This is a genomic window from Kosakonia sp. YIM B13571 (assembly GCF_042788095.1).
In the GTDB taxonomy this organism is placed as follows: Bacteria; Pseudomonadota; Gammaproteobacteria; order Enterobacterales; family Enterobacteriaceae; genus Kosakonia; species Kosakonia quasisacchari.
Genome location: NZ_JBHZPL010000001.1, coordinates 969,061 through 1,025,282 on the forward strand (window position 1 = coordinate 969,061; position 56,222 = coordinate 1,025,282).

The 56,222-nt window shown below is 54.1% G+C and carries 54 protein-coding genes, 1 tRNA gene and 1 riboswitch (2 of these 56 only partly in view); of the genes, 18 read left to right on the forward strand and 37 right to left on the reverse strand.

Annotation, left to right across the window (positions count from 1 at the left end; genetic code table 11):
• Window positions 1–24, reverse strand: the 5' end (the start) of a protein-coding gene (locus ACFX4O_RS04680) for a TonB-dependent receptor domain-containing protein (RefSeq protein WP_380207561.1). The gene continues 2,352 nt to the left of window position 1, outside the view; only the first 24 of its 2,376 coding nucleotides appear in the window; it begins with the start codon at window positions 22–24; its stop codon lies off the left edge, out of view.
• A 227-nt stretch (window positions 25–251) separates the two neighbouring features.
• On the opposite strand from ACFX4O_RS04680, the gene ACFX4O_RS04685 reads away from it, so the two are divergent.
• Window positions 252–536, forward strand: coding sequence for a SelT/SelW/SelH family protein (locus ACFX4O_RS04685; protein ID WP_380207562.1), 285 nt, complete (start codon window positions 252–254; stop codon window positions 534–536).
• 211 nt (window positions 537–747) lie between these two features.
• Here the strand turns inward: ACFX4O_RS04685 and ACFX4O_RS04690 are convergent, their stop codons facing one another.
• The 3 genes from ACFX4O_RS04690 to ACFX4O_RS04700 form a co-directional block, all read right to left on the reverse strand.
• A complete protein-coding gene (locus ACFX4O_RS04690; RefSeq protein ID WP_328590664.1) occupies window positions 748–858 on the reverse strand; it encodes a hypothetical protein in 111 nt (36 codons plus the stop codon).
• 462 nt (window positions 859–1,320) lie between these two features.
• The gene (locus ACFX4O_RS04695; RefSeq protein ID WP_380207563.1) at window positions 1,321–1,542 is read right to left on the reverse strand and encodes a hypothetical protein; all 222 of its coding nucleotides are present in this window, start codon (window positions 1,540–1,542) and stop codon (window positions 1,321–1,323) included.
• A 100-nt stretch (window positions 1,543–1,642) separates the two neighbouring features.
• On the reverse strand, window positions 1,643–1,816 hold the full coding sequence (locus ACFX4O_RS04700) for a general stress protein (protein ID WP_131409948.1): 174 nt from the start codon (window positions 1,814–1,816) through the stop codon (window positions 1,643–1,645).
• Between the two features lie 323 nt (window positions 1,817–2,139).
• On the opposite strand from ACFX4O_RS04700, the gene ACFX4O_RS04705 reads away from it, so the two are divergent.
• Window positions 2,140–2,466: a four-helix bundle copper-binding protein gene (locus tag ACFX4O_RS04705; RefSeq protein WP_131409946.1), complete on the forward strand. Its 327-nt coding sequence runs from the start codon at window positions 2,140–2,142 to the stop codon at window positions 2,464–2,466.
• A gap of 45 nt (window positions 2,467–2,511) precedes the next feature.
• On the opposite strand, the gene crcB is transcribed toward ACFX4O_RS04705, so the two are convergent.
• Entirely contained in the window at window positions 2,512–2,889 is a 378-nt protein-coding gene (gene crcB, locus ACFX4O_RS04710) for a fluoride efflux transporter CrcB (RefSeq protein WP_380207564.1), read from the reverse strand.
• Window positions 2,890–2,965: 76 nt separating this feature from the next.
• A riboswitch (Fluoride riboswitch) is annotated at window positions 2,966–3,035 on the reverse strand.
• 30 nt (window positions 3,036–3,065) lie between these two features.
• The gene (mntP, locus tag ACFX4O_RS04715) at window positions 3,066–3,635 is read right to left on the reverse strand and encodes a manganese efflux pump MntP (RefSeq protein WP_380207565.1); all 570 of its coding nucleotides are present in this window, start codon (window positions 3,633–3,635) and stop codon (window positions 3,066–3,068) included.
• A 258-nt stretch (window positions 3,636–3,893) separates the two neighbouring features.
• Between mntP and zinT the strand changes: the two genes are divergently transcribed.
• Window positions 3,894–4,538 (forward strand): metal-binding protein ZinT, encoded by a 645-nt coding sequence (gene zinT, locus ACFX4O_RS04720; protein ID WP_380207566.1) that lies wholly within the window; start codon window positions 3,894–3,896, stop codon window positions 4,536–4,538.
• 240 nt (window positions 4,539–4,778) lie between these two features.
• Window positions 4,779–5,159, forward strand: coding sequence for a hypothetical protein (locus ACFX4O_RS04725; protein ID WP_380207567.1), 381 nt, complete (start codon window positions 4,779–4,781; stop codon window positions 5,157–5,159).
• An 18-nt stretch (window positions 5,160–5,177) separates the two neighbouring features.
• Here the strand turns inward: ACFX4O_RS04725 and ACFX4O_RS04730 are convergent, their stop codons facing one another.
• Window positions 5,178–5,813 carry a TetR/AcrR family transcriptional regulator gene (locus ACFX4O_RS04730; RefSeq protein ID WP_380207568.1) on the reverse strand — a complete coding sequence of 212 codons (636 nt, stop codon included), beginning with the start codon at window positions 5,811–5,813 and terminating at the stop codon, window positions 5,178–5,180.
• A gap of 250 nt (window positions 5,814–6,063) precedes the next feature.
• Between ACFX4O_RS04730 and bhsA the strand changes: the two genes are divergently transcribed.
• Window positions 6,064–6,321: a multiple stress resistance protein BhsA gene (bhsA, locus tag ACFX4O_RS04735; protein WP_131409934.1), complete on the forward strand. Its 258-nt coding sequence runs from the start codon at window positions 6,064–6,066 to the stop codon at window positions 6,319–6,321.
• A gap of 86 nt (window positions 6,322–6,407) precedes the next feature.
• Entirely contained in the window at window positions 6,408–6,617 is a 210-nt protein-coding gene (locus ACFX4O_RS04740) for a DUF1471 domain-containing protein (protein WP_017458785.1), read from the forward strand.
• A 181-nt stretch (window positions 6,618–6,798) separates the two neighbouring features.
• Here the strand turns inward: ACFX4O_RS04740 and ACFX4O_RS04745 are convergent, their stop codons facing one another.
• The 4 genes from ACFX4O_RS04745 to proB form a co-directional block, all read right to left on the reverse strand.
• The gene (locus ACFX4O_RS04745) at window positions 6,799–7,542 is read right to left on the reverse strand and encodes a hypothetical protein (protein ID WP_380207569.1); all 744 of its coding nucleotides are present in this window, start codon (window positions 7,540–7,542) and stop codon (window positions 6,799–6,801) included.
• Window positions 7,543–8,123: 581 nt separating this feature from the next.
• A tRNA-Thr gene (locus ACFX4O_RS04750) sits at window positions 8,124–8,199 on the reverse strand.
• A gap of 111 nt (window positions 8,200–8,310) precedes the next feature.
• The gene (gene proA, locus ACFX4O_RS04755; RefSeq protein ID WP_380207570.1) at window positions 8,311–9,564 is read right to left on the reverse strand and encodes a glutamate-5-semialdehyde dehydrogenase; all 1,254 of its coding nucleotides are present in this window, start codon (window positions 9,562–9,564) and stop codon (window positions 8,311–8,313) included.
• A gap of 11 nt (window positions 9,565–9,575) precedes the next feature.
• Window positions 9,576–10,679, reverse strand: a complete 1,104-nt coding sequence (gene proB, locus ACFX4O_RS04760; RefSeq protein WP_131409906.1) for a glutamate 5-kinase — start codon at window positions 10,677–10,679, stop codon at window positions 9,576–9,578.
• 297 nt (window positions 10,680–10,976) lie between these two features.
• Between proB and phoE the strand changes: the two genes are divergently transcribed.
• Window positions 10,977–12,077 (forward strand): phosphoporin PhoE, encoded by a 1,101-nt coding sequence (gene phoE / locus ACFX4O_RS04765; RefSeq protein ID WP_131409904.1) that lies wholly within the window; start codon window positions 10,977–10,979, stop codon window positions 12,075–12,077.
• Between the two features lie 139 nt (window positions 12,078–12,216).
• On the opposite strand, the gene crl is transcribed toward phoE, so the two are convergent.
• From crl to gpt, 3 genes are all read right to left on the reverse strand, one after another.
• Entirely contained in the window at window positions 12,217–12,615 is a 399-nt protein-coding gene (gene crl / locus ACFX4O_RS04770; protein WP_017458780.1) for a sigma factor-binding protein Crl, read from the reverse strand.
• Between the two features lie 57 nt (window positions 12,616–12,672).
• Window positions 12,673–13,917 (reverse strand): esterase FrsA, encoded by a 1,245-nt coding sequence (frsA, locus tag ACFX4O_RS04775; RefSeq protein ID WP_131409902.1) that lies wholly within the window; start codon window positions 13,915–13,917, stop codon window positions 12,673–12,675.
• 108 nt (window positions 13,918–14,025) lie between these two features.
• Entirely contained in the window at window positions 14,026–14,484 is a 459-nt protein-coding gene (gene gpt, locus ACFX4O_RS04780) for a xanthine phosphoribosyltransferase (RefSeq protein ID WP_072567436.1), read from the reverse strand.
• 262 nt (window positions 14,485–14,746) lie between these two features.
• Between gpt and pepD the strand changes: the two genes are divergently transcribed.
• Window positions 14,747–16,204: a cytosol nonspecific dipeptidase gene (gene pepD / locus ACFX4O_RS04785; protein ID WP_380207571.1), complete on the forward strand. Its 1,458-nt coding sequence runs from the start codon at window positions 14,747–14,749 to the stop codon at window positions 16,202–16,204.
• A gap of 426 nt (window positions 16,205–16,630) precedes the next feature.
• Here pepD and dinB read toward each other — a convergent pair whose 3' ends face one another.
• The gene (gene dinB, locus ACFX4O_RS04790) at window positions 16,631–17,686 is read right to left on the reverse strand and encodes a DNA polymerase IV (RefSeq protein ID WP_131409898.1); all 1,056 of its coding nucleotides are present in this window, start codon (window positions 17,684–17,686) and stop codon (window positions 16,631–16,633) included.
• A gap of 349 nt (window positions 17,687–18,035) precedes the next feature.
• Between dinB and dpaA the strand changes: the two genes are divergently transcribed.
• Complete coding sequence (gene dpaA / locus ACFX4O_RS04795; protein ID WP_131409896.1) at window positions 18,036–18,773, forward strand: peptidoglycan meso-diaminopimelic acid protein amidase; 738 nt, start codon at window positions 18,036–18,038, stop codon at window positions 18,771–18,773.
• On the opposite strand, the gene ACFX4O_RS04800 is transcribed toward dpaA, so the two are convergent.
• Window positions 18,744–19,511 (reverse strand): class II glutamine amidotransferase, encoded by a 768-nt coding sequence (locus tag ACFX4O_RS04800; protein ID WP_380207572.1) that lies wholly within the window; start codon window positions 19,509–19,511, stop codon window positions 18,744–18,746. The two genes, dpaA and ACFX4O_RS04800, sit on opposite strands and share 30 nt — an antisense overlap.
• Before the next feature lie 138 nt (window positions 19,512–19,649).
• A complete protein-coding gene (gene lpcA, locus ACFX4O_RS04805; protein ID WP_017458774.1) occupies window positions 19,650–20,231 on the reverse strand; it encodes a D-sedoheptulose 7-phosphate isomerase in 582 nt (193 codons plus the stop codon).
• A 238-nt stretch (window positions 20,232–20,469) separates the two neighbouring features.
• Here lpcA and fadE point away from each other — a divergent pair, with 238 nt between their 5' ends.
• The gene (gene fadE / locus ACFX4O_RS04810) at window positions 20,470–22,917 is read left to right on the forward strand and encodes an acyl-CoA dehydrogenase FadE (protein WP_131409892.1); all 2,448 of its coding nucleotides are present in this window, start codon (window positions 20,470–20,472) and stop codon (window positions 22,915–22,917) included.
• A 112-nt stretch (window positions 22,918–23,029) separates the two neighbouring features.
• On the forward strand, window positions 23,030–23,800 hold the full coding sequence (locus ACFX4O_RS04815; protein ID WP_380207573.1) for an amidohydrolase: 771 nt from the start codon (window positions 23,030–23,032) through the stop codon (window positions 23,798–23,800).
• A 35-nt stretch (window positions 23,801–23,835) separates the two neighbouring features.
• On the opposite strand, the gene ACFX4O_RS04820 is transcribed toward ACFX4O_RS04815, so the two are convergent.
• The 10 genes from ACFX4O_RS04820 to ACFX4O_RS04865 form a co-directional block, all read right to left on the reverse strand.
• Window positions 23,836–25,437, reverse strand: a complete 1,602-nt coding sequence (locus ACFX4O_RS04820; protein WP_380207574.1) for a gamma-glutamyltransferase family protein — start codon at window positions 25,435–25,437, stop codon at window positions 23,836–23,838.
• 9 nt (window positions 25,438–25,446) lie between these two features.
• Window positions 25,447–26,322: an ABC transporter permease gene (locus ACFX4O_RS04825; protein WP_380207575.1), complete on the reverse strand. Its 876-nt coding sequence runs from the start codon at window positions 26,320–26,322 to the stop codon at window positions 25,447–25,449.
• Entirely contained in the window at window positions 26,322–27,266 is a 945-nt protein-coding gene (locus ACFX4O_RS04830; RefSeq protein WP_086873169.1) for an ABC transporter permease, read from the reverse strand. The genes ACFX4O_RS04825 and ACFX4O_RS04830 overlap by 1 nt, the downstream gene beginning before the upstream one ends.
• Before the next feature lie 21 nt (window positions 27,267–27,287).
• Window positions 27,288–28,802, reverse strand: a complete 1,515-nt coding sequence (locus ACFX4O_RS04835; protein ID WP_380207576.1) for an ABC transporter substrate-binding protein — start codon at window positions 28,800–28,802, stop codon at window positions 27,288–27,290.
• An 11-nt stretch (window positions 28,803–28,813) separates the two neighbouring features.
• A complete protein-coding gene (locus tag ACFX4O_RS04840; RefSeq protein WP_380207577.1) occupies window positions 28,814–29,881 on the reverse strand; it encodes an ABC transporter ATP-binding protein in 1,068 nt (355 codons plus the stop codon).
• Window positions 29,878–30,891, reverse strand: coding sequence for an ABC transporter ATP-binding protein (locus ACFX4O_RS04845; protein ID WP_380207578.1), 1,014 nt, complete (start codon window positions 30,889–30,891; stop codon window positions 29,878–29,880). Before ACFX4O_RS04845 ends, ACFX4O_RS04840 begins: the two co-directional genes overlap by 4 nt.
• Window positions 30,888–31,604 carry a FadR/GntR family transcriptional regulator gene (locus ACFX4O_RS04850; RefSeq protein ID WP_380207579.1) on the reverse strand — a complete coding sequence of 239 codons (717 nt, stop codon included), beginning with the start codon at window positions 31,602–31,604 and terminating at the stop codon, window positions 30,888–30,890. The genes ACFX4O_RS04845 and ACFX4O_RS04850 overlap by 4 nt, the downstream gene beginning before the upstream one ends.
• 506 nt (window positions 31,605–32,110) lie before the next feature.
• Window positions 32,111–33,361, reverse strand: coding sequence for an allantoate amidohydrolase (gene hpxK / locus ACFX4O_RS04855; RefSeq protein WP_380207580.1), 1,251 nt, complete (start codon window positions 33,359–33,361; stop codon window positions 32,111–32,113).
• A complete protein-coding gene (locus tag ACFX4O_RS04860; RefSeq protein ID WP_380207581.1) occupies window positions 33,361–34,599 on the reverse strand; it encodes a pyridoxal-phosphate-dependent aminotransferase family protein in 1,239 nt (412 codons plus the stop codon). The genes hpxK and ACFX4O_RS04860 overlap by 1 nt, the downstream gene beginning before the upstream one ends.
• 202 nt (window positions 34,600–34,801) lie before the next feature.
• Complete coding sequence (locus ACFX4O_RS04865) at window positions 34,802–35,641, reverse strand: MurR/RpiR family transcriptional regulator (protein ID WP_380207582.1); 840 nt, start codon at window positions 35,639–35,641, stop codon at window positions 34,802–34,804.
• Between the two features lie 118 nt (window positions 35,642–35,759).
• On the opposite strand from ACFX4O_RS04865, the gene ggt reads away from it, so the two are divergent.
• From ggt to hpxZ, 4 genes are all read left to right on the forward strand, one after another.
• Entirely contained in the window at window positions 35,760–37,343 is a 1,584-nt protein-coding gene (ggt, locus tag ACFX4O_RS04870) for a gamma-glutamyltransferase (protein WP_380207583.1), read from the forward strand.
• A 9-nt stretch (window positions 37,344–37,352) separates the two neighbouring features.
• A complete protein-coding gene (gene hpxX, locus ACFX4O_RS04875; protein ID WP_380207636.1) occupies window positions 37,353–37,538 on the forward strand; it encodes an oxalurate catabolism protein HpxX in 186 nt (61 codons plus the stop codon).
• 97 nt (window positions 37,539–37,635) lie between these two features.
• Window positions 37,636–39,012 carry an AtzE family amidohydrolase gene (locus tag ACFX4O_RS04880; protein ID WP_380207584.1) on the forward strand — a complete coding sequence of 459 codons (1,377 nt, stop codon included), beginning with the start codon at window positions 37,636–37,638 and terminating at the stop codon, window positions 39,010–39,012.
• Entirely contained in the window at window positions 39,009–39,392 is a 384-nt protein-coding gene (hpxZ, locus tag ACFX4O_RS04885) for an oxalurate catabolism protein HpxZ (protein WP_086873159.1), read from the forward strand. The genes ACFX4O_RS04880 and hpxZ overlap by 4 nt, the downstream gene beginning before the upstream one ends.
• 33 nt (window positions 39,393–39,425) lie before the next feature.
• Here the strand turns inward: hpxZ and cysH are convergent, their stop codons facing one another.
• From cysH to cysJ, 3 genes are read right to left on the reverse strand one after another with little or no spacing between them, the layout of a single operon-like run.
• Window positions 39,426–40,160, reverse strand: a complete 735-nt coding sequence (cysH, locus tag ACFX4O_RS04890) for a phosphoadenosine phosphosulfate reductase (protein WP_131409866.1) — start codon at window positions 40,158–40,160, stop codon at window positions 39,426–39,428.
• Window positions 40,161–40,214: 54 nt separating this feature from the next.
• Window positions 40,215–41,927 carry an assimilatory sulfite reductase (NADPH) hemoprotein subunit gene (gene cysI, locus ACFX4O_RS04895; protein WP_380207585.1) on the reverse strand — a complete coding sequence of 571 codons (1,713 nt, stop codon included), beginning with the start codon at window positions 41,925–41,927 and terminating at the stop codon, window positions 40,215–40,217.
• Complete coding sequence (gene cysJ, locus ACFX4O_RS04900) at window positions 41,927–43,732, reverse strand: NADPH-dependent assimilatory sulfite reductase flavoprotein subunit (RefSeq protein WP_380207586.1); 1,806 nt, start codon at window positions 43,730–43,732, stop codon at window positions 41,927–41,929. The genes cysI and cysJ overlap by 1 nt, the downstream gene beginning before the upstream one ends.
• A gap of 357 nt (window positions 43,733–44,089) precedes the next feature.
• Between cysJ and queD the strand changes: the two genes are divergently transcribed.
• Entirely contained in the window at window positions 44,090–44,452 is a 363-nt protein-coding gene (gene queD / locus ACFX4O_RS04905) for a 6-carboxytetrahydropterin synthase QueD (protein ID WP_380207587.1), read from the forward strand.
• Window positions 44,453–44,532: 80 nt separating this feature from the next.
• Here the strand turns inward: queD and ACFX4O_RS04910 are convergent, their stop codons facing one another.
• Window positions 44,533–45,318, reverse strand: coding sequence for an SDR family oxidoreductase (locus ACFX4O_RS04910; RefSeq protein ID WP_131410131.1), 786 nt, complete (start codon window positions 45,316–45,318; stop codon window positions 44,533–44,535).
• Window positions 45,319–45,536: 218 nt separating this feature from the next.
• Complete coding sequence (gene queE, locus ACFX4O_RS04915; RefSeq protein WP_380207588.1) at window positions 45,537–46,208, reverse strand: 7-carboxy-7-deazaguanine synthase QueE; 672 nt, start codon at window positions 46,206–46,208, stop codon at window positions 45,537–45,539.
• 198 nt (window positions 46,209–46,406) lie between these two features.
• On the opposite strand from queE, the gene ACFX4O_RS04920 reads away from it, so the two are divergent.
• Together ACFX4O_RS04920 and ACFX4O_RS04925 are read left to right on the forward strand one after the other, a co-directional pair.
• Window positions 46,407–47,345 carry a TPM domain-containing protein gene (locus ACFX4O_RS04920; protein WP_380207589.1) on the forward strand — a complete coding sequence of 313 codons (939 nt, stop codon included), beginning with the start codon at window positions 46,407–46,409 and terminating at the stop codon, window positions 47,343–47,345.
• 300 nt (window positions 47,346–47,645) lie between these two features.
• Entirely contained in the window at window positions 47,646–48,755 is a 1,110-nt protein-coding gene (locus ACFX4O_RS04925; protein ID WP_380207590.1) for an SDR family oxidoreductase, read from the forward strand.
• Window positions 48,756–48,821: 66 nt separating this feature from the next.
• Here the strand turns inward: ACFX4O_RS04925 and eno are convergent, their stop codons facing one another.
• The 5 genes from eno to rlmD form a co-directional block, all read right to left on the reverse strand.
• On the reverse strand, window positions 48,822–50,120 hold the full coding sequence (eno, locus tag ACFX4O_RS04930; RefSeq protein ID WP_131409852.1) for a phosphopyruvate hydratase: 1,299 nt from the start codon (window positions 50,118–50,120) through the stop codon (window positions 48,822–48,824).
• An 81-nt stretch (window positions 50,121–50,201) separates the two neighbouring features.
• Window positions 50,202–51,839 (reverse strand): glutamine hydrolyzing CTP synthase, encoded by a 1,638-nt coding sequence (pyrG, locus tag ACFX4O_RS04935; protein ID WP_131409850.1) that lies wholly within the window; start codon window positions 51,837–51,839, stop codon window positions 50,202–50,204.
• A gap of 352 nt (window positions 51,840–52,191) precedes the next feature.
• On the reverse strand, window positions 52,192–52,983 hold the full coding sequence (gene mazG / locus ACFX4O_RS04940; RefSeq protein ID WP_380207591.1) for a nucleoside triphosphate pyrophosphohydrolase: 792 nt from the start codon (window positions 52,981–52,983) through the stop codon (window positions 52,192–52,194).
• A gap of 65 nt (window positions 52,984–53,048) precedes the next feature.
• Window positions 53,049–55,286: a GTP diphosphokinase gene (gene relA / locus ACFX4O_RS04945; RefSeq protein WP_131409846.1), complete on the reverse strand. Its 2,238-nt coding sequence runs from the start codon at window positions 55,284–55,286 to the stop codon at window positions 53,049–53,051.
• 52 nt (window positions 55,287–55,338) lie between these two features.
• Window positions 55,339–56,222 carry the 3' portion of a 23S rRNA (uracil(1939)-C(5))-methyltransferase RlmD gene (rlmD, locus tag ACFX4O_RS04950; RefSeq protein ID WP_380207592.1) on the reverse strand. Its footprint extends 418 nt past the window's final position, so 884 of the gene's 1,302 nt are visible here — the last part of the coding sequence; the start codon falls outside the window, past its right edge — the gene reads right to left on this strand; it ends in the stop codon at window positions 55,339–55,341.

Below are 56,222 nucleotides of genomic sequence, written 5' to 3' on the forward strand. Positions count from 1 at the left end.
CGGGGAAAGTTGCGATTTACACATATTGTCTTGTAAGCCTTAGAATTTATTAGTATCAGGCTCACGTATAACTTCCAGGAGACGGCGAAAGATCGCCGTCAGCACAAAAGAGTTGCAGGTTATTGTTATGTTATCGACACCGAAGATAATGATAACAGTTATCATTTGCAATAAATTTGTTATTCCGTCAGATTTTCACCCGCATGATGCTTACACTACCCTTTATCATCCGCGCCTGGAGTCTCTGAAAAATGAATAAACCGGCTATCACTTTGCACTACTGCTCACAATGCAACTGGATGTTACGCGCCAGTTGGATGGCGCAAGAATTACTGCACACGTTTAGTTCGGACCTCGGCTCTGTCACGCTGATACCGGGCACCGGCGGGATTTTTGTTATCGATATCGATGGCAATGTGATTTGGGATCGCAAGCTGGACGGCGGTTTTCCCGATGCGGCAGAGTTAAAACGCCGTGTGCGCGACTATTGCTTCCCGGAAAAACCGCTTGGGCATGTGGAAAAGAAAGCGGAGTAAATCGCTGCGCCCCGCGCCAGCCTGCGACAAGCCGGGCCGTTGCCTGCTTGTGCAGCGCGATGAGCGTTGCGCGCTTCAGTGGTATTGAAAAGAAGTAAAGCCGAATCCGCAGGCGTAAAGTAGCGTTCGAAATATGCGCGCGAGTTTTTACGGAATTTGCCGTTAATTCATTGAATAACGAATAAAAAGGCCGCCGTAGCGACCTTTTTATTTATTTCTTCACCGGCTGGGGTTTTTTATCACCCGATTCCGGCGCGTCATGAGGATCATCTTTTTCAACGTTGAACACAAAATCTCCTCTTGTTGCCTTCAGTTCCCTCACTATAGCTCCTCCGCTGCCATAGAGGCCAAGCGGCAGGCGAAAAAAAATTGCCCATAAAGCGCGGTTGTCGCTGCGACACCTGGTTTTTGAAAACATTGGAATGGGTAAAATTTAGACAAATCATCAATAACATCAACGCGTTAACGATAAAAAAATTCATTCGCAAAGATCGGTTTATTTCATCATAACTCGCTGTTTTATAGCGATTTTCTTGTTGAAATTTGCTAATAATTAGCACGCTTATTGTTAGTAACGAAGATGCAATTGCATGCCTTCAGGCACAACGCGGATTTGCCGAGCCTGAAGGTTATTTTTTATCCATTTTGAATAGGCAAAGTATTGTTCTGATCGTTTTCGCGAAGACAAATTCGTATTGGTTTCCAGCGACTTTCAGCGGCAATCATTGGGCAGGAAACTTAAAACGCTGGCCAGATACAACGTCGTCAGAGAGGTGAAATAGATTTATTGATTATTTTCTTTGGGAGGTCGTTTGCGGTTGGCCATTTTAAGGACAAGACGTTTCTTATAAGGCGGGAGACGTAAATCGACTGTTTCGGTAAAATTAATAGCAATTATTTCGGCTGGATGATGGGAATGTTCAATTAAATTAGTGGATAAACAGGCAGGTAAATTTTCAGATAGTTCATTAATCCTCTCACCCTCGTCATTTTCTTTTGATTCCATTAATACCTCTACGTTTTTAGTTTTAAGACATTGTTAATAAAAAATAAACGAGCCGTCTCCGACTCGCTAGCATTCAGAAACTAATGACCATTAAAAGGGGTTATTTTTTTCCACTGCCGTGGCTATTTTCCCCGCCTTTCTTACCGGCTTCTGATGCACGCTCTGGGTCATTTTTAAAATTACCGCCGCTGTGCTGACCGCCTTTACGTCCCGCTTCGGAGGCTTTCTCACGATCTTCAGCGAAATTACCGGAACCGCCTCTATGTTCAGCCATGTTATATCTCCACATCTCGTTTTCGATATAATCGATACGGTTAACAAGCCATATCAATCGCGTTGGAACCTTAAGTCTGGCTATTTATCTCAATTAGTCAATTAATCATCTAAAAATATATCAATATAAAAATTAAAACACTACAGGAAATATTTAAACACATATGTTTTATATTAAATAAATCTTTTTATTTATAAGCGAGTTACCCAAGAATTTTTTACCTCAAAAAAGTGCTCATATGAGGAAATGTGTAAATAAAATGGTAGGGATAAATATTCTGTGCACACTTATCACATGACACACAAATATTGTGGAGATAAACCATGCATACAGAACACCAACGATGCGCAGAGGCCTGTTATCAATGCGCTGCGGCTTGCGAACACTGTGCGCTTTCTTGCCTGCAGGAAAAGAATATCGACATGATGCGTGAATGCATCAAGCTGGATGTACAGTGTGCCGCCCTGTGCCGCCTTGCCGGCCAATTTATGGCGCTGGAAAGCAAACATTTACTCTCACTGTGCCGGATTTGCGTCGATGTGTGCAAAGCCTGCGCCGAAGAGTGCAGTAAGCATCAGCTTCAACACTGCCAGCAATGCGCTAAGCGTTGCAGGGTTTGCGCGGAAGCCTGTCTGCAAATGACAGCCTGAAGTAAGCTGCGAACAGAAGGGAGCAACACTGCTCCCTCTTCTTTATCAATACCAGGCATTTATCAGCGCAAACCCCAGCGCTGTCATTAAAATCGATCCCACCACATGCACCAGCACAGAAGCCAGAGCCCATGCATAGTTGCCCGTTTGCAACTGGGCAAAAATCTCCAGAGAAAAAGTGGAAAACGTGGTCATGCCGCCGCATAAACCCGTGGTGATCAGCAGCCGCCAGTTGGGATCCAGATGCGGCTGGCGAGTAAAGAATGCCAGTGCGCCGCCAATAATCAGCCCACCGAGTAAATTTACCAGCAGCGTGCCAGGTGGCAGGTTGGGAAACAGCGTATTTAAACGAATCGCGAGCAGCCAGCGGATCACGCAGCCTGCGGAACCACCGATGATTACAGCAAATAAAGGCTTCAGCATGTTTTTCCTCATCAACGAAGTACGAGGCATGCGGGGAGAGACAAAAGAAAAACGCCCGACATGCCTCCATTACAGAGACATACCAGGCGTCATCAGCTTCTCAGGGAAGCGGTTGGATCAGGTGGAACGCCATCACCCGAACGCGCATTGTTGACGATTTGGTACGTTCAGGCAAGTTACAGTAACCCTAAATGTTCAACCAAAATTGAGCTGCCGATACAGATAAGCACAACACCGCCGAGCACTTCCGCCCATTTACCGATCGCCGCGCCAAGGAAACGCCCCAGCAGCATACCGGTCGTCGCCATGATGGTGGTCGCAAGGCCAATCATCAGCGCCGTCGCCACAATGTTCACATTAAGAAACGCCAGGCCGACACCAACGGCCATCGCATCAAGGCTGGTAGCAACAGCGGTGGTGACCAGCAACCAGAAACCGTGGCGACGCGGCGCTTCGGTTTCTTCATCGGCGGTTTTACTCAGACCTTCTTTCATCATGCGCACGCCAAGCACAAACAGCAGTGCAAAGGCTATCCAGTGATCCCACTGAATGATGTACTGGCTGGCGGCTAAACCCACGGCCCAACCAATAATCGGGGTGATAGCTTCAACAACACCAAAAATCAACCCGGTGCGTAGCGCTTCGCTCACCGGTGGGCGTTTTAACATCGCCCCTTTACCGATAGCGGCGGCAAAAGCATCCATCGACATGCCGAAGGCAAGAATCGTCATTGCATAAAAACTCATTGCTGCCCCTTAAACGCCCTTGTATGAGGGCAAAAACGCAGATACTGCGAAAAGAGCGGCAAGGATGCCACAGCCAAACCAAAAACACAAAAATTACTTATTAATCATCAACATATAGATATTGCTATGTTTTATAGCTGTGGTTATATTGCCCATTAATTCCTCCCGGCAGGTTGGAAAGGCGCGGACAATCTGGCGTTTATTTTTGTTATATTATAACATTTCATTTCGTAACAAATGATAACCAGGGAGCGCAATATGATCATGAAGAAATCGGCCTTTGTAATTGGAATGAGCGTGCTGCTAATGAGCGTGCAGACGTTAGCGCATGACCACCACCACGGCAAACCGCTTACAGACGTGGAGCGTAAAGCCAGCGGAGGCATATTTGATAATAAGGACGTGAAAGACCGGGCGTTGTCCGATTGGGAAGGGATCTGGCAATCTGTGAACCCGTATCTGCTCAGCGGTGAGCTTGATCCGGTGCTGGAGAAAAAAGCAAAACAAGGCGGTAAAAGTGTTGAAGAGTATCGTGCTTATTACCAAAAAGGCTACGCCACTGATGTCGAGATGATTGGCATAGAAAAAAATGTGATGGAGTTTCACGTTGGCAAAACGGCCAATTCCTGCCGTTATGATTATGCAGGCTATAAAATCCTGACCTACACCTCCGGGAAAAAAGGCGTGCGTTATCTGTTTGAATGCAAAGACGCACACGCAAAAGCGCCGAAATATGTGCAGTTCAGCGACCATATTATTGCCCCGCGCCAGTCGCAACATTTCCATATTTTTATGGGCAACGAATCGCAAGAAGCGCTGCTAAAAGAGATGGATAACTGGCCGACATATTACCCGTACAACATGACCAAAGCGCAGATTGTCGACGAGATGCTGCATCACTGATGGTGGCACCGCGGGCGATCTATCCTCTCGCCCGCGTACGGCAACGATCACTTTAGCGCACTGTCAGCCATTCTCTTAACCGGCATTCGGTTACTTCTGGCTGACTTTCAACGCTTCCAGTGCATACTCCTGATCAAGATTTTCGCCCAAGCACCACCGACGCCAATCACCTCATTACCCGCTTTAACCACGCAAACTGCGCGCACCGTTAATTTCGGACATGAAAAGGATGGCGCCAGGTTGACCATTTATGGCGAGCGGTTTTCGTCGGTTGTGCTGATTTCCCATGGCGCAAAAGCCCATCTGAAGATCACCACCGGCAGGAACCGCGATAAAGGTGTGTTTGATTTCACTACTGAGGTATTGCCGGTAACGGCGAGCCATGGCGAAATTTCGCTGCGTATCGCAGTCGATGGTGACGGGAACCACCGCATTGACTGGTCAGAAAATGACAACAACTGGCAATTTGTCGCCCCGGATTCTACCGCCTCAGCGGGAAAAGGGATCGGTGCAAAAGCGTGGGGTTTACGCCATCTCCTCAGCGGATCATGCACTCAGAGCCGTGGCAATTTACCCGCGCGATTTGATACGACGGGTGATGGCAAAGCATCAGACGTTTAAGGCCGTAATGCCATGCCATTACCCTTTGATTAATACCGGCCACAATCGCAGCGTCGTGTCGATAATCTGCTGCAGATTATCCAAACTGACGCCTTCACGCGCACTGACCGACATTCCATGGATGATGCAGCTTAAAAAAAGTGCGGTGGTTTGCACATTTGTTTGCGCCGGGATTTCACCACGCAACTGGCGTTGCAGCAAAAAGGCCAGCAGCGTTTGCTCTTGCGCTGTTTGCCGCTCCCGAATGGTGTCGGCTATCGGTTCCGATAAAGCAGAAACCGTGGCAGAAGTATTGACTAACAAGCAGCCTGCAGGGGTATCGCTACCGGCAAAGCAGTTGGCTAACGCTTGCAGATAATCGCGCAGCGCCTGCTCAACCGTTTTCTCCTCGCAGAAAAGCACCGCCCGATGTTTGGCGGAAAATCGTGCCATATAGCGATCAAGCACGGCTCTGAACAACCCCTCTTTATTGTTAAATTCCGCATACAGCGTCGGTGCTTTTGCGCCGGTGGCTTCAACCAAGTCTGCCAGCGATGTGGCTTCATAACCATGTTGCCAGAACAGCATCATCGCTTTATCCAGCATGGCGTCCCGGTCAAAAATTTTTGGTCGTCCGCGGCCTTTTCTCGTACAACATGTGACGTCGGTAACCATTGTTCCCCCCTTGTTCACATCAATTTAATTAATAATCATTATAAAAACATTACAAAGCGGCTGACCAGCGGAAATTTTTCGAAAAAAAACTCCATCTAAGATATTGAATAATAATTAATTTAAAATTATTTAAACGATCATTATAAAAATAGTATTGACGAGTGATGCAGATCACACTTATCATTTACCTATCGATCGTTAAGTTAATACTTACGACCTCACACTAATCCAGACTCAGAAGGCAAAAGTTATGAAAACCATCAAATCCCTGCTCGCCGTCGCCGTACTTAGCTCCCTCTCTTTCGCCAGCGTTGCCGCCGTTGAAGTGCAATCTACTCCGGCTGACCAGCAAAAAGTGGGTGTAATTTCTGCCAATGCCGGCACCAATCTCTCCTCCTTGCAAAGCGAACTGGCGCAGAAAGCCGATGAAATGGGCGCGAAATCGTTCCGCATTACTTCCGTGACCGGCCCGAACACCCTGCACGGCACTGCGGTGATTTACAAATAAGCTCTGCCGTACAAAACCGGCATTCACAACAGATGTTTAATCGGGCGTTATCGCCCAGCACAAATAAAAATTTAAGGAATACCATTATGAAAACCATCAATTCACTTGCTGTCGCTACTGTGCTTTCCGTCCTGTCATTTGGTGCTTTCGCCCAGAGCGTAACCGCCACTGCTTCTACGCTTGACGAAGCGGAATCCTTAATTGCCGCCAAAGCACAACAGGCTGGCGCTTCATATAAAATCATTGAAGCCAACACCAATAATAATGTTCATATGACGGCTGAACTGACCAAATAAGTATGCTGCCGAACAATACTCTCTAAGCGCCTGCGGGCGCTTTTTTTATGGATAGAACGGTATTTTCCATAGCGTGAATATCATGAAGAGAATATCTGGACGTCGACTCACCTCAATAGCAGTATATTTTTGGTTTGTACGGGGAATTAATTTCCATAATATTTATCACACCCCGATTAAATTACTGAATGGGATTACGTGGATCGACTCTCAAATGTGTATCACCGTTAGTATTCATATTGGCGTAATTAGCCGCAATCAATGCCAGACCTCTGTAATCGGCAATACTATCAGCTCTGGAAGATACGAGGGCCGCACTTGACTTCCATAGTAGATTCACGCGGTTACTTTTCAGATATACCTTAGCATCGTATGAATTGAGTACTACCGCTGTTCCGTATGATGTATCGGTTACTGTTGTGTCATATGCTCCGGTAATTCCATATGTCGGCGTGTAGACCGTCGTTGCACTGCCTGTAGTGTTTGACGTTAAGTTACCGCCACCGAGATAGTTATATGTGGTATTGGCATTCCCGTATGTTGTAGCTGAACTAATGCCGGTCTGACCATAGATCGGAACAGTAACATTACGTGTGCTGGCCACTGCCCCGCTTCTTGCAAATCCTAATAATATTCCCTGATCTGCTTTTTCCGGCTCGTTAACTTGTACATATCCCTGACGTGTCAGCGATGCAGAAACTGCGGCGGCGATTTGATTGTATTCAATCTGGTTAGCGTCATAGAGCGCTTTACTGGCTGGCAAGATGATGAAGCGCTTCCCTACACTCTGGCCTGAGGATAGCGCATTTACCGTTACGAGTGGTTGTTGAGCGCATCCACTTAAAATCGAAATAGACAATACAGCTATAAGTTTTCTCATCACGGTCATCCCTATCAATAAAATGGCGATAAATTCAACATGCATACCTGATGTTATGAACCGACCATTAATATACACGCCGCGTATATTATTTGCGCGCACCATGTATAGGATTTTTGAAATGCAAAATATATCTTTGTCGGGAGAAGATGAGTTATTTCCGATCTACTTCCTGCCAGCGTTAAGAGATACAAGGCACTGGATTAATTAATCCAGCCTGCTGTTATTTTCATAAATGGAACATCGACAATGAAGCTGCAGGTATGATGTGACTCTATGTCGCGTTACGCTTTGAATGCTCAACACGGAAAATGCCTATTTGGGGCAATAGCAAAGCACTTAAGTATAACTTATTGATTATAAAACAAAAAAATAGTACCGATAAAGGCCACCTCCATCAGCGAGCTTATAGCTCTTCTCTTGTCCTTTAGCAGCTTCAACCTTGCGGGCGTTAAGCATCATTGGGGGCACATTTCCTAGACCGAACAGTAGATGCCCCCGATTGCGCCCCCAACAGCATGTTGATTTCAATAGACAGGGGTTGACTTCAAACGACTGAAAACAACGCAAATACTATGTTTTAAAAGGGTTTTATTGAGGTGGATTGACTTGAGAAAACTAGGGGGTGGTGCCGATAATAGGAGTCGAACCTACGACCTTCGCATTACGAATGCGCTGCTCTACCAACTGAGCTATATCGGCCCTGCGATGTGTTCACGAGCGTGAATCACGGTGTAGAAGGTTAAAACTAAGCGGGTGATGCGTCAATGCCCTTGGGAATCAAACGGCTACTTTTGCATCACCCTTTTTCAATTAAGCACGAATCGTGTCGTCGCCGAAACCAATCCACTTATAGGTCGTCAATGCTTCCAGCCCCATCGGGCCGCGCGCATGCAACTTCTGCGTGCTAACCGCCACCTCTGCACCCAGGCCAAACTGTCCGCCGTCGGTAAAACGTGTAGAGGCATTCACATATACCGCAGAGGAGTCCACTTCATTGATAAAGCGGTCTGCATTGCGCAGTGTACGCGTGAGGATGGCATCAGAGTGCTGAGTACCGTGCTGGCGAATATGATCGATGGCCTCATCCAGACCCGCCACGATTTTCACGTTCAGATCCAGCGATAAAAACTCATCGTCGTACTGCTCCGCCTTCACCGCTTCCACTTTCGCCGGGCCGTTTTTCAGCAGTGCCATTGCCTGCTCATCCGCATGCAGTGTCACGCCACTTTCCGCCATCTGCTTGCTCAACGCAGGCAGGAACTGCTGCGCAATAGCCTGATGTACCAGCAGAGTTTCCACCGTGTTGCAGGTACTGGGACGTTGGGTTTTCGCGTTAACGATGATTTTTAACGCCGGATCGATTTCCGCAGATTCATCGACCACTATATGACATACGCCGATACCACCGGTGATCACCGGGATGGTCGACTGCTCGCGGCACAGCTTATGTAAACCAGCACCACCGCGCGGAATCAACATGTCGATGTATTTATCCATGCGCAGCATTTCATTCACCAGCGCGCGGTCCGGGCTTTCGATAGCCTGTACCGCACCGGCCGGTAAGCCGCACTCTTCCAGCGCCTGCTGGATAACTTTTACAGTGGCGGCATTGGTACGCCAGGTCTCTTTACCACCGCGCAGGATCGCGGCGTTACCGGTTTTCAGGCACAAAGAGGCGACATCCACAGTGACATTAGGGCGCGCTTCATAAATCACACCAATCACGCCCAGCGGCACGCGACGGCGCTCAATGCGCAGCCCACTGTCCAACAGACCACCATCAATCACCTGTCCGACCGGGTCCGCCAGTTTGCAGACCTGGCGCACATCGTTGGCGATCGCGGTTAAGCGCACCGGGTTGAGCGCCAGACGGTCAAGCATCGCATCGCTCAGCCCGTTGCGGCGCGCTTCCAGCAGATCCTGTTCGTTCGCGAGCAGGATCTCTTCCGCCTGCGCTTCGAGATAATCAGCGATTTTTTCCAGCACGCGGTTTTTCTCGCGGCTGGAGAGCAATGCCAGCTTGTATGATGCTGCTTTGGCAGCGATGCCCATTTGTTCCAGCATACTTCTGCTCCTTAACGGGTAATCATGTCGTCGCGGTGCACCGCGACAGGGCCGTATTCGTAGCCCAGAATGGCGTCAATCTGCTGCGAGTGTTGCCCGGCAATGCGACGCAACGCATCGCTGTTATAACGGCTTACACCGTGAGCGATATCGCGGCCTTGCAGATTACGAATGCGGATCACTTCACCACGAGAGAAGTTGCCTGTCACGCTTTTAATGCCTTTGGGCAGCAAGGAGCTGCCGCGTTCCAGAATGGCCGCTGTCGCACCTTCATCAACGGTGATTTCACCGGCAGGCGGCGCACCAAAGATCCAGCGTTTACGGCTCTCCAGCGGCGACTCCTGCGCGTGAAAGCGCGTGCCGACGGAAAGACCTTCCATAACATCGCCAATCACACCAGGCTTGCTGCCCGCAGCGATAATGGTGTCGATCCCGGCGCGGCAAGCAACATCAGCGGCTTGCAGTTTGGTACCCATGCCGCCCGTACCGAGGCCGGAAACGCTGTCTCCGGCTATTGCGCGCAGCGCATCGTCGATGCCGTAAACATCTTTAATCAGTTCCGCATCCGGGTTGCTACGCGGGTCGGCAGTAAACAGACCTTGCTGATCGGTCAGCAGCAGCAATTTGTCGGCACCGGCAAGAATAGCGGCGAGTGCGGAGAGGTTGTCGTTGTCGCCGACTTTGATTTCCGTGGTGGCAACGGCATCATTTTCGTTAATCACCGGCACGATATTGTTGTCGAGCAGCGCACGCAGCGTGTCGCGCGCATTGAGGAAACGCTCACGATCTTCCATATCGGCGCGCGTCAGCAGCATCTGCCCAATATGGATCCCGTAAATGGAAAACAGTTGTTCCCACAGTTGAATCAAACGGCTCTGCCCTACCGCCGCCAGCAGTTGTTTCGAGGCGATGGTCGCGGGCAATTCCGGGTAGCCCAGATGCTCGCGCCCGGCGGCAATCGCGCCTGACGTCACAATTACAATTCGGTGCCCGGCGGCGTGTTGCTGCGCGCACTGACGCACCAGTTCAACAATATGGGCGCGGTTCAGGCGACGGGAACCGCCCGTTAAAACACTGGTACCGAGTTTTACCACCAGCGTCTGGCTGTCACTCATGATTCTCTGCCGTTTTTTAAGGAAATATAAGGAAAGTAAATCGTCGTCAGACGTTGTAACAGGAGTCAGAGCGATTGCCAACTGCCAGTGCTATCAGCTCACTTTTTTGTTGCGCGGGATCAGCAAGCGTATCGGCAGTATTTGACACTTTTATGGCACACACAAAAAAACATAACTTTTTAAAAATATTCTTACTTTGTCATAAATGTTTAATTTCGCAGCGTTAAAACCCTTTCTGTTTTTCACGGGGCGTATGCCCAGCGAATATTAGCGCGTTAGTCAAAATCAGGAATCAAAATGAAAAAGAGCACTCTGGCATTAATGGTGATGAGCGTTGTTGCTTCTGCTTCTTCTGTTCACGCAGCGGAAGTTTATAACAAGAACGGCAACAAACTGGACGTGTACGGCAAAGTGAAAGCCATGCACTACTTCAGTGACGATACCACCAACGACGGTGACAAAACTTACGTGCGTTTCGGCTTCAAAGGCGAAACACAGATTAACGATCAGCTGACCGGTTTTGGCCGTTGGGAAGCTGAATTTGCTGGTAACAACGACGAAACCAACAACAACAATTCAGCGACCAGCCAGAAAACCCGTCTGGCGTTTGCTGGTCTGAAAGTCAAAGATTTTGGTTCTATCGACTATGGTCGTAACCTGGGCGTGCTGTACGACGTGGCTTCCATTACGGATATGTTCCCGGAATTCGGTGGCGACGGCCTGGCCCGTACCGATAACTTCATGACCAAACGTACCTCTGGCGTTGCAACTTATCGTAACACCGACTTCTTTGGCATGATCGACGGCCTGAATATGAGCCTGCAGTACCAGGGTAAAAACGAAAGCAACCGCGCTGTCAACAAACAAAACGGCGACGGCTGGGGTACTTCACTTTCCTATAACTTCGGCGGTAGCGCGTTCAGCCTGATTGGCGCTTATGCGAACTCTGACCGTACCAACGCGCAGAACACCGCTGCCTTTGGTCGCGGCGAGAAAGCCGAAGCCTGGGCAACCGGCGCGAAATACGACGCTAACAATCTGTACATCGCCACCATGTACGGCGTCGCTTATAACATGACGCCTGTATCTGCCGCAGCGAGCACCGGGCTGGGTTCAGGTTTTGCTAACAAAACAGAGAACTTTGAAGCGGTTATTCAGTACCAGTTCGACTTCGGTCTGCGTCCGTCTCTGGGCTATGTCCTGACCAAAGGCAAAGACCTGGAAAAAGGTGTTGGCGACGAAGACCTGGTTAACTACGTCGACGTTGGCGCAACTTACTACTTCAACAAGAACTTCTCTGCGATGGTTGACTACAAAATCAACCAGCTTAAAGACGACAACAAACTGGGCCTCGCTAATGACGATGTTGTTGCCGTTGGCGTGACTTACCAGTTCTAAGTTGCCGTAACTGTAATACCCCTCGTTATATTGAATGCCCTCGCGTGAGGGCATTCATTTACCTGATTCAGGTAGAAGGCTGGGAAACTGCGGCCAGGCCCGATAAGCATAAGCTATCGGGCATTTTTTATGCGGGGTTTTACGCGGTGAGCTTCAATTGTTCTTTGAAGTTCTCGGCAGGTTCCAGCTTCAGCTCGAGTGAAGCCAGCAGGGTTTTCGCACGTTCGTGAAAATCGCGCAGCGTGTGCTCTAAACGATCGGTAACTTCCTGATCTTTTATCGCCGTGGGTTTCCATTGCCCTTCTTTATCAAAAAGGCCGAACTGATAACGGTAGGTAAAACGCGTCTCCTGCGCTTCCATTTCCATCCACCAGCCCCAGAACTCTCGTTTTTCCGGCGCGGGTTTAACATTCACGCAAACTGCCAGGCAATCAAAGAAAAAACGGTTCTCTTCGCATTGCTCTTCGCGGATATAAGGCCCTAGCGCAGTAAACTTTTTAATCAACCTGCTTCTCGGATGTCCACTCGGTAACGTCATTGCGATCTCCTTTTGTGAAGCAACTGTTTTACCAAACCGATAGAATTTATCAATCTATTAACGGAAATGATGGTTGATCCATCCGGTTATTTGTTGCAACGCCTTATCAAAATTCCGATAAACCGGATTAAACGGGATTTCCAACAGTTTGCCGTTGCCAGATGACGAGGTGATTAAACGCGACTCCTCCTCCGGACTGAAGGGATCATTTTGCCAGAAACCGGAAAGCATCGGCGTGGGACAACGTCTGCCGAGTAAACCTTGGGTTTTCAGCGAGTAGCGATTCAGTTCCACGCGCAGCGCTTCGTCGGAAGCGTCGTGCATCCCCAGGCGGCTGGCGAGTACATCCAGATACATCTCCGGCACACGTCCCTGGCGCTGCGGATCACTGAGCAGTGCATGCACCACCGGCCCAAGGCAAGCCACCGCTTTCAGGCGTGGAGATTCAAGGTACGCCAGACGCACCGCCACATTAGCGCCAAAGCGAAAACCAAATGCCGCCACCCGCGTGTGATCGATCCACGGAATGTTCGGCAGCGCTTGCAGCGCATGCTGATGCAGCAGGCTGGAGTCCTGCGTCAGTTTCCATTTTGAAGAGAAGCCAACCGACGGCATATCCAGCGTCAGCATCGCTATGCCTTGCGGCGCGAAATAGCGTTCAAACAGGGTGTAATAGTCGCTTTGCAGTCCATCCAGCCCGCCGCACATTAATACCGTCGGGAACGGGCCATCGCCCGGTGGCATATGCAGAAATCCGGTGACTGGCGTGCCGCCAGGAATGGCGAACTCCAGCTCTTTGATCTCCCCCGGCAGACGCTGCACCGCCTCTTCATACGCGCGGTTCGCCAGCGCTTGCGCCTGCTCAGCCAGCGTATCGCCTTTGATATGGGGATAGGCGGCAATACTGAACAAACTGGACGCATGCAGCCAATGGTGACCGCTTACCTCCGGCGCTTGTTCCTGCATCGCTTTTTGCTGCCACAACATGGCCTGCACGGACCATTCATAGATCCAGTTACCGTTACGGTAACCCACCACCGTGTCATACAGTTCCGGGTCGGTGCGTTCAGCCTGACACATCACAATGCGCGCCTGTACTTCGAGGATCTCTCGCGGATCCACGCCGCGCCAAACCCACATCAACCGATTGAGCATGCGATACCAGTGCGGCGGATTTCTGCCATCGAGAGTCGACTGTATCGGCGATTGCGCGCCACGATTAAACCGACGCACCAGCGTCGAGGTTTCGGGGTGCTTGAAGCGGGGTTTAAATAACGTTTCGCTAAGATTGGGCTGTGACATTGCGCGCAGGCTCCGTGTATCTATCACCGGCGGTTATTGTAACCTGTTGCGCGCTAAAAAGAACAACGCCCGGCAAAACCGGGCGTGAGCAAATGTTTCGAAGCAGGATTAACGGCCGCTGATTGGCGGGACAAATGCCACACCCATATCCCACGGTTGCTCAATCCAGGTATCCTGTGGGATATCAATCACATAATCGTCAACCAGCGGACGGCCTGCCGGTTTGGCGAAAATAGTGACGAAATGCGCTTTGGGATACATTTCACGAATGGCAACAGCGGTACCACCGGTGTCCACCAGATCGTCGATCACAATAAAACCTTCACCGTCACCTTCTGCGCGTTTCAGTACGGTCAGCTCACGCTGGTTGTCGTGGTCGTAGCTGGAGATACATACGGTATCAACATGACGAATGCCCAGCTCGCGCGCCAGCAGTGCGCCTGGCACCAGACCACCACGGCTTACGGCAATAATGCCTTTCCATTGTTCTGAAGGCATCAATCGGGCGGCCAGTTTGCGTGCGTGAATCTGCAACATGTCCCAGGTGACGACGTATTTTTCGCTCATGTGAAGTGTCCCAGCCTGTGTTTTAACGGCTTAAAAATTATTCGAGGGGGAAATAGGTTGCGCGAGATTATAGAGATCTGAAGCGCTAAAAACCAGTATTACCCGGCATTACCGGCGCTTTTTCCGCGCACTGGTGCTCGCAGCGCGGCAATAAAGTGGTATTCTCAACGCCATCTCGCAAGCTGAACGCTTGCGATGTTCGTTTATTTAACCCTGTGACCTGCAAGGTACGTTGCGCAGGCTCTTCGTAAGGAGACTCATCGTGTCTGAACTGTCTCACCTATCGCCACAGCCGCTGTGGGATATTTTTGCCAAAATTTGTTCTATTCCGCACCCGTCCTACCATGAAGAACAACTTGCCGAGCACATTATGGGCTGGGCGAAAGAAAAGGGGTTGCATGCGGAGCGCGACCAGGTTGGCAACATTCTGATCCGTAAACCGGCCACTGCGGGCATGGAAAACCGCAAGCCGGTGGTTCTGCAAGCCCACCTTGATATGGTGCCGCAGAAAAATAACGACACAGTACACGATTTCATCACCGATCCGATTCGCCCGTATGTAGATGGTGAATGGGTTAAAGCGCGCGGCACCACGCTCGGCGCGGATAATGGCATTGGCATGGCTTCCGCGCTGGCGGTGCTGGCAGATGAGAGCGTTGAACACGGTCCGCTGGAAGTGCTGCTAACCATGACCGAAGAAGCGGGCATGGATGGCGCGTTTGGCCTGCAAGCGAACTGGCTGCAGGCGGATATTCTGATTAACACCGACTCTGAAGAAGAGGGGGAAATCTACATGGGTTGCGCAGGCGGTATCGATTTTATCACCACCCTGCCCCTCTCCCGCGAAGCCGTACCGACCGGGTATGAGACCTTCAAGCTGACACTTAAGGGGCTGAAAGGCGGCCACTCTGGTGCCGAAATTCATGTCGGTTTAGGTAACGCCAACAAACTGCTGGCGCGCTTCCTGGCCGGCCACGCGGCGGAGCTCGATCTGCGTCTGCTGGATTTCACTGGCGGTACGCTGCGTAACGCGATTCCGCGCGAAGCAATTGCCGTTATCGCCGTTCCGGCAGAGAAAGCCGCACAGCTGAAAACGCTGGCCAGCGAATATCAGGCAATCCTGAAAAACGAGCTGGAAGCCAAAGAGAAGAATCTGGTGGTACTGCTGGACAGTGCAACCAGCGATAAAGCCGCGCTGACCACCGCTTCACGCGATACGTTTGTGCGCCTGTTGAACGCGACGCCGAACGGCGTGATCCGCAACTCCGACGTAGCAAAAGGTGTGGTGGAAACCTCACTGAACGTGGGTGTGGTGACGCTGCAAGACGACAACGCCGAGATCATCTGCCTGATCCGCTCGCTGGTGGATAGCGGAAAAGATTACGTGGTGAGCATGCTGGAATCACTGGGTGCGCTGGCGGGAGCGAAAACCGCGCCGAAAGGCGGCTACCCTGGCTGGCAGCCGGACGCGCATTCACCAGTAATGGCGCTGGTGCGTGAAACCTACCAGCGTCTGTTCAACAAAACCCCGAACATTCAGGTGATCCACGCCGGTCTGGAGTGCGGTCTGTTCAAAAAACCGTACCCGACCATGGATATGGTATCGATTGGGCCAACCATTACCGGCCCGCACTCACCGGATGAGCAAGTGCATATCGAAAGCGTGGGCCATTACTGGACCCTGCTGACCGAGTTGCTGAAAGCGATTCCGGCGAAATAAGCCCTTTGTCCGCGCCGGGCGGCGCGGACATCACCCAGCCTTACACCGCGTTAAACACCAGCCCTTTAAACAGGTTTCCCCGTTCAATCTGGTGGTGAAACTATCGGCGTTCCGATTTCAGCGTCGCGCGTTCATCATCCTTTATTTGTTCCAGACGATGAGCTATCAGCAAGGTTGCTAGCCGTTTATTAGAAAGGCTTTCCGAAGCGAGATAAGAAACCGCATGCGAGAGAGAACAAAGAGAATTACCCGGCTCCCCCTTTATATATGAGCAAATAAAAGGAATCGGCAGACGAACCCCGGGGCTATATGAAAAAGAATGAGTGCTGTAAAGCGACATCAGGACACGGCGAAATGCTTTTGCAGTAACGTAGAAAAAACGTCGGGGATAATAATGAAGTGGGTAATCAATCCGTAGCGTTATTTTTATAACCCTAATACCAGTTGCCGTTCCAGCTGAGGATCAAGTAGCGTGACATGCAGCCCGACCAGCCGGACACCGCGCCCGCTGCGGCGATCATTCCAGGTTTTTTGCGCCGTCGCCAGTAAATCCTCTTTATTTAAACGCGGCCAGACATGCTCCTGAGTCGTGAGCTGGAAATCATTAAACTTCAGTTTTACTCCCTGGCGAGCAATGAGCAGATCCGGTTTTACTTTTGCTAACCGCCGCTCAAGCTCAGGGTACAAATGTTCAATAATCGCTTCGCACTCTTCCCAGCTGTGAATATCTTCCGCCAGCGTCCGCTCCACACCGACGGATTTACGCAGTCGTTCGCTGTTAATTTCCCGCTCGTCAATGCCCTGGCTGCGCTCCCATAAAATACGGCCGAATTTACCAAAGCGTTTAAGCAGCATGGCAAGGTCGCTCTTTTGTACATCTTCGCAGGTGCGCAGCCCCAGCTTTTCCAGTTTTGCCGCTGACACCTTCCCCACACCGGGGATTTTGCCGAGCGGCAGCGTGCGCAAAAATGCCGGTACATCAGCCGGTGTAATCACATATTGCCCGTTGGGTTTGTTGAGATCCGAGGCAATTTTGGCGAGAAACTTCACTGGTGCAACGCCCGCTGAAGCAGTCAGTTGGGTTTCTTTAAAAATGGTCTGACGAATTTCCTGCGCCATCAGCGTCGCCGAACCGTGACAGTGCGGGCTATCGGTAACATCAAGGTAGGCTTCATCCAGCGAGAGCGGTTCAATAAGCGAGGTGTAGCGGGAGAAGATATCGCGGATCTGGTTGGACGCTTCTTTATAAGCGTCAAAACGGCCGGGCAACAATATGAGGTGCGGGCAGAGTTTAAGCGCCATCGCGGTGGGCATCGCGCTGCGCACGCCAAATTTGCGCGCCGGATAGTTCGCCGTGCTGATCACGCCGCGTTGCACCCGGCTACCGCCGATAGCGATGGGAATATCGCGCAGGGCTGGATTATCGCGCATCTCTACCGCCGCGAAAAAGCAGTCCATATCAACATGTATGATTTTGCGCATGCGTACGCCCTCACAGAACACTGGATAAGTATACAGCACATTTGCAGCAATTGAGAAGCCAGCACGTAAATGCGGCGAAAAGAGGGGAATATAAGGGGTAATTCAGGCTTTTTACTCGCATAATACTCGCCAGCATTCGGCCAAGCATTTGATACGTAATCCTCAAAATCATTCGTGCGAGCCAAAAACGAAGCCGACAAAGAGGCCGCGTGAAAGACGACGTAGATTGGGGCTTGCGAAAAAATGCCGTAATGCTAATGTGGGCGCTCCAAAACAGAATCGTCTGAATTTTGGGCTTCTTTTGCCGTCCTGGCAATGTGGTATTAGCTTTATCAAGGAAACAAGTAGTATGCGCAAAATCGCATTATTTATTGCGATGCTTCTGCTTCCGTGCGTCTCTTTTGCTGGCCTGGTGAGCAGCAACGGTTCAGTAACGCCGGTCAGCAAAGAATATAAGCAGCAGTTGATGGGGTCGCCGATTTATATCCAGATCTTCAAAGAAGAGCGCACCCTTGATCTTTACGTCAAGATGGGCGAGCAGTATCAGTTGCTCGACAGCTACAAAATTTGTAATTACTCCGGCGGGTTAGGCCCCAAGCAGCGCCAGGGTGATTTTAAAAGCCCGGAGGGTTTCTACTCCGTGCAGCGCAGTCAGTTGAAGCCGGATAGCCGCTTCTATAAAGCTATTAATATTGGGTTTCCGAATAACTACGATCGCGCCCACGGCTATGAAGGCAAATACCTGATGATTCACGGTGCTTGCGTGTCGATTGGCTGCTACGCGATGACAGATTCAGGTATTGATGAGATCTTCCAGTTTGTTACCGCCGCGCTGGTTTTTGGGCAGCCGAACGTGCAGGTGAGTATCTATCCGTTCCGTATGACCGACGCCAATATGCAGCGCCATAAATATTCAACCTATGCGGATTTCTGGAAGCAATTGAAGCCGGGTTATGACTACTTCGCCACCACCCACCAGCCGCCGGTTGTTTCGGTAGTGGATGGCCGCTATGTGGTTAGCAAGCCGCTGAACACCGCTGTTCAGCCGCAGCTGGCGTCAAACTACACGCTCCCCCAGGCAAAATAATGCCCACTCGCCTGGCATAATCTTTTGCCAGGTTTCATTGCCGGTTAACGGCTGGGTGGCAATCACGGTAACCACATCGTTTGGTGTGGTTTCCCGCTGAAAATCAATTTCCACATCCTGATCCAGCAGCTTCGCCACGCCAAACGGCGCACGGCGGGTTATCCAGAACAGATTAGTCGAACAAAACGCCATCACATAACGCCCGTCCGACAGCAGCATATTAAAAACACCCTTTTGCCGTAGCTCCACCGCTAATTCCGCAATGTACTTAAACACCGCCGCCATATTCCCCGGCGTACGCGGGTAGCGTTCGGTCAGCTTATGTAACAGCCAGCAAAAGGCTTTCTCGCTGTCGGTTTCGCCAATCGGGCGGAAATTACCGGTCTCCAGCGATTTATAACCCGTAAGCTGCCCGTTATGCGCATACGTCCAGTTGCGCCCCCACAGTTCGCGGGTAAACGGATGCGTATTTTCCAGCGCCACTTCGCCACGGTTAGCCTGGCGAATATGGGCAATCACCGATCGGGATTTGATCGGATAGTCCTGCACTAATTTCGCAATAGGGGAATTAAAACTCGGTTGCGGATCTTTGAACGTGCGACAGCCCTTACCTTCGTAAAAAGTAATGCCCCAGCCATCTTTATGCGGCCCGGTTCCGCCGCCGCGCTGGACGAGACCGGTAAAACTAAAGCAGATATCGGTTGGCACATTTGCGCTCATACCGAGCAGTTCGCACATACACACCCCCACATAGCGCCCTTATCAGAGAAGGCGTAATTGGTGCAGCCAGTTTGCGCACGGGCAGTGCTTCGATTAACGGTGCGTAGACAGGGTTCGCGCACTGCCCGAGGCCAAAATGGCAAAAAATAGCCTTTCTTAAGCCTTAACCATCTCTTTTTCAATCAACTGAATCAGGATATGAATCACCTTAATGTGAATTTCCTGAATACGGTCTGCATAGCCAAAATGCGGCACACGAATTTCAACATCTGCGCTGCCCGCCATTTTGCCACCGTCTTTACCGGTCAGGGTGATGACTTTCATCCCCTTCTCACGCGCCGCCGCAACTGCTTTGATCACGTTGCCGGAGTTACCGGATGTGGAGATCCCCAACAGCACATCGCCTTCGCGGCCAACAGCTTCCACATAACGGGAGAAAACATAGTCGTAACCGAAGTCGTTGCTGACGCAGGAGAGATGACTCACGTCAGAGATGGCAATCGCCGGATAACCCGGACGGTTTTCACGGTAGCGCCCGGTTAACTCTTCAGCGAAATGCATCGCATCACAATGTGAGCCACCGTTACCACAGGACAACACTTTGCCGCCGGCTTTAAAACTGTCGGCCAGCAATACCGCCGCGCGCTGAATAGCGTGAATATTGGCATCATCTTTCAAGAAGTTCGCCAGCGTTTCCGCCGCTTCGTTCAGTTCGTTACGAATAAGATCCTGGTACATGAGGATATCCTTCAGCATAAATGTAAATAACACTGCGCAGTGTACCGGATACTATTCCAGGCGAGAAGTTAAAGCCGAAGCGCCCCCTGTCGTTTTCATTTTCCGTGCGCGAAAAGCCCTCAACAATGTGAACCAGGTTGTAATTATTTTGTAAACACATTGCTAAAAGAAATCACATCCACTACAACCAATACATCACAAGTGGTCAGACCTCCTACAAGCAAGGGAGCTTTTCTTTATGATGATTTTGAGCATTATCGCAACGGTTGTTCTACTCGGCGCGCTGTTTTACCACCGCGTTAATCTGCTGCTCAGCAGCGTGATTTTGCTGGCGTGGACCGCCGCGCTGGGCGTTGCTGGCCTGTGGTCAATCTGGGTGCTGCTGCCGCTCGCGATTATTCTGGTGCCGTTTAACTTGCCGCCGATGCGTAAAGCGTTAATTTCCGCGCCGGCATTCCGTGGTTTCCGTAAAGTGATGCCGCCGATGTCACGTACGGAAAAAGAGGCCATCGACGCCGGGACAACCTGGTGGGAAGGCGATCTGTTTCGCGGTAACCCGGACTGGAAAAAACTGCATAACTACCCGCAGCCGCGTCTGACCGCCGAAGAACAGGCGTTTATCGACGGCCCGGTGGAAGAAGCCTGTCGCATGGCGAATGACTTTCAGATCACCCATGAAATGGCCGATCTGCCGCCGGAACTGTGGGCGTTCTTAAAAGAGCACCGCTTCTTTGCAATGATCATCAAAAAAGAGTACGGCGGGCTGGAATTCTCGGCTTATGCCCAATCCCGCGTGCTGCAAAAACTCTCTGGTGTCTCGGGTATCCTGGCGATCACCGTCGGCGTGCCGAACTCCTTAGGCCCAGGTGAACTGCTGCAACACTACGGCACCGAGGAACAAAAAAATCACTATCTGCCGCGCCTGGCACGCGGTGTGGAAATCCCCTGCTTCGCGCTGACCAGCCCGGAAGCCGGCTCCGATGCAGGTGCCATCCCGGATACCGGCATTGTCTGCATGGGCGACTGGCAAGGTGAGCAGGTGCTCGGTATGCGCCTGACCTGGAACAAACGCTATATTACGCTGGCACCGATCGCCACCGTGCTGGGCCTGGCATTCAAACTCTCTGACCCGGATAAACTGCTGGGCGGCGACGAAGAGTTAGGCATTACCTGTGCGCTGATCCCAACCTCAACGCCGGGCGTGGAAATTGGCCGCCGTCACTTCCCGCTGAACGTGCCATTCCAGAATGGCCCGACCCGTGGCGACGATATCTTTGTGCCGATTGATTACATTATTGGCGGGCCGAAAATGGCCGGTCAGGGCTGGCGTATGCTGGTGGAATGTCTGTCGGTAGGCCGCGGTATCACGCTGCCGTCCAACTCCACCGGCGGCGTCAAATCCGTCGCAATGGGGATTGGCGCGTACGCTCATATCCGCCGCCAGTTCAAAGTGTCGATTGGTAAAATGGAAGGCATCGAAGAGCCGCTGGCGCGCATTGGTGGTAATGCCTACGCCATGGATGCAGCCGCATCGCTGGTGACCTACGGTATTATGCTCGGTGAAAAACCGGCGGTGCTTTCGGCAATCGTTAAATATCACTGTACCCACCGTGGTCAGCAGTCAATCATTGATGCAATGGATATTGCCGGCGGGAAAGGCATCATGCTCGGCGAGGGCAACTTCCTGGCACGTAGCTACCAGGGCGCACCGATCGCCATTACCGTAGAAGGCGCGAATATTCTCACCCGTACCATGATGATCTTCGGCCAGGGCGCTATCCGCTGCCATCCGTATGTGCTCGAAGAGATGGCCGCCGCGCAGAATAACGATGTGGACGCCTTCGATAAGCTGCTGTTCAAACATATCGGCCACGTCGGCAGCAATAAAATGCGCAGCCTCTGGCTCGGCCTGACGCGCGGTTTAACCAGCGCCACGCCGACCCGTGATGCCACTAAGCGTTACTACCAGCATCTGAACCGTGTGAGTGCCAACCTCGCACTGCTTTCGGATGTATCGATGGCGGTGCTTGGCGGCAGCCTGAAACGCCGCGAGCGCATCTCGGCACGTCTCGGCGATGTGTTAAGCCAACTCTACCTCGCCTCGGCAGTGCTGAAACGCTATGACGACGAAGGCCGTCAGGAAGCAGATCTGCCGCTGGTACACTGGGGCGTGCAGGATGCGCTCTACCAGGCGGAACAGGCCATGCACGACTTGCTGGAGAACTTCCCGAACCGCTTTGTGGCTGGCGCCCTGAGCCTGGTGATTTTCCCGACCGGTCGTCACTACCGCGCACCGTCCGACAAACTGGATCACAAAGTGGCGAAGATCCTGCAAACCCCGAGCGCAACACGTTCACGTATTGGCCGCGGTCAGTATCTGACGCCAAGCGAGCATAACCCGGTCGGTCTGCTGGAAGAGGCGCTGGTTGATGTGATGGCGGCGGATCCGATTCATCAGCGCATCTGCAAAGAGTTGGGCAAAAACCTGCCGTTTACCCGTCTGGACGTGCTGGCGCAGCAGGCGCTGGCAAGCGGGCTGATTAATCAGGAAGAGGCCGCATTGTTGAACAAAGCCGAAGTCAGCCGCCTGCGCAGTATCAACGTTGACGACTTTGAACCGGAGGCACTGGCAACTCAGCCGGTGGTAAAAACGCCGGAGAAAGTGCGCAAACCGGAAGCTGCCTGACGAAGTAAGCTGCTGAAAATCCTCTCTTCTTATCGAAACCCGCATCATGCGGGTTTTTTTATTTATCCTCATGCTACAGTGTGCAAATGCTGTCTTACGGGGAGTTGCTATTGTGCCTGGTTTAAAAATTACGCTGTTACAACAACCGTTAGTCTGGATGGATGGCCCTGCCAACCTGCGCCATTTCGATATTCAGTTAGAAGACGTCACCGGGCGTGATGTGATTGTGCTACCGGAAATGTTCACCACCGGTTTTGCCATGGAGGCGGCGAAACAATCCATGCCGCAAGACGAGGTTATCGCCTGGATGCAGAACAAGGCCCGCCAGACCAATGCACTGGTCGCCGGTAGCGCCGCGCTGCAAACCGAGCGCGGACCGGTGAACCGTTTTTTGCTGGTCGAACCGCAAGGTAAGGTGCACTTCTACGATAAACGCCATCTGTTCCGTATGGCCGATGAGCACCACCACTACGAAGCGGGTAACGAGCGCGTGGTGTTTGAGTGGCGCGCCTGGCGCATTCTGCCGCTGGTCTGTTACGACCTGCGCTTTCCGGTGTGGTCGCGCAACCGCAATGATTACGATCTGCTGCTCTACGTTGCCAACTGGCCAGCGCCGCGCTCGCTGCACTGGCAATCTCTGCTGGTTGCCCGCGCGATTGAAAACCTCGCCTGGGTGGCGGGCTGCAACCGCGTCGGCACCGATGGTAACGGCCACCACTATCGTGGCGACAGTCGGGTTATCAGCCCGCAGGGCGAAATTATCGCTACCGCCGAGCCACACCAGGCGGCGCGCATTGACGCCGAGCTGTCATTAAGCGCGTTACAGGAGTACCGCGAGAAATTTCCGGCCTGGCAGGACGCCGATCCCTTTACGCTGGGGTAACGCGATACCCTCTCCCTGCCGGGAGAGGGTGCTTATCAGCTCACCAACGCCTGCCCGTCTTTGCGGCTCTCTGTTGCTGCGACGTAGTGGCCTTCCGGCATCCGGTAAATGACCTGCGCACCGCCAAAGTTATAGCCCGCCAGCGGATCTTCCACCGTTATTACATGCCCGCGCTCGCGTAATGCGGCAATGACGTTACGGTCAAAACTCGCTTCAACGGACACCTCTCTGCCCTGCACAACTCGCCAGCGCGGCGCGTCGATCGCCGCCTGCGGGTTTTGCCCGTGCAGCATAATGCGTAGCGCCATTTGCAAATGACCCTGCGCCTGCATTGGCCCGCCCATCACGCCAAACGACATGAGCGGTTTGCCATCTGCGCCCATCGCAAAACCAGGAATAATGGTATGGAACGGGCGTTTGCTGCCCGCCAGCACATTCGGGTGTTTTGGATCAAGCACAAAACCGCAGCCCCGGTTTTGCAGGCTGATGCCGGTTTCCGGCACCACAACACCGGAGCCGAACCCCATAAAGTTGGACTGAATAAACGACACCATCATGCCGCTGGCATCGGCAGTCGAGAGGTAAACCGTACCGCTTTGCGTCGGTGCGCCATAGACAAAATCAGACGCGTTATCCGGGTCGATCAGCGCCGCACGCGATTTCAGATAGTCGTCACTGAGCAGCAGTTCTGCGGCAAACTCCAGGTGCGCGTCGTCGGCAACATAGCGGTCAAGATCCGCCAGCGCCAGCTTCATGGCTTCAATGGCAAGATGCTGAGACTGCACTGAGTCCGGGTGGTGATGAGCAATATCGCACTGTTCAAGGATGCCGAGCGCAATCAGCGTGGCGATCCCCTGCCCGTTCGGCGGTAACTCTTGTACGGAGCCACCGGCAAACTCACGCGACAGCAACGTAACCCAATCGGCTTTATGATTCGCCAGGTCCGCTTCGCTCAGGTGCGCGCCGTGTGCGTTGGCGAATGCGGCAATCTTCTGTGCCAGCTCACCGCGATAAAATGCTTCACCATTAGTCTGCGCAATAAGCTCCAGCGTGCGCGCCTGCGCCGGGTTACGGAAAATTTCGCCGATCTTCGGTGCGCGCCCTTCCGGTGCAAAGCAGGCGCTAAAACCCGGCTGATCTTTCAGTTTGTGGTAGCCGCGCTGCCACAAATGGCCAATCAACGGCGAAACGGGAAAACCATTGCGCGCATACTCAATGGCCGGCTGCGCCAGCGTGGTCAGCGGCAGTGTGGCAAAACGTTCCGCCAGCGCCACCCAACCGGATACCGCGCCCGGCACAGTAACCGCATCCCAGCCCAGTTCTGGCACTGCCGTTTTCCCCGCGAACATATCCGCATGCCAGCTCGCTGGCGAACGCCCGGAGGCATTCAATCCGTGGAGCTCTTTGCCGTCCCAGACAATGGCGAATGCATCGCTGCCGATCCCGCAGCCGGTCGGTTCAACAACCGTTAATGCCATCGCGGTGGCAATCGCCGCATCCACCGCATTACCACCGAGTGCGAGCATACGCATCCCGGCCTGCGCCGCCAGCGGCTGTGAGGTTGCGACTGCGTTGCGGCCGATCATCGGCGCGCGATACGATGCATAATTAACTTTGAAATCAATCGGCTTGGTCATCAAAACTCCTTAGTCGTGGCGCGGATCGAGCGCATCGCGCAGCCCGTCGCCGAGTAAATTAAATCCCTGCACGGTCAGAAAGATGGCCACACCGGGGAAAATAGACATCCAGGGCGACTGTTCCAGAAAGCCCTTCGCCGTGTTCAGCATCGCGCCCCACGACGGGTACGGAGGCTGCTGGCCGAGGCCGAGAAACGAGAGGCTCGCTTCGGTAATGATCGCCGAAGCGATCGCCAGCGTAGCCTGCACGAGGATCGGCGACATCACATTCGGCAGCACGTAGCGCACGATGATCCAGCGATCCGGCAGACCAATCGCCCGCGCGCCGTCGATGTACTCTTCGTTACGAATTGCGATCACCTGGCCGCGCGTCAGACGGGCAAAGATAGGCATCGCCGACAAGCCAATGGCGATCATCGCATTGGTCAGGCTGGGGCCAAGAAACGCCCCCAGTGCAATCGCCATAATCAGGAACGGACAGGCGAGCAGCGCTTCGATAACGCGGGAAATCACGCCGTCCCAGATGCCCTGAAAGTAGCCCGCCAGCAAGCCGAGCGGTACACCGATCGCGACCGCGATCACTACCGACACACACCCCGCCAACAGCGAAGTGCGCGCGCCCCAAATCATGCGCGAGAGAATATCGCGCCCCAGCTCGTCGGTGCCGAACCAGTAAAGCTCGGAAGGGGGTTTGCGTACTGCCAGAAAGTTCGCCTTGACCGGATCAAACGGCGCGACCCACGGTGCGAGCAGTGCAATCAGCACAAACACGCCGACAATCACCGCACCAATGACCGCGCTACGGTTAGCGAGGAATTTTTTCAGCACCCGGTTTTCTGTACGTGGCAGCGATGCCGCCACGCCGGTGGTGGACAGTTCGGCCATTATTCGCTCCGCATTTTCGGGTTGATTAACACATACAGCACATCCGCCAGCAGATTCAGCGCGAGAAACCCAATCGCCACCACCAGCACCACACCCTGCACCACCGCGTAGTCCCGGTTGAATACCGAGTCGACAATCATCTTGCCGAAACCAGGAATGGTGAACACCTGCTCGGTCAGCACCGCGCCACCCAGCAGCTCGCCAAACAGCAGCGTGGTGAGGGTAATCACCGGCACCAGCGCATTACGAAACGCATGTTTCATGATCACCGCTTTTGGCAGCAACCCCTTGGCGCGCGCAGTGCGAATATAATCCGCTTTCAGTACCGCAATCATCGACGCGCGGGTATGGCGCATTAACGTTGCCGCCAGCCCCGTTCCCAGCACCAGCGCAGGCAACAACAATGTGCGCAGGTTCTGCAACGGATCTTCACTAAACGGCACAAAACCCGAGGCAGGTAGCCATTGCAGGTTGACGGAAAAAATGAGGATCAGCAGGATCCCCAGCCAAAAGTGCGGCACCGAAATGCCGGAGATAGCCACAAAGTTGGCGCCGTGATCGATCCAGCTATTCTTGTTCACCGCAGCCAGAATGCCCATGCTGATGCCGAACAACAGCGCAATGACCATCGCCAGTAGCGACATCTCCAGCGTCACCGGCAGCTTGGTGGCAATCAGGTGCGTTACCGGCTCCTGTGTGCGCAACGAGACGCCAAGATCGCCCTGCAACGCGCGAGTCAGCCAGTGAAAGTACTGCACCGGAATCGGCGCATCCAGGTTCAGCTCCGCACGCAACTGGGCGATGACCGCCGGATCGCGCTCCTCGCCCAGCATTGCCGTTAGCGGATCGCCGGGCAGCAGCTTTTGCAGCCCGAACACCATCATGCTGACCAGCAGCAGGGTCGGAACGGCGAGCAGCAGGCGTTTGCAAATCAATTCCAGCATGGTTTCTCCAGGCGTTACCGTTTAGTTGGCGAGCGACAGACCCGCCAGGCGCACAATGCCGTCCGGGTAGGGTTTGAAGCCCTGCACTTTCTTGTTCAGCCCAAACAGGCGCGGCTCAAAGTAGAGGTAGGCAATCGGCATATCCGTTTGCAACTGTTTCACGACCTTTTCATACAATGCCTGCCGGGTTGCCGGATCGTTGTGCAAACGCGCCTGCGTCAGCCACTCATCCACTTGCGGGTTGCTGTAACGGCCATCGTTGAGCGTGCCTTTGCTATTGATGAAGCCGAAGATGCTGCCATCGGGATCCGGGCGACCAGACCAGCCGGAATAGCTAAGCTGAAAATCGCCGGTTTGCTGCCTGTCCAGCAGGGTGGCAAATTCGGTCATTTGCAGATTGACGTTGAAACCCGCTTCGGCAGTCATCGCCTGCAGCACCTGGCCAACCTGCTGCGACGTCGGGTTGTTCGGCACCAGCAGTGAGACAGTGAGCGGCGTCTTCACTCCTGCCGCTTGCAACAAGGCTTTGGCTTTTTCCACATCGCGCGGTGGCACCGGCAGTTTGACGTGATACGGGCTGACAGGCGAAAACGCCTGGTTCGCCGGGGCGTATAACCCTTCGAATACCACCTGGTTGAGCGCCTCGCGGTCAATCGCCAGCGAGAACGCCTCGCGCACACGCGCATCTTTGAACGGATCGTTGGCCGGGACTTTGCCGTTATTGATATTAAACGTGATGCCCTGATACCCCAGCCCTGTCACTTTCGCCAGTTGCAGTTTGTTATCGGCCTCTACGGTTTTCACATCGCTGGCGGCAATCCCTTCGGTCAGATCGAGATCGCCCGCACGCAGGTTCGCCAGTCGCACGGAGGCATCCGGGATCGGCAGGTAGATAACTTTGTCGAAGTGGTACGCGCCTTTGTTCCAGTAGTTGTCAAAACGCGACAACACAATGCGATCTTGCGAGACGCGGCTGTCAAATTTATACGGGCCGGAACACACCGGATGGGCGGCGAAATCCGCTTTCCTCGCCGCATTCGGCGCCAGCATCGCACCGGCGCGATCGGTTAATTGCATCAGCAACGCCGAGTCCGGCGTTTTCAAATGCAGCTTGATTTGCATCGGCCCGCTGACCTCCACGGACTCGATCGAAGAGATTTCACTTTTTCGCAGCGAACCAGGTAGCGTCAGCGCACGATCAAGACTGAATTTCGCCGCTGCGGCGTCAAACTTCTCGCCATCATGAAAAGTCACGCCCTCACGCAGATCCATGGTCAGGGTTTTGGCATCGTCGCTCCACGACCAGGCCTTCGCCAGCCCCGGCACCACTTTCAGGTTTTCATCCACGTCCACCAGCCGGTCGCACAGCGAAGCGAAAACAAAACGGCCATAGTAAGTACGCGCCAGGTGCGGATCGAGCATATCCGGATCCGCGCCAAGACCCACGCGCAGCACACTTTCAGCCTGAGCAGGCAATGCCGCGCCCAGCAACATGACACTTCCCAGAACGGTCAAAAGCGAATTTCGCATCATCATTATTGTTTCCTTTAAGGGGAGGAGTGAGAGGCCGCGTATTCAAACAGCGCGCGACGGCGCAAAAACGCGGCTGAGGGGGGAGCAATCTGAATCACGCTGCGGTCGCGGTTAATCTCTTGCCAGCGATGACAAGAAACCTGGCGACCGCCTTCGAGCACCTGAGTAATGGGCTCGTGTTGACGGCACTCGTCTGTCGCAAACGGACAGCGAGTGTGAAAACGACAGCCCTGCGGCGGGCTGGAGGGATTGGGTAAATCGCCCTGTAACAGCGGCGTTTCGCGCACAATGCCGGGTTGCGGCTGCGGTGCGGACGCGATCAGCGCCTGGGTATACGGGTGCAGCGGCGCATCGAAGATCTCATCCACCGTTGCCATTTCCACTATTTGCCCAAGGTACATCACCGCCACGCGATCGCTCATATGGCGGATCACCGCTAGCCCGTGCGCAACAATGATCATCGTTAAGCCAAGCTGTTGCTTCAGCTTCTCCAGCAGGTTTACCACCTGCGCTTGCACCGACACATCCAGCGCGGAAACTGGTTCATCGCCAAGCAGCAATTTCGGCCCGGAAGCCAGCGCGCGGGCAATGCCAATACGCTGGCGCTGGCCGCCGGAAAACTCGTGCGGGTAGCGTCTGGCCCAGGCGGCAGGCAGGCCGACAGTGCCGAGCAGCTCCGCGACCCGAGCCTGGCGCTCCGCTTTGCCCATTTTCTGGTGCAACCACAGCGGCTCGCCGACAATTTGCTCCACGGTCATACGCGGGTTCAGCGAAGCAAACGGATCCTGAAAGATAATTTGCAGCTCGCGCCGGAGCTGGTTTAAACGCGCACCGCTGGTGTGAGTGATCTCCTCGCCCTGGTAGTAAACGCGACCTTCGGACGCTGCCAGCAAGCGGAGCAACAGGCGGCCAAGGGTCGATTTTCCAGAGCCAGACTCACCGACAATCGCCAGCGTTTCGCCGGGGTACACCGCCAGCGAAATACGATCAACGGCAGTAAGATAACGTTTTGGTGCAAACAGGCGGGTTGGCCCGGCAAAACGTTTGCTCAGATCATGAGCTTCGAGAATCGGCGTACTCATGCGGTTTCTCCCAGCGCGATGTGCTGTTCAAGTGGCACACGGAAGCAGGCCACCAGATGGCCTTTCCCTTGCGGTGTCAGTGGGGGTTTTTGCTCCAGGCAGCGCGGCTGCGCAAACGGGCAGCGGGTGGCGAAACGGCAGCCTTGCGGCATCGCTTCCGGCAGCGGCACCGCGCCGGGAATGGTCGACAGTTGCCCTTTGCGCGCGCCCAACGAAGGGATCGATCCCATCAGGCCAATGGTGTACGGGTGCTGCGGATCGGCAAAAATCGCCTCCACACTGCCCTGCTCCACCACTTGTCCGGCGTACATCACCGCCACCTGCTGCGCCACTTCCGCCACCACACCGAGATCGTGGGTGATCATCAATACGGCGGTGCCGGTTTCGGCTTTCAGGGTATTGAGCAGCGCGAGGATCTGCGCCTGAATCGTCACATCCAGCGCGGTAGTGGGTTCGTCGGCAATCAATAAGCGTGGCTTGTTAATCAGCGCCATCGCGATCATCACCCGCTGGCGCATACCGCCGGAAAGCTGGTGTGGATACGCTTTCAGGCGCATCTCCGCCGCCGGGATCTGCACTTTTTCCAGGATGCGAAGCGCCGCCTCGTGCGCCGCTTTCGCCGATACATTTTGGTGGCGTATCACCGCTTCACTGAGCTGGTCGCCGAGCGTAAATGCCGGGTTGAGCGAGGTCATCGGCTCCTGGAAAATCATCGCCAGTTCGTTGCCGCGCAGGTCGGCATATTCGCGCGGAGAGAGTTGACGCAAGTTATGGTCGCGAAACTGCATTTCTCCGCCAAGGATCTGTGCGCTGGCGGGCAGGAGCCCCATCAGCGCCAGCGAGGTAATGCTTTTACCGCAGCCGGACTCCCCCACCAGCGCCAGCGTTTCTCCACCTTTGACGGTGAGCGAAATTCTGTCCAGCACGCTCACCGGGCTGCCAGCAAACTGCACCTCCAGGTTATGCAAGCGGAGCACCGGCGCAGCCTCTTTAAACGGGATCGTCGTCATGGGGTATCGTCCTCAAGATGAATGGCCTGAATCAAGGCGTGTTGCAGGTCGAGCAAGTGTTCACGCATCGCCGTTGCTGCCTCATGTGGCTGGCGCTGACGAACAGCGCGCATGATGCGATGGTGATGATCGTTATAGCGATCGACCTTCGCTGGCGTTCGCGCCAGCTCGCGCAGATGGTGCCAGGCCGGTTCGCGCCGCACCGCGTCAAGGGTGTCAAAAAGGCCGAGCATCAGACGGTTTCCTGCCGCCTCAGCGATAGCCCGGTGAAAAGCGCTGTCCCACAGCTCATTCAGATCCGGATCATCCGGGTTAACGTTGTCGATGCGTTCCAGCATGCGTTGCATTAGCGCCAGGTTTTCCGGGCTGGCACGAAGCGCCGCCAGCCGTGCAAGACCGGGTTCAATCTGCAAACGGGCTTCCATCACTTCCAGCATATTGGTTTGTTGCACCAGTCCCTGTAGTGCGTGAGACGCGACCGGTGCCGCAGGGCCAATAAACGTGCCTTTGCCTTGTTTACGCCAGATTCGCCCCTCTTCTTCCAGCACGTCCAGCGCACGACGCACTTCCCGTCGCCCAATACCCAGCGTTTCCGCCAGCTCACGTTCCGTAGGCAGAGGAGTCCCTGGTGTTGACTCATGTTGGTGAATCAGCCCACGAAGTTGTTCAAGCGCTGTACTGGAATTTGCCAGATAGCGTGACGGTTTTTCCATATTGGTTCATCCGCGTTTCGCGTTATCTTTTTATTAAATTACAGTCAGTTAACACTTACACTGACTGTATGCCTCGCTACTTCCTAAGCAATTCGCGAACCAATACTGAATTGGTTCGACGAAATTTTTGTTAATACTTTGATTTATTAATGTTTATTTTTGGTAAGAACGCAGAGGGCACACTGGGTGCACAGAAGGGTCGACGATGAAATGCACAGTTAGCGTGCAAACAATGCACTAAAAGGGAAGAAAGGAACCAAAGGGGGAATACGTGAATGCGACATGAACGTAGTGGTGAGCGGGCGAAATGACGCTTTCTCAATCACTACGTCGAAGATAGAAACAAACACAACCTGCCGCGCCTGCCAGCCCGGCCGGTTCTCAGCATGATGACTTGCTCGCTGATTCAGTATTGCAGCGGCCACCGTTCAGGTATGCCCGAACGGAACGAGGTGCTGGATATTTTTTCGACAGCAGCACCTTGTAACGGAGGTAACACATCACCGCTACTCCGCGTGAATAAGCCGCCCTACCGCAAGACTCAGGGCGCGCAGCGCCTGGGCGACATCGCTACAGGCCACGCTTTCCGCCGGGTGATGGCTGATGCCTTTATGGCAACGCACAAATAGCATGGCTGAAGGCCAGCGTTCCGCAATGGCGATAGCATCATGCCCCGCGCCACTCGGCAGAGATAAAACCTTCCCCTGCACGGTGTGTACCGCATCGGCCAGCTCTTCACGCAGTGGCATATCGCACGGCGTAGCGGCGATGGTGTAAAAAATGTCGTGGCGGAACTCAAGCCTACGTTGCTGCGCGATGCGGTTTGCTTCGTCCAGTAAGTGATTGAGCAACGCTTCGCGCTTATCATCCTGCGGGCTACGGATATCGAGCGTAAGCCCCACAGCACCGGGGATCACATTTACCGCGCCGGGTTCGCATTGTAACGTGCCGACGGTAGCGACCATCTCTGGCCCGGCCTCGATCGTTGCCTGTTCGATAATCTGTATCCATTCGGCGGCGGCCGTCAGCGCATCGCGGCGATGACGCATCGGCACCGTACCGGCGTGTCCGGCCTCACCGGTAAAACGGCAACTGAGCCGTCGCGCACCGTTGATGGCCGTGACCACGCCGAGCGCCAGATCCGCTTGTTCCAGCACCGGCCCCTGTTCAATATGCAGCTCAAGGTAGGCGGAAAAATCCGCGACCGGGCGCTGCGCATTGGCAATCTGCGCGGGATCCAACCCGGCCTGTTCCAGCGCCTGCGCCACGCTGACGCCCTGCGTATCTTCACAGGCCAGCCACGTTTGCGGCCAACTGCCGGTCAGCCCACGGCTGCCAAGCAGCGCGATATTAAACCGCGTGCCCTCTTCGTCGGCGAAACCGACAATCTCAATAGCCTGTCTGCCCCGTAGGTTGGCCCGATGCAGACCCTCGACGACTTCGATCGCCGCCAGCACGCCAAGCATCCCGTCGTAACGCCCGGCATCGCGCACGGTATCAAGATGTGAACCGAGCAGCAGCGCCTGGGCACCCGCTTCGACACCCTCGTAACGGCCAAATATATTGCCGACCGCATCCTGCCAGGTGTGCATCCCCGCCTGCTGCATCCACCCGGCAACCAGCGCATTTGCCTGCAAATGCTGAGGCGAGAGATAAACGCGGGTGAGTTGCCCCGGCGTTTCGCTGATTTGCGCCAGCGCATCACAGCGCTGCATAACCCGGCTGGCGGCTTGCGCGGCATCGAAAGGCGTCATCATTAACTGGCTCCTTCGTAAATGTCCCATGCCGCCTGCATACCCGCACCCTGTACGGTGCGAAAACCCAGACGGTTCAGCACCGCTTCCAGCGCCGTTAGCGTTTGCAGCACGCAATCTTTGCGCGCGTTATACCCCATGGTGCCGATGCGCCAGATCTTGCCCTGCAACGGGCCAAACGAGGTGCCAATCTCAATGTGGAAATCATCCAGCAGACGTTTACGTACCTCTTCGCCATGCACTTCCCGCGGGATTTGCACACCGAGTACGTTGTTCATCTTGTGCTGAATATCGCCAAATACTTCCAGCCCCATGCCCTGGATGCCCGCCAGCATTGCGCGCCCGTGCAGTTCGTGGCGCGCAATCAGCTTATCCATGCCCTCTTCGAGCATAATGCGCGCACATTCGCGGGCGGCGAACAGCATGCTGGTTGCTTCCGTGTGGTGGTTCAGACGTTCCGGCCCCCAGTAATCCATCACCATGCCGAGATCGAAATAGTTGGAGTAAATCATCTCCTCTGCGCCGTCCTGATGCGCCTCGGTGCGAATGCCCTGTTCTACGCATTTGCGCGCCCGCACCACCGCTTCCATCCGTGGGCTCAGGGTAACAGGCGAGCTGCCCGACGGGCCGCCCAGACATTTTTGCAGCCCGGCGGAAACGGCATCTAACCCCCACGCATCGCTTTCTAACGGATTACCGCCGAGCGAGGCGGTCGCATCGGTATAAAACAGCACATCGTGGCGGCGGCAAATCTCACCTAATTGCTCCAACGGTTGCAGCATAGTGGTCGAGGTATCGCCGTGCACCGTTAACAGCAAACGCGGCTTGATGCGAACAATCGCATCTTCAATCTGATCCGGGCTAAACACCTCGCCCCACGGCACCTCAATGGTGTGGACTTCAGCGCGACAGCGGCGGGCAATTTCACACAGCAGATGACCAAAACGGCCAAACACCGGCACCAGCACCTTATCGCCAGGGCGAATGGCAGAAACGAGGATCGCCTCAATACCCGCGCGCGAGGTGCCATCCACCAGCATCGTCCAGCGGTTTTCGGTGCGAAACACTTCGCGGTAGAGCACCATGACTTCGTTCATATAGCCGGTCATTACCGGATCGTATTGCCCCACCAACTGGCTCGCCATCGCCCGCAGTACACGCGGGTCGGCGTTGATTGGCCCAGGCCCCATCAACAGGCGCGAAGGTGGATTAATTTGCGGGAACTGCTGAAAATCAAACATGGGCGCGTCCTTTAGTCTGCAACTGCGTACGATATGAAACGAAAGATTCTTTAAACTAATTTCTGCAACTAATGTGCCATAGACAAAAAATCGACACCAGCGCTGAATCGCTGTTATTTCATACGCAAATACAAAAGAAAACGGGGCGATAAACGCCCCGTCATAACACATTACCCTGGTGCAAAAGCACCGTTATGGTGCATTAGCGTTGTTCAAGCTCATCCAGTTCTCCATACAGGGCAGCGATGTTGTGGATGCGCTGACGCCCTTCGCTCAGCGCAGTGTGCAGCACGGCATTAGACAGCAAATTAACCAGGCTCATGGCGCTGCTGTAGCTGTCGAACGCGGAGACGCTCTCCAGCGGCAAACCGATGTGCCAGCGGCACAGCGACTTAATGCTGGCCGCCTGTGGTTCACTGATTGCCAGCAACGGAATGCCCTGCTGATGCAGCACTTCCAGCAGCGGGCGCACCACGCGCGGGCGGCGGCGAAAAGCCACCACCACCACCATATCTTGCGGGGTGATATCGACCACCTCTTCCGCCAGCGTCTGCCCAGGCTGCGGCATTAGCAGCACCTGACCACGGCTTTGCAGCAGTTGCTGGCGCAGGTGAAGTGCCACAGGCGCGCTGTTACGCAGACCCATAATAAAAACCCGCTTCGCCGTGTTGAGTGCGGTGACGATTTCGGCGAATTGCCCGGCATCCAGCGTATTGACCCACAGCGTCAGATTCGCCATCTCCTGCTTGTAATGGCGCGCCAGGAGCGTGTTGCCCTGCACCGCATCGCGATTCTCGGTCAGCGGCATACCGCTCTGGCGCAGCGTGCGCAGCTCATCGCGCATCTCTTTGAAACGATCGTAGCCCAACCGCTTAAACAAACGGCTGACGGTGGCTTTCGATACGCCACTCAAGCGCGCCAGCTCGGCACTGTTGTAGCTCACCAGATCGTCGAAATGATCAATGATAAATGAAGCAACCCGTTGTTCCTGTGGGGATAGCTCGTCAAAGCTTGCCCGTAAACGCTCATCCAGCTGCTGCATAGCTTCTCCTGCAACTTTTGTTTCAGGTTAAGCTGACACAGTGAAACACCCGTCGTCAATCTGGAACAGCTCTTGCTTAGTGTTCTGCACTTACCCGCAGAAAACAGGAAGCGTGACGATGCAAAGTAATATGGCCCCCTCAGGTATGGCGGTAACGCCACACCATCTCGCCAGCGAATCGGCATTGTCGGTTTTACGCCACGGCGGTGACGCGATTGAAGCGATGGTAGCGGCAGCGGCAACCATTGCGGTGGCCTACCCGCATATGAACGGCATTGGCGGTGACGGCTTCTGGTTGATTGTGCCGCCAGAGGGCGAACCGCTCGCCATCGACGCCAGCGGTGCGGCTGGGCAGCGGGCGACATGCGAGTTTTATGCGGGCCACACGCAGATCCCCCATCGCGGTACGCTTGCTGCGCTGACCGTACCCGGCACGCTCAGCGGCTGGGATGAGGCGCTGAAAGTCTCCGCCGCGCTCGGTGGTGGGCAGCTTCCGCTCTCACGGCTACTGGCGGACGCGATTCGATACGCCGCAGTCGGCATCCCGGTCACCCAGTCGCAAGCCAGCGCCACGCAAAGTAAATATGCGGAACTGGTGGATATCCCCGGTTTTGCACACACTTTTTTATCGCAAGGTAAAGCCCCGCTGGCTGGCAGCCGTTTTTGCCAACCGAAACTCGCCCGCACGCTGACTCAACTTGCCACCGAAGGGCTGGACAGCTTTTATCGCGGTTCACTGGCGCAGTTAATTGCCAGTGAAATGCAGACGTTGGGTTTACCCATTACCGCTCAGGATCTGGCGAACCATCGCGCCCAACGACGCGTGCCGTTGAAACTGACACACAGCCAGGGCGAAATTTTCAATATGACGCCACCAACGCAGGGGCTGGTATCGCTGGCTATCCTCGGGATTACCGACCATCTGGAGATGGCGCAGGCCAGCGAAGTGCAAACCATTCACCGCATTGTGGAAGCGACCAAGAAGGCCTTCGGCCTGCGCGATCGCTACATCACCGATCCGCGTCACGTCACGCTGCCGGTACAGAGCCTGCTGGAACAAGCGCCGCTGGAGCAACTGGCTGCCAGCATTGATGAGCAGCGCGCCGCGCCTTGGGGCCAGGGAAAAGGGCCGGGCGATACGGTGTGGATGGGGGTTATCGATAAAAACGGCCTGGCGGTGTCGTTTATCCAGAGCATTTACCACGAATTTGGCAGCGGCGTGGTGCTGCCGGAAAGCGGCGTACTGCTACAAAACCGTGGCGCGGCCTTTAGTCTCGATCCGTCACACCTGCTGGCGCTGATGCCGGGCAAACAGCCGTTCCACACCTTAAACCCCGCCGCCGCGCGGCTGAAAGATGGGCGCACGCTGGTTTACGGCACCATGGGTGGCGACGGGCAGCCGCAAACGCAGGCCGCCATTTTTACCCGCCATGTGATGCAGGGCATGCCGTTGCAGGAGGCAGTTTGTGCCCCACGCTGGTTGTTGGGCCGCACATGGGGACAGCCGTCAGAGAGCCTGAAACTGGAGGGGCGTTTTAGCGAAGAGACATTCCAGGCGCTACGCGCGTTGGGGCATGACGTCGAGTGGCTGCCGGGAATGAGCGAAGCGACCGGACATGCAGGAGCGATTGTGCGCCACACCAGTGGCATGCTGGAAGGGGCGTACGATCCGCGCAGTAACGGCAGCGCAGCAGGATTTTAAGGAGCGATGATGAACCCGATGTTTGACTGGCCGGCCTATATCCGGCTGATGGAGCAACTGCTTGATGTCCCGCTGGATGACGCACGCCGCGCCGAGCTGGAAATCCAGCTCACCAGAATCGCCGCGATGGCACAACCACTGATGACCTTTACGCTGCCGCATCGCCAGGAAGGTGCTGGGGAGTACCGGTTATGAATTTATCGATTGTTCAGATCCAGCGCGACCTGCGGGGAAAAAACGTTAGCGCCTGCGAACTGGCGCACCGCCAGCAAGGCGCAGGAGAGTATCGGCTATGAATTTATCCATTGCTGATATTCAGCGCGGTCTGCGGGACAAAACCTTTAGCGCCTGCGAACTGGCACAGCAAACGCTGGCGCGCATTGAGCGCGACAATCCGCGCATCAACGCCTTTACTGGCATCACAGCCACGCGACTGCTGGCGGAAGCGACGCAACTCGACCGGCAAATCGCCAATGGCGAACCATTGCCCGCGCTGGCGGGCGTACCCTATGCGGTGAAAAACCTGTTTGATATCGAAGGCGTCACCACGCTTGCCGGGGCGAAACTCTTCAGCCAGCAACCGCCCGCAAAGGCAGATGCTTTTGCGGTTCGCCGGTTGGCGAGCGCGGGTGCGATGCTCGCCGGGGCGCTGAATATGGATGCCTACGCCTATGGTTTTACCACCGAAAACAGCCACTACGGTGCGACACACAACCCGCGCGATCCACAGCGTATCGCGGGCGGTTCTTCCGGTGGCTCGGCGGCGGCTGTCGCGGCGGGAATGGTCAATTTCTCGCTCGGCAGCGATACCAACGGATCAATTCGCGTGCCCGCCTCGCTGTGTGGCATTAACGGGCTGAAACCGACATTTGGCCGCCTGTCGCGCAGCGGTAGCCACCCGTTTGTCGCCAGCCTCGACCATATCGGCCCGCTGGCACGCAGCATTGAGGATTTGACGCGCGTGTATGACGCGTTGCAAGGTCACGATCCCGACGATCGCTGGCAGTCCAATCGCGCCAGTGATGCCGCCTTGCCGCAGTTGCATGGGGAAAGCAGGCTGCGCTGCGCCGTACTGGAGGGGTATTTCGCGAGCTGGTGCGATGACGATGCCCGCCAGGCCGTTGCACGTGTGGCGCGAGCGCTGGATGCTGACCATGCGATGACGCTGCCGGAAGCGGAGCTGGCGCGAACGGCGGCATTTTTGCTGTCGGCGGCGGAAGGCGGCAACCACTATCTGCCAGCCCTGCGCACCGATGCCGACGCGTTCGAACCCAATTCGCGCGAACGCCTGCTGGCGGGCGCGATGACACCCTCAGCCTGGTACACACAAGCACAGCGGTTTCGCGCCTGGTTTCGCGACAAAACGCTACCGTTATTCGATGGTGTTGACCTGCTGTTAGCCCCGGCAACGCCCTGCAGCGCCACGCTAATTGGCGCGCAGACGATGCATATTAACGGCGTCGATTTGCCGGTGAAAGCGAGCATGGGCATGCTAACGCAGCCGATCTCCTTTCTTGGCTTACCGGTAGTGACCGTGGCGCTGAAAACCGCCAGCGGTTTACCGATAGGCGTACAGATTATTGCCGCGCCCTGGCAGGAAGCGCACTGTTTACAGGCGGCATGGCGGCTGGAGCAGGCCGGTCTTCTTTTCCCACAGGATGCAGCATGAACCGAGACAATGTTGATCGCCCGGCGATCCTCAATGAAGTGACGACCGCGTTTTACCGTTATGAGCAGGCGCTTATCAGCAACGATATTGATGTGCTGGACGAGTTGTTCTGGGATGACGCACGCACGGTGCGTTACGGCGCAACCGAAAACCTGTACGGGATTGCCGCGATCCGCGATTTTCGCAACGCGCGCCCTTCTGCCGGGCTTGAGCGCGTGCTACGCAATACGACTATCACCACCTTCGGCGATGATATGGCGGTAGCGAGCACCGAGTTTACGCGGGAAAACAGCGAAAAAATTGGCCGCCAGATGCAGACCTGGGTGAAGTTCCCGTGGGGCTGGCGGATTGTGGCGGCGCATGTGAGTGTGATGGGGTAACAAATACCCTCTCCGGCAAAGGAGAGGGAAAAATTAACCTTCGTGCAGCCCGCATTCGCGTTTCAGGCCAAAGAAGCGGGTCTCTTCTTCTGCCATGCCAGGCTCCCATTTGCGGGTGGTGTGCGTGTCGCCCACCGAAAGGTAGCCCTGATCCCACAGCGGGTGGTAGTTCAGCCCGTGTTTTTGCAGGTACTGGTACACAGTGCGGTTATCCCAGTCGATGATCGGCAGCACTTTGAATACACCGCGCTGGATAGCCAGCACCGGAAGTGTGGCGCGGCTACCGGATTGCTCGCGGCGCAGCCCGGCAAACCAGGTTTTCGCGTTCAGGTCGGCGAGCGCGCGGTTCATCGGCTCGACTTTGTTAATCTGGTTGTATTTTTCAATCCCTTCAACGCCCTGCTCCCACAATTTACCGTAGCGCGCCTCCTGCCATGCCGGGCTTTGCTCGGCGCGGTAGATTTTCAGGTTCAGCTTGAGCTTGTCCGTGAGCTCGTCGATAAACTGGTAAGTTTCAGGAAACAGATAACCGGTATCGGTGAGGATCACCGGGATATCCGGGCGCACCTGATTGACCAGATGCAGACTCACCGCCGCCTGAATGCCAAAGCTTGAGGAGAGCACATATTCACCCGGCAGGTTTTCCAGCGCCCAGGCGACACGCTCTTCCGCGCTGAATTTCTCAAGCTGCGCGTTGGTTTCAGAAAGCTGCAGTATGCGTTCTACTTTGGGCAGCTCGTTTAGCGCGTTCAGATCGAGTACGGACATATTGACCTCTCTTATCACCTCTTCCCCCCCGACCGGGGAGGAAGGAATCAGGCGTTATTCCCAGAAATCCCGCGCCGGATCGAGCACCGGGCGGATAATTCCAGCGCGGATGGTGAAGTCGCCAAAACCTTCGCCCTCTTCACGCTCGTGCGCCCAGCGGGCTACCAGCTCGTCGATAGCGCCAAGGATTTCGGGTTCAGTAATGTTTTCGCGGTACATGCGCGGAATGCGTGTACCACTGCGATTACCACCGATATGCAAGTTATAGCGTCCCGGCGCTTTGCCGACCAGGCCGATTTCCGCCAGCATTGCGCGACCGCAGCCGTTCGGGCAGCCAGTCACACGCAGCACAATGTGGTCATCGCCCACACCGTGTTTTTCCATCACCGCTTCGACTTTATCGACGAACGAAGGCAGAAAACGCTCGGCTTCCGCCATCGCCAGCGGGCAGGTCGGGAACGACACGCAGGCCATGGAGTTTTCGCGCTGCGGTTTTACCGCGTCCATCAGACCGTGGCTGCGCGCCAGTTTTTCGATTTTCGCTTTCTGACTTTCCGGCACACCGGCGATGATCAGGTTCTGGTTGGCAGTAATGCGGAACTCGCCTTTATGGATCTTAGCAATTTCCAGCAGACCGGTTTTTAGCGGACGTCCTGGATAATCCAGAATGCGGCCGTTTTCAATAAACAGCGTCAGGTGCCATTTATTGTCGATGCCCTTCACCCAACCGATGCGATCGCCGCGACCGGTAAATTCGTACGGGCGGATCGGTTCAAATTTGATCCCGGCGCGGCGTTCAACTTCCGCTTTGAAAGTATCAACGCCAACGCGCTCCAGCGTGTATTTGGTTTTGGCATTTTTGCGATCGGTACGGTTGCCCCAGTCGCGCTGCGTCGTGACCACCGCTTCCGCGACGGCCAGTGTGTGCTCCAGCGGCAGATAACCGAATTCGCTCGCCGTGCGGGCGTACGTTTTCTTGTTGCCATGCTCGATCGACAGACCGCCGCCAACCAGCAGGTTAAAGCCCACCAGTTTGCCGTTTTCCGCAATCGCCACGAAGTTCATGTCGTTGGCGTGCAGATCGATATCGTTCTGCGGCGGAATAACCACCGTGGTTTTAAACTTGCGCGGCAAGTAAGTCTGGCCCAAGATCGGCTCTTCATCCGTGGTCGCCACTTTTTCCTGATCGAGCCAGATCTCCGCATACGCGCGAGTGCGCGGCAGCAGATGTTCAGAGATCTTTTTCGCCCATTCGTAGGCTTGTGCATGCAGTTCAGATTCGTACGGGTTCGAGGTACAGAGCACGTTACGGTTCATGTCGTTGGCGGTCGCCAGCGCGTCCAGCCCAACAGAGTGCAGCATCTGGTGCGCCGGTTTCACATTTTTCTTCAAAATGCCGTGAAACTGGAACGTCTGACGGTTGGTCAGGCGGATGCTGCCGTAAATGGTGTTGTCGTGGGCGAATTTATCAATCGCCTGCCACTGTTTGGTGGTGATAACGCCGCCCGGCAAACGGCAACGCAGCATCATCGCGTGGCGCGGCTCCAGCTTTTGCTCGGCACGCTCGGCGCGGATATCGCGATCGTCTTGCTGATACATGCCGTGAAAACGGATCAGCAGAAAGTTGTCGCCTTTGAAGCCGCCGGTCAGACCATCATGCAAATCTTCCGCAATGGTACCGCGCAGGTAGTTGCTTTCGCGTTTCATGCGTTCGGCGTCGGTCAGTTTGCCTTCGACCACCAGTGGGCCTGGGTGTTTTTCGCTCATTAGTAGACATCTCGCTGATAACGGCGCTCAACGCGCAGCTCACTTAAAAATTCATCCGCCGCTTCGGTGTCCATGCCACCAAATTCGGCAATCACATCCAGTAAAGCCTGCTCAACGTCTTTCGCCATGCGATTGGCGTCGCCGCAGACATAAATGTGCGCACCGTCGTTAATCCAGCGCCACAGTTCCGCGCCTTGCTCGCGCAGTTTGTCTTGTACGTAAACTTTTTCTTTTTGATCGCGGGACCAGGCCAAATCAATCCGGCTCAGCACGCCCTCTTTCACATAACGCTGCCATTCCACCTGGTAGAGGAAATCGTCGGTAAAGTGCGGGTTGCCAAAGAACAGCCAGTTTTTGCCTGGCGCTTCATCGGCGGCGCGTTGTTGCATAAAGGCGCGGAACGGTGCAATACCAGTGCCTGGCCCAATCATGATCACCGGCGTTTGCGGATTCGTTGGCAGGCGGAAATTATCGTTATGCTCGATAAATACGCGAACTTCGCCCTCTTCTTCTACGCGATCGGCGAGGAAGCTGGATGCTCCGCCCGCACGAGCGCGGCCTTCGACGTCATAACGCACCACGCCGACGGTGACATGCACTTCGCTCTCCACTTCTGCCTGCGAAGAGGCAATCGAGTAAAGGCGCGGCGTCAGCGGGCGTAGCAGGCCAATCAGCACGTCCGCATCCAGCTGTGCCGGAGAGAAACGCACCATGTCAACAATCGGCGTGGTCGCAGCGTAGTGCTGCAATTGCGCTTTATCGCCGACCAGCGGCAGGAGTGATTCACTGCGCGTCAGCGTGGCGTAGTTTTCCACGATATTGGCAGTGTTGACCGTCAATTCGTAATGCCATTGCAACGCTTCGGCGAGCGGCAGAGTTTTGCCATCCACCGTGACGGGTTCATCGCCTTTCAGCCACAGCAGCTCAACCAGCTCTTTGACCAACGCAGGATCGTTCTGATACCAGACGCCAAGCGCATCACCCGGCTGGTAACGCAGGCCGGAGTCGCCCAAATCAATTTCGATGTGACGCACATCTTTTTCTGAATCACGCCCGGTAATTTTCTGGTTAACCGACAGGCTTGCGCTGAGTGGCGCTTCTTTGGTGTACGGACTGGAGAAGATTTCATTCACTGCACCGCTGGCGGCAGCAACGGTTTGCGCCGGTGAGGCGGCTGGCGCGCGAGCTTTCAGCACCTCGACGACACGGGCGCGCCATTCTGCGGCGGCGGCCTGGTACTCCACATCCGCATCCACACGATCCAGCAGACGTTCAGCGCCCAGCTCCGCCAGTTTGCTGTCGAAGTCTTTCCCGGCCTGGCAGAAAAACTCATACGAGGTGTCGCCAAGGCCGAAGACCGCAAAGGCGGTGCCATTCAGTTTTGGCGCTTTCTTCGAGAACAGGAATTTATGCAGCGCAACGGCTTCTTCCGGCGCGTCCCCTTCGCCCTGCGTTGAGGCGACAACGATCAGCAGTTTCTCGTTCGCAATCTGTTTGAATTTGTAGTCGCCCGCGTTGACCAGCGTGACATTGAGTTTCGCGGCCAGCAAATCATCGCGCAGCGCTTCTGCCACGCGGCGGGCGTTACCGGTCTGCGAGGCGGAAATCAGCGTAATAGAAGACGCTTCGGCAACCGGCGTCGCAGCGACCGTCGAGCCGGCTGGCTGCTGATTCAGCACGCCCCAGAAATAACCGGAAACCCAGGCGAGCTGGTTCGGCGTTAAATCAGTGGTGGCCGCCTGGAGGCGCGCCAGTTGCTCCGGATTAAGCGGAAGCAACGCGGAAGGTGGGACCTGGGTCGTCATGCGTCGTATTGTTCCAGTAGCAATTCCCTTTCGTCTTTCGCGCAGCCTGTGAACGCGCCAACGCCGCGAAATCTATGTGGGATATAATTTTAAAAAAGTGAAGTGAAACTAAGGTTAACGGTGGGGATAATAACAATTAAAGAAAGGTTGGAAATAATAAATAACCAAAAGAACTAACCTGTTTTAGTTATAGTTGTTAACACTAAAACCGGTTGAATAACTTATTGAATTATATTGATAAAATGAATGCGTTGCTGTTCGGCTTCTGTCGTAACCGCTTTTAGTGATTTTAATTAATGCTAAAAAAGGTCATTTCCGCTACCATGCGGCGGTTTTTTGTAAGCCTGAGAGTTCATTATGTCGACCACGTTGTTTAAAGATTTCACTTTCGAAGCCGCTCATCACCTGCCGCATGTCCCGCAGGGGCACAAATGCGGTCGTCTGCATGGCCACTCGTTTATGGTGCGCCTGGAGATCACCGGCGAGGTGGATCCTTATACCGGCTGGATAATGGACTTCGCCGAGCTGAAAGCCGCGTTTAAGCCGCTTTACGAGCGCCTGGATCACTACTATTTGAATGAGATCCCTGGTCTGGAAAATCCCACCAGCGAAGTGCTGGCGCAATGGATTTGGGATCAGATGAAACCGGTGGTGCCGCTGCTGAGCGCGGTGATGGTAAAAGAGACCTGCACGGCGGGTTGCGTTTATCGCGGCGAATAAAATGCTTTCGTACCGTCAACCTGCGAGCCTACCAGGCATGCGGGTTGACGGCACATTTGCCCACGCACACGCCGGTGTATTTAACGCACCAGATAACCGCCATCGACGACTAATAAATGCCCATTAACAAAATCCGAGGCGCGGCTGGCGAGAAAAATTACCGCGCCCATTAAATCCTGCGTATCTCCCCAGCGCATAGCCGGCGTGTGATCAATTCCCCATTTATATTGCTTACGATCTTTGCGAATTATTTGCGTGATATCCGTGGAAAAATATCCCGGCGCAATACCGTTTACCTGAATATTAAATTGCGCTAATTCGTCACAATAGGCTTTTGTTAAACCAGCCAGCGCATGTTTTGTCGCGGAATAGGCAGGTGATCCCTGCTGACCTAAAAATGAACGCACGGAACAAATATTGATAATTTTACCGCGAAGATTTTTCGCCATCACTTTTGCAGCTTCATGACATAATTCAAAGGCGGCCGTTAAATTAACGCTAATCATCGGATCCCAATCGGCGCGATTAAACTCCCAGACATTATTCATTTTGCAGATGCCTGCATTATTCACCAGAATATCAACCGTACCGAAGCGCTCACAGCAGGCGCTGATTATCTTTTGCGGCGCCCCTTCGGCGGTAATATCAACTTCCATAAATTCAACATCTACGCCCTGCTGCTTAATGGCTTCTTCTGTTTCCCCGCCATCCGAGGTAATTGCGGGAATAAAAACATTTGCCCCTGCCTTTGCCAGCGCGACGGAAAAGGCCTGCCCTAATCCACTATTACCGCCAGTGACAATGGCGGTTTTGCCCTGTAAGGAGAAAAAGTCCAGCGAAAAATTATTAATTGACCTGATTGACATTGCGTGTTCCAAAATCCTTTTAGAAAAAAAGCAACGCCTCGTAATAATGAAGCGACCTTTTGCAATATTTAAATATCGTGATCGGACGTTTTCTAACACAAATAAATAAAATGACACTTGATAAAGGTCAAAGTTAAATTATCACGAGAATTCACTTCGGAATAATCACTTTCGATTTCCCTTTCTGGATTAAAAAACCCGCCAGCGGCGGGTTTCTATTAAGCAATATTGAGGTATTTGTGTGTCTGCATCGACAGCCGCCAGTTGCGGGCGATACAGGTTTCAATACACAAACGTGTCGCATCCTCTTTCTGGCTTATCGGCTGTAAGGCGATCACCCGCTGTTTATCATCGTGCAATTGAGCCAGCAGCTCGTCCAACGCTTCAATATCGCGCAGGCGACCAACAGGGTGCTTAATTTCATCGGCGCGTTCCAGCGCCTGCTGGAGTACATCATAGCCGCCGCGCATATTCACTTTCGGCGATACGGTGACCCAAGTGGCGTGCGACGTACGAACATCGTGCGTGCCGCTGGTTTCAATCTGACAGCTAAAGCCGTTGTGCTCCAGCAGCGTGGTCAGCGGGGTGAGCTCGTGAATACAGGGTTCACCGCCGGTGATGACCACATGGCGCGCTGTCCAGCCCTGACGCTGGATAATGGCGAGCAGATCTTCGCTGCTTGCCGCGCCCCATTTGTCGCTCTCTTTGGTCTTCGCGAGAATGCTGTACAGCGAAACCTCCCGATCCTCGAGCTTATCCCAGGTGTGTTTGGTATCGCACCAGGCGCAACCCACCGGGCATCCCTGTAAACGAATAAAAATGGCGGGAACGCCGGTGAAGTAACCCTCGCCTTGCAGGGTCTGGAACATCTCGTTAATCGGGTACTGCATCGTCGCTCTTATTACCAGGGAAAAACGCCATTATTGCAGATAACCCTCAAGGGATCATGTGCCATTTGCGCCGCGCACGGCGGCTCTTTAAACCGCTGATAATGAAAACTATCAGTTATGGCAAATTGTCATTACCCGCTATCAGCCGCTATCCTATGACGGTTCTTTCCCAGATTTTGCCTCGCAAGGATGATGTAAATGGCGCGCATATTGGCACTGCTGCTGGTGCTGAGTTTTACCCTTCCGGCGCTGGCTGTGCCTGTTCCACCGATGAATGGCGTGGTTAACGATGCCGAAAATCAGTTAAGCCTTTGGCAGCGTAAAGCGCTAACCCAGCAGGTAAGCGACCTGAATGCCCGCACGGGTACGCAAACCGCCGTATTGCTGGTACCAACGACAAATGGTGAAACTATTGAGCAGTTCGCCAACGCGGTGTTTCACCGTTGGCAGCTTGGTGATGCCCAGCGTAATGACGGCGTATTGCTGCTGGTCGCCTGGCAGGACCGGAAAGTGCGTATCGAGGTGGGAACTGGCCTTGAGGATATGCTAACCAGCGCACTGGCAAAGCAAATTATTGATGAATACATGATTCCAGCCTTCAGACAGGATGACCTGAATACCGGAATTGTGCGCGGCGTTGAGGGGATCACCACCGTGCTTGCCAGCCAACCACTGCCCAAAGCGCAGTCCCCTTCGTTTTTTCAGCAAATGGCAGCTTGGTTTTCTCTGTGGAAGAGTTTGATTGTGTTGGCGGTGGTCATCGTTGCCCTGACGGTTAAGGGTAACATCCGCACACTAGCTGGACTGTTTCTTATCGCCTGCCCTCTGGCCGTGATTTTGTTCGCGTTCAGTGAACAAAACCCTTTGCTACTGCCTTTTACGATATTCTGCGCCGCCGTGCCCATTTTTATTTTGCTGATGATTTTGTGTGTATGGTTGATTTACCCGCAACGGCTTACCGCCGCAGGCCGGCAAAAATATCGTGAGAGCAGGCAACTGAGTCAGTTTCGCGGAGGCGAGGCCAGCACCGACACAACCCATTACACCAGCAGCGAGAGTTCCAGCCATAGCAGTAGCGACAGTTCCAGCGGTGGCGGCGGTTCGAGTGACGGCGGCGGTTCTTCGGGAAATTGGTAAGCCGTAAAATCGCAAAAGAAATGATGTAACAAGATATTATTTATTTTATATTTTGAATTATATTTATTGATAATTAGCAGGCTAATAAAATAAAAACAATCCATTAAAAATCATTGAGATAAATATTTTACGAAACGTGACGGAATCTTTTTATTTTATTGGTTGTCGTAGACAAATCCCCTGCGCTTTATTCCTTAAAACCAGCTTAAGAAACCCCAATTTTGTACTTCATTTTATTGATATGGCGTTTAGCTTTCTGTGCCTACAATCCGCCAGAACAACCATGATGAGAAAGCGTTGATGAATACATTATTGATTACGGGTGTCACTGGGTTTCTTGGCGGGGCGGTATTAGAAAAAGTTCTTAACGACAATGTACCGATGAATTTATTGTTGCTGGTTCGGGCCGAAGATAGCGAAGCCGGGCTTGCGCGCGTTAAAAGTAATATGCGCAAATTCAACCTCGGTGAAGAGGTACTGAACTCGCTTTCAACGTCGCAGATCCTGCTCGGCGATTTGGGCGAGCCAGAGGGTTTTATTGCCGATCCGCGCCTGGAAAAGGTAACCCACGTGCTGAACTGCGCGGCGGTGGCCTCTTTTGGTAATAATCCGCTGGTCTGGAAAGTCAACGTGGAAGGCACGCTGGCCTTTGCACGCCGGATGTCACAAGTTGCCGGGTTACAGCGTTTTCTACACGTTGGTACCGCGATGTCTTGTACCCCGGAGCCGGATTCATTGGTACCGGAAAGCAGCGAGTTTCGCGAGAATGCCGAGCACCTGGTGACCTATACGCACTCCAAATCCACTATCGAACAACTGATGCGCAAAGAGTGCCCACAGTTGCCGCTGGTTATTGCACGTCCATCTATTGTCGTCGGCCACACCAGCCACGGCTGCACCCCGTCTACCAGCATCTTCTGGGTGTTCAGCATGGGGCTGATGTTGCAAAAATTTATGTGTTCACTGGAAGATCGCGTTGATGTGATCCCGGTGGATTACTGCGCCGACGCGCTGCTAATGCTGCTTAGCGGACAGATTGCTCAGGGTGAAGTGGTGCATATTTCCGCCGGTGAAGAGAATAGCGTACGCTTTGCCGATATCGACCGGGCAATGGCGCAGGCGCTGGAAAAAGCGCCGGTTGGCGATAAATACGCGCAGGTTAGCTATGAAACGCTGGTAAAAATGCGCCGCGAGCTGAAGGATATTTTCGGGCCGTGCAATGAGCGCCTGATGTTGAAAGCGATGCGTCTTTACGGTGCGTTTGCCACACTTAATGTGCGTTTCAGCAATGATAAGCTGCTCAGCATGGGGATGCCGAAGCCGCCGCGCTTTACCGACTATATCGCCCGCTGCGTACAGACAACACGCGGACTGACGATTCCGCAACAGATGGAAGTCGATTTTAAATAGTCGAAAAATAACCAAAAAAAATGCCAGTCAACTGACTGGCATTTTTATTTGATCAACGCTTAGCGATTACGCCTGGCCTTTGATCTCTTTACGACCGTTGAACGGTGCTTGTTCACCCAGCGCTTCTTCAATACGAATCAGCTGGTTGTATTTAGCAACGCGGTCAGAACGGCTCATAGAACCGGTTTTGATCTGGCCTGCAGCGGTACCAACAGCCAGGTCAGCGATGGTGGCGTCTTCAGTTTCGCCAGAACGGTGAGAGATGACAGCGGTGTAGCCAGCGTCTTTCGCCATTTTGATCGCAGCCAGAGTTTCGGTCAGAGAACCGATCTGGTTGAATTTGATCAGGATGGAGTTAACGATGCCTTTTTCGATGCCTTCTTTCAGGATCTTGGTGTTGGTTACGAACAGGTCGTCGCCCACCAGCTGGATTTTGTCGCCCAGCACTTTGGTCTGGTATGCAAAGCCATCCCAGTCAGATTCGTCCAGGCCATCTTCGATGGAAACGATCGGATACTGTTTGGTCAGATCTTCCAGGAAGTGAGTGAACTCTTCAGAGGTGAACGCTTTGTTGCCTTCGCCAGCCAGAACGTATTTACCGTCTTTGTAGAACTCAGATGCTGCGCAGTCCATCGCCAGAGTGATGTCTTTGCCCAGCTCGTAGCCCGCAGCTTTAACCGCTTCAGCGATAACAGCCAGTGCTTCTGCGTTGGAACCCAGGTTCGGCGCGTAGCCACCTTCGTCACCCACAGCAGTGTTCATGCCTTTGGATTTCAGAACTTTCGCCAGGTTATGGAACACTTCTGAACCCATACGTACAGCTTCTTTCAGGGTTTTCGCGCCAACCGGCTGAATCATGAATTCCTGAATGTCGACGTTGTTGTCAGCGTGCTCGCCACCGTTGATGATGTTCATCATCGGAACCGGCATAGAGTATTTGCCCGGGGTACCGTTCAGTTCAGCGATGTGTGCATACAGCGGCAGGCCTTTAGAGGCAGCAGCAGCTTTAGCAGCAGCCAGAGAAACAGCCAGGATTGCGTTCGCGCCGAAGTTGGATTTGTTTTCGGTGCCATCGAGATCGATCATGATCTTGTCGATGCCAGCCTGGTCTTTGGCGTCTTTACCCAGGATTGCCTGAGCGATCGGGCCGTTAACCGCGCCAACCGCTTTCAGTACGCCTTTACCCATGAAACGGGATTTGTCGCCATCGCGCAGTTCCAGCGCTTCGCGGGAACCAGTGGAAGCACCTGACGGCGCAGCAGCCAGACCTACGAAACCACCTTCCAGGTGTACTTCGGCTTCAACAGTCGGGTTACCACGGGAGTCGATGATTTCACGACCGATGACTTTAACGATTTTGGACATTAGGTTTTCCTCAGTACAAGTTAAACTAAAACTCCAGACAAACAACGCGTACCGATGGTACGCGTTGCTGTTGTAACTTTTTTACTTCGCCTGGCGCTTCTGATATTCGCTGGCGGCTTTCACAAAACCGGCAAACAGCGGATGTCCATCACGCGGCGTAGAAGTAAATTCCGGGTGGAACTGACAAGCGACGAACCAGGGATGATTCGGCACCTCGATGATCTCGACCAACTGATCATCCCCGGAGCGGCCCGCAACACGCAGACCCGCAGCTTCGATTTGTTTCAACAGCATGTTGTTGACTTCGTAACGATGGCGATGGCGTTCAATAATGGTTGGTGTGCCATACAGTTGGCGAACCAGACTGTCATCACCAAGCTGGCACTGCTGTGCGCCGAGGCGCATAGTGCCACCGAGATCGCTCTTCTCCGAACGCTGCTCGACATTGCCTTCTTCGTCACGCCATTCGGTAATAAGCGCCACAACCGGGTATTTACAGTCTGGCACAAATTCCGTGGAGTTGGCGTTCTCCATCCCAACCACATTACGTGCGAACTCAATCAACGCAACCTGCATACCCAGGCAAATTCCCAGGTAAGGAATATTGTTTTCACGCGCGTAGCGCGCGGTGGCGATCTTGCCTTCCACACCGCGGTAGCCGAAGCCGCCAGGGATAAGAATGGCATCGAGACCTTTCAGGATCTCTACGCCGCGCGTTTCAACATCCTGCGAGTCAATCAGCTTGATGTTAACGGTTACGCGGTTTTTCAGGCCACCGTGTTTCAGTGCTTCAATAACCGATTTGTATGCGTCCGGAAGTTCAATGTACTTACCGACCATACCAATGGTGACTTCGCCTGACGGATTCGCTTCTTCGTAAATCACCTGTTCCCATTCGGCCAGGTTTGCTTCCGGACAGTTCAAGCTGAATCGTTTACAAATATAATCGTCCAGCCCCTGAGATTTCAACAGGCCCGGGATTTTATAAATAGAATCGACGTCTTTCAGAGAAATCACAGCTTTTTCTGGAACGTTACAGAACAAAGCAATTTTCGCACGTTCATTAGCAGGAACCGCGCGATCGGAACGACAAATCAGAATATCTGGCTGAATACCGATGGAGAGCAGCTCTTTCACAGAGTGCTGCGTAGGTTTGGTTTTCACTTCACCCGAAGCTGCCATATAAGGCACCAGCGTCAGGTGCATGTAGAGAGTGCGCTCACGGCCCACTTCTACCGCCATCTGACGGATAGCTTCAAGGAACGGCAGGGATTCGATATCACCAACGGTACCACCGATTTCCACCAGCGCAACGTCATGGCCTTCGCCACCGGCAATAATGCGTTCTTTAATCGCGTTGGTGATGTGTGGAATAACCTGTACGGTTGCGCCCAGATAGTCGCCGCGACGCTCTTTACGCAGAACTTCGGAGTAGATTCGACCAGTGGTGAAGTTGTTGCGACGGGTCATTTTAGTGCGAATAAAACGCTCGTAGTGACCCAAATCCAGATCGGTTTCAGCGCCGTCTTCGGTAACGAACACTTCACCATGCTGGATTGGACTCATTGTCCCTGGATCGACGTTGATGTACGGATCCAATTTCATCATGGTGACGTTGAGGCCACGGGCTTCAAGAATAGCTGCCAGGGAGGCTGCGGCAATGCCTTTACCCAGAGAGGATACGACCCCGCCGGTCACAAAAATATAGTTCGTTGTCATGCTGAACCTGAGAAGTTAGGTTTAAAAGACGATGGAATAACCAGGACGGGAAAGCAGTATACCCGATGATGGCTTACGCCACAAACTTTCATTGCCCCTCTCCTCTGTTCTTCAGGCCGCATCTGCATTGGCTTCTTGCACTCACCTCAGACTTGTTGTGTTTTGCAGCGTCTGAAGATTCGCTCGGTTGCCGCCTTGCTGCGACCCGAATTACTCGAAGAGGCGATTCTCAAGGCATTTCAACAAACTTAAGGAGTGTGAAAATAGCCACTTTTGGGTAAATGTTTTTGACGTAAATCAAGCGCTTGTTATTTAAAAAATCACACAAATCGCGCTTACTAGAACAAATGCTTTAAAGATCATGTTCCTGGCGTTTTACCAGTTGCCAGACATTTTCCATTGTTTCCAGATCTACACCTGTCATTTCCAGACCGCGTTCGCGCACAATGCGCTCAACTTCGCGGAAACGCCGCTCAAATTTAAGGTTGGCTTTTTGCAGCGCCACTTCTGCCTTGACGCCAAGATGGCGCGAAAGGTTGACGGTGGCAAACAGTAAATCGCCGACCTCTTCTTCCAGTTTCGCTTCGTCTACCACCGCTTGTTTGGCTTCATCCATGACTTCGTCGATCTCTTCATACACTTTGTCGAGCACCGGGCCGAGCGAAGTCCAGTCAAAGCCAACGGTCGAGCAGCGTTTCTGAATTTTGTGCGCACGCATCAGCGCAGGCAGACTGTGGGGAATATCGTCCAGCGCTGAATGCTGAGATTTTTCCGCGCGCTCTTCGCTTTTAATTTGCTCCCACCGCAACAGCACTTCCGTGCTGTTTCCCGCGTGTGCGTCACCGAAAATGTGCGGATGGCGGCGCTCCAGCTTGTCGCTGATGGCAGTGCAAATATCGTTGAAATCGAAACGCCCCTCTTCCTGGGCCATCTGCGCATAAAAAACTACCTGGAACAGCAGGTCACCCAGCTCGCCGCGTAAGTCGTCGAAATCTTCCCGCGAGATAGCATCCAGCACTTCGTACGTCTCTTCCAGCGTGTAGGGCGCAATGGTGGCGTAAGTCTGCTCTTTGTCCCATGGGCAGCCGGTTTCCGGGTCACGCAGACGTTGCATAATCCCGAGCAGACGATCGATTTGAGTCATGAGAAATCCCTGATAATAAGTGTTGAGCCTCGCCCAACAAAGGCGAGGCTCGAGTGAAGAGAAAATCAGCTACCGTGCAGGCGGCGAGCGTCGATAACGTCCGGCACCTGGTTGAGTTTGCCAAGCACGCGGCCCAGCACTTGCAGGTTGTAGATTTCGATATTCATATCAATGGTGGCCAGTTGTTCTTTGGTGTCGCTGCGACTGGCGACGCCGAGCACGTTCACCTTCTCATTGGCGAGAATCGTGGTGATGTCGCGCAACAGACCGCTACGGTCGTTCGCGGTAACGCGCACCACCAGCGAGTAACCCGCCGAATAACTTTCTCCCCAGACAGCATCAACGATACGTTCCGGTGCCACGTTACGCAGCTCTTCCAGCTGATCGCAATCGGCGCGGTGAATAGAGATCCCACGCCCCTGAGTGATAAAACCGACGATTTCATCGCCCGGGATCGGCTGGCAGCACCGCGCGATATGGTGCATCAGATTACCTACGCCTTCGACAACGACGCGGCCGTTGTCTTTGCTGCGGCTTTGCGGCGTGTACGTTTTCTGTTGCAGCTGCTTCAGCGCGGCGGCGTCCTGCTCCTCTGCGCTCGGTTTGTTGAACTGCGATTGCAGGAAATTCACCATTTGATTGAGACGGATATCTCCGCCGCCAATCGCCGCCAGCAACTCGTCCAGCTCGTTAAAGTTGTAGCGCGGCAGCAGGAATTTTTCCGCCTCTTTCAGGCTAATACCAAGATGCGCCAGTTCATCATCGAGGATCTGACGCCCCGCAAGAATGTTTTTGTCACGATCCTGTTTACGGAACCAGGCGTGGATCTTCGAGCGTCCACGGCTGGTGGTAACATAACCCAGGTTCGGGTTCAGCCAGTCGCGGCTTGGGTTCGGTTGCTTCTGGGTGATAATTTCGATCTGATCGCCCATCTGCAACTGGTAGGTGAACGGCACGATGCGTCCGCCAATCTTCGCGCCGATGCAACGATGTCCGACATCGCTGTGAATATGGTAGGCAAAGTCCAGCGGCGTCGAGCCAGCGGGCAAGTCCACCACATCGCCTTTCGGAGTAAAGACATACACGCGGTCATCGAACACCTGGCTGCGAACTTCGTCGAGCATCTCGCCGGAATCGGCCATCTCTTCCTGCCAGGCGATCAGTTTACGCAGCCATGCGATGCGATCTTCGTGCGCCGAACGCGGGCTGCCAACGGTCGCGGTACCCTCTTTGTACTTCCAGTGAGCGGCGACGCCAAGCTCTGCATCTTCATGCATCTGGCGGGTACGAATCTGGATTTCAACGGTTTTCCCGCCTGGTCCAAGCACCACTGTATGGATAGACTGGTAACCGTTCGGCTTTGGGTTTGCGACGTAGTCATCAAACTCATCCGGCAGATGGCGGTAATGGGTGTGCACGATCCCCAGCGCAGCGTAACAGTCCTGCAAACGCTCGGCGACAATACGCACGGCGCGCACATCAAACAGCTCGTCAAAGGCGAGATGCTTTTTCTGCATTTTGCGCCAGATGCTGTAGATGTGTTTCGGGCGACCATATACTTCGGCCTTCACCCCTTCGGTTTTCATCTCCGAACGTAAATGGCCAACAAATTCGTCGATATAATGTTCGCGATCGATGCGACGTTCGTGCAGCAGCTTAGCGATGCGTTTGTACTCCGCCGGGTGCAGGTAACGGAAGCAATAATCTTCAAGTTCCCATTTGAGCTGCCCGATGCCCAGCCGGTTCGCCAGCGGCGCATAGATATTGGTACACTCTTTCGCCGCCAGCACGCGCTCATCTTCCGGCGCATCTTTCACTTCACGCAGGTGGGCAATACGCTCCGCCAGCTTGATAACCACGCAGCGAAAATCATCCACCATCGCCAGCAGCATACGACGAACGTTATCGACTTGTTCGGAGGAGACGGAATCCGTATGGGTGGCTTTCAACTGGCGGATAGCCGCCATATCGCGCACGCCATGAATCAGGTTGACGACCGACGTGCCGACGCTTTCGCGCAGCACCTCTTCGCTGACCACTTCTGCATCCGCCAGTGGGAACAGTAGCGCCGCGCGCAGCGTGTCGGTATCCATGCTCAGCATGGAGAGGATTTCCACCATCTCCACGCCGCGCCACAGCAGTAATTCCGCGTTCGGATGTCCCTGTGTTTGTCGCAGACAATATGCCCAGGTTTCGGTTAAGCGTTCACACGACGGCTGACTGGTGATCCCCAGACTCGCGATCCATTTGGCCGGATCGAATTCACCCGCTTTGTTCAAATGCGCACTGCGTACCGCAACCATTGTCCTCTCCTTTCAGGGACCGGGCCTGTCGAACTCGACAAGCCGAAATTAATCATTTGTGATTCACAAACAACACCATCGATTCCAGGTGACCAGTGTGCGGGAACATGTCCAGCATCGCCAGCCGCTGGATCTGGTAACCCGCATCCAATAGCGCTTCACTGTCGCGGGCAAGCGTGGCGGGGTTACAGGAAACGTACACCACTCTGCCCGGCGATAATTTTATAATATGTTGCATCACCCCGGCAGCGCCTGCACGTGCCGGGTCGAGTAAAATTTTGTCAAACCCACGGCTCGCCCAGGGCTGTTTCGTGACATCTTCCTCCAGATTTTCATGAAAGAATGTCACATTCTGCAAGCCATTCTGTTGCGCGTTATCCTGCGCTTTCGCCACCAATTCGGCGACGCCCTCCACGCCGACCACGCTGGCCGCACGTTTTGCCAGCGGTAGTGTGAAATTGCCCATGCCGCAGAACAGATCCAGCACCCGGTCGCTGGGCTGTACATCAAGCCACTCCAGTGCGCGCGCCACCATCTGCTGGTTCACACCATCGTTAACCTGAATAAAATCCCGCGGGCTGAACGTTAAGCGTAGCCCGTCAGAGCTGTACCAGGGAGATTCTCCGCTAACCTGTTCTAGTATCTCGCTTTGTGGCGCGAGATACAGAGAGAGTTCCTGAGAATGCGAAAACTGTTCCAGTTTTTCTCTGTCTGTTGCACTTAATGCCGCGGTATGACGCAAAACCATTAATGGGCCATTATCGGCTTCCACCAACTCAACATGTCCAAGCTGACGCACGCCCTGTAACCCACTCAGACATTCATGTAGCGGCGCAAGTAATGCCTCAAGACGGGGCACCAACACCGGGCAACGCGTGACATTAATAATGTCGCTGCCGCCCGCTTTGCGAAACCCCATCTCCAGGCATTGGCCTT

What these genes read in the sequence shown, in the direction of transcription:
- ACFX4O_RS04860 (WP_380207581.1), bottom strand. Translation starts at nt 34,599, where the DNA reads ATGTTTGATTTTCAGCAGTTCCCGCAAATTAATCCACCTTCGCGCCTG.
- queD (WP_380207587.1), top strand. Translation starts at nt 44,090, where the DNA reads ATGTCGACCACGTTGTTTAAAGATTTCACTTTCGAAGCCGCTCATCAC.
- proB (WP_131409906.1), bottom strand. Translation starts at nt 10,679, where the DNA reads ATGAGTGACAGCCAGACGCTGGTGGTAAAACTCGGTACCAGTGTTTTA.
- ACFX4O_RS04695 (WP_380207563.1), bottom strand. Translation starts at nt 1,542, where the DNA reads ATGGAATCAAAAGAAAATGACGAGGGTGAGAGGATTAATGAACTATCT.
- crcB (WP_380207564.1), bottom strand. Translation starts at nt 2,889, where the DNA reads ATGCTGAAGCCTTTATTTGCTGTAATCATCGGTGGTTCCGCAGGCTGC.
- mazG (WP_380207591.1), bottom strand. Translation starts at nt 52,983, where the DNA reads ATGACTCAAATCGATCGTCTGCTCGGGATTATGCAACGTCTGCGTGAC.
- cysJ (WP_380207586.1), bottom strand. Translation starts at nt 43,732, where the DNA reads ATGACGACCCAGGTCCCACCTTCCGCGTTGCTTCCGCTTAATCCGGAG.
- ACFX4O_RS04830 (WP_086873169.1), bottom strand. Translation starts at nt 27,266, where the DNA reads ATGCTGGAATTGATTTGCAAACGCCTGCTGCTCGCCGTTCCGACCCTG.
- fadE (WP_131409892.1), top strand. Translation starts at nt 20,470, where the DNA reads ATGATGATTTTGAGCATTATCGCAACGGTTGTTCTACTCGGCGCGCTG.
- hpxK (WP_380207580.1), bottom strand. Translation starts at nt 33,361, where the DNA reads ATGATGACGCCTTTCGATGCCGCGCAAGCCGCCAGCCGGGTTATGCAG.
- ggt (WP_380207583.1), top strand. Translation starts at nt 35,760, where the DNA reads ATGCAAAGTAATATGGCCCCCTCAGGTATGGCGGTAACGCCACACCAT.
- crl (WP_017458780.1), bottom strand. Translation starts at nt 12,615, where the DNA reads ATGACGTTACCGAGTGGACATCCGAGAAGCAGGTTGATTAAAAAGTTT.
- ACFX4O_RS04800 (WP_380207572.1), bottom strand. Translation starts at nt 19,511, where the DNA reads ATGTGCGAACTGCTCGGTATGAGCGCAAATGTGCCAACCGATATCTGC.
- zinT (WP_380207566.1), top strand. Translation starts at nt 3,894, where the DNA reads ATGATCATGAAGAAATCGGCCTTTGTAATTGGAATGAGCGTGCTGCTA.
- ACFX4O_RS04850 (WP_380207579.1), bottom strand. Translation starts at nt 31,604, where the DNA reads ATGGAAAAACCGTCACGCTATCTGGCAAATTCCAGTACAGCGCTTGAA.
- relA (WP_131409846.1), bottom strand. Translation starts at nt 55,286, where the DNA reads ATGGTTGCGGTACGCAGTGCGCATTTGAACAAAGCGGGTGAATTCGAT.
- ACFX4O_RS04840 (WP_380207577.1), bottom strand. Translation starts at nt 29,881, where the DNA reads ATGAGTACGCCGATTCTCGAAGCTCATGATCTGAGCAAACGTTTTGCC.
- ACFX4O_RS04705 (WP_131409946.1), top strand. Translation starts at nt 2,140, where the DNA reads ATGCATACAGAACACCAACGATGCGCAGAGGCCTGTTATCAATGCGCT.
- ACFX4O_RS04835 (WP_380207576.1), bottom strand. Translation starts at nt 28,802, where the DNA reads ATGATGATGCGAAATTCGCTTTTGACCGTTCTGGGAAGTGTCATGTTG.
- ACFX4O_RS04740 (WP_017458785.1), top strand. Translation starts at nt 6,408, where the DNA reads ATGAAAACCATCAATTCACTTGCTGTCGCTACTGTGCTTTCCGTCCTG.
- hpxX (WP_380207636.1), top strand. Translation starts at nt 37,353, where the DNA reads ATGAACCCGATGTTTGACTGGCCGGCCTATATCCGGCTGATGGAGCAA.
- ACFX4O_RS04910 (WP_131410131.1), bottom strand. Translation starts at nt 45,318, where the DNA reads ATGTCAATCAGGTCAATTAATAATTTTTCGCTGGACTTTTTCTCCTTA.
- ACFX4O_RS04865 (WP_380207582.1), bottom strand. Translation starts at nt 35,641, where the DNA reads ATGCAGCAGCTGGATGAGCGTTTACGGGCAAGCTTTGACGAGCTATCC.
- ACFX4O_RS04730 (WP_380207568.1), bottom strand. Translation starts at nt 5,813, where the DNA reads ATGGTTACCGACGTCACATGTTGTACGAGAAAAGGCCGCGGACGACCA.
- ACFX4O_RS04745 (WP_380207569.1), bottom strand. Translation starts at nt 7,542, where the DNA reads ATGCATGTTGAATTTATCGCCATTTTATTGATAGGGATGACCGTGATG.
- proA (WP_380207570.1), bottom strand. Translation starts at nt 9,564, where the DNA reads ATGCTGGAACAAATGGGCATCGCTGCCAAAGCAGCATCATACAAGCTG.
- ACFX4O_RS04845 (WP_380207578.1), bottom strand. Translation starts at nt 30,891, where the DNA reads ATGACGACGATCCCGTTTAAAGAGGCTGCGCCGGTGCTCCGCTTGCAT.
- queE (WP_380207588.1), bottom strand. Translation starts at nt 46,208, where the DNA reads ATGCAGTACCCGATTAACGAGATGTTCCAGACCCTGCAAGGCGAGGGT.
- mntP (WP_380207565.1), bottom strand. Translation starts at nt 3,635, where the DNA reads ATGAGTTTTTATGCAATGACGATTCTTGCCTTCGGCATGTCGATGGAT.
- bhsA (WP_131409934.1), top strand. Translation starts at nt 6,064, where the DNA reads ATGAAAACCATCAAATCCCTGCTCGCCGTCGCCGTACTTAGCTCCCTC.
- ACFX4O_RS04685 (WP_380207562.1), top strand. Translation starts at nt 252, where the DNA reads ATGAATAAACCGGCTATCACTTTGCACTACTGCTCACAATGCAACTGG.
- gpt (WP_072567436.1), bottom strand. Translation starts at nt 14,484, where the DNA reads ATGAGCGAAAAATACGTCGTCACCTGGGACATGTTGCAGATTCACGCA.
- hpxZ (WP_086873159.1), top strand. Translation starts at nt 39,009, where the DNA reads ATGAACCGAGACAATGTTGATCGCCCGGCGATCCTCAATGAAGTGACG.
- eno (WP_131409852.1), bottom strand. Translation starts at nt 50,120, where the DNA reads ATGTCCAAAATCGTTAAAGTCATCGGTCGTGAAATCATCGACTCCCGT.
- lpcA (WP_017458774.1), bottom strand. Translation starts at nt 20,231, where the DNA reads ATGTACCAGGATCTTATTCGTAACGAACTGAACGAAGCGGCGGAAACG.
- ACFX4O_RS04825 (WP_380207575.1), bottom strand. Translation starts at nt 26,322, where the DNA reads ATGGCCGAACTGTCCACCACCGGCGTGGCGGCATCGCTGCCACGTACA.
- cysI (WP_380207585.1), bottom strand. Translation starts at nt 41,927, where the DNA reads ATGAGCGAAAAACACCCAGGCCCACTGGTGGTCGAAGGCAAACTGACC.
- dinB (WP_131409898.1), bottom strand. Translation starts at nt 17,686, where the DNA reads ATGCGCAAAATCATACATGTTGATATGGACTGCTTTTTCGCGGCGGTA.
- phoE (WP_131409904.1), top strand. Translation starts at nt 10,977, where the DNA reads ATGAAAAAGAGCACTCTGGCATTAATGGTGATGAGCGTTGTTGCTTCT.
- ACFX4O_RS04925 (WP_380207590.1), top strand. Translation starts at nt 47,646, where the DNA reads ATGAATACATTATTGATTACGGGTGTCACTGGGTTTCTTGGCGGGGCG.
- ACFX4O_RS04820 (WP_380207574.1), bottom strand. Translation starts at nt 25,437, where the DNA reads ATGACCAAGCCGATTGATTTCAAAGTTAATTATGCATCGTATCGCGCG.
- dpaA (WP_131409896.1), top strand. Translation starts at nt 18,036, where the DNA reads ATGCGCAAAATCGCATTATTTATTGCGATGCTTCTGCTTCCGTGCGTC.
- cysH (WP_131409866.1), bottom strand. Translation starts at nt 40,160, where the DNA reads ATGTCCGTACTCGATCTGAACGCGCTAAACGAGCTGCCCAAAGTAGAA.
- ACFX4O_RS04880 (WP_380207584.1), top strand. Translation starts at nt 37,636, where the DNA reads ATGAATTTATCCATTGCTGATATTCAGCGCGGTCTGCGGGACAAAACC.
- ACFX4O_RS04920 (WP_380207589.1), top strand. Translation starts at nt 46,407, where the DNA reads ATGGCGCGCATATTGGCACTGCTGCTGGTGCTGAGTTTTACCCTTCCG.
- ACFX4O_RS04700 (WP_131409948.1), bottom strand. Translation starts at nt 1,816, where the DNA reads ATGGCTGAACATAGAGGCGGTTCCGGTAATTTCGCTGAAGATCGTGAG.
- pyrG (WP_131409850.1), bottom strand. Translation starts at nt 51,839, where the DNA reads ATGACAACGAACTATATTTTTGTGACCGGCGGGGTCGTATCCTCTCTG.
- frsA (WP_131409902.1), bottom strand. Translation starts at nt 13,917, where the DNA reads ATGTCACAGCCCAATCTTAGCGAAACGTTATTTAAACCCCGCTTCAAG.